49 protein-coding genes (2 of these 49 running past the window's edge) are annotated in these 57,671 nt (G+C 72.5%); 13 read left to right on the plus strand and 36 right to left on the minus strand.

The window, feature by feature from the left end; all coding sequences use genetic code 11:
- Positions 1–931 carry the start of a DNA polymerase III subunit alpha gene (locus DMA15_RS07245; protein WP_125511830.1) on the minus strand. It extends 2,525 nt beyond the left edge of the window, so the window shows 931 of its 3,456 coding nt (coding positions 1–931); its start codon is at positions 929–931; its stop codon lies beyond the left edge, outside the window.
- A gap of 175 nt (positions 932–1,106) precedes the next feature.
- On the opposite strand from DMA15_RS07245, the gene DMA15_RS07250 reads away from it, so the two are divergent.
- Positions 1,107–2,156: a DUF3533 domain-containing protein gene (locus DMA15_RS07250; protein WP_125511831.1), complete on the plus strand. Its 1,050-nt coding sequence runs from the start codon at positions 1,107–1,109 to the stop codon at positions 2,154–2,156.
- Positions 2,157–2,242: 86 nt separating this feature from the next.
- Here DMA15_RS07250 and DMA15_RS07255 read toward each other — a convergent pair whose 3' ends face one another.
- The 6 genes from DMA15_RS07255 to DMA15_RS07280 form a co-directional block, all read right to left on the minus strand.
- The gene (locus DMA15_RS07255) at positions 2,243–3,325 is read right to left on the minus strand and encodes a S1 family peptidase (protein WP_125511832.1); all 1,083 of its coding nucleotides are present in this window, start codon (positions 3,323–3,325) and stop codon (positions 2,243–2,245) included.
- Between the two features lie 304 nt (positions 3,326–3,629).
- On the minus strand, positions 3,630–4,490 hold the full coding sequence (locus DMA15_RS07260; protein WP_125511833.1) for a slipin family protein: 861 nt from the start codon (positions 4,488–4,490) through the stop codon (positions 3,630–3,632).
- A gap of 150 nt (positions 4,491–4,640) precedes the next feature.
- Positions 4,641–5,546 (minus strand): S1 family peptidase, encoded by a 906-nt coding sequence (locus tag DMA15_RS07265; RefSeq protein WP_125511834.1) that lies wholly within the window; start codon positions 5,544–5,546, stop codon positions 4,641–4,643.
- A 201-nt stretch (positions 5,547–5,747) separates the two neighbouring features.
- Positions 5,748–6,644 (minus strand): DUF1684 domain-containing protein, encoded by an 897-nt coding sequence (locus tag DMA15_RS07270; RefSeq protein WP_125511835.1) that lies wholly within the window; start codon positions 6,642–6,644, stop codon positions 5,748–5,750.
- Between the two features lie 5 nt (positions 6,645–6,649).
- Positions 6,650–7,513 (minus strand): LLM class flavin-dependent oxidoreductase, encoded by an 864-nt coding sequence (locus tag DMA15_RS07275; RefSeq protein WP_125511836.1) that lies wholly within the window; start codon positions 7,511–7,513, stop codon positions 6,650–6,652.
- Between the two features lie 403 nt (positions 7,514–7,916).
- The gene (locus DMA15_RS07280; RefSeq protein WP_206302677.1) at positions 7,917–9,191 is read right to left on the minus strand and encodes a DUF5685 family protein; all 1,275 of its coding nucleotides are present in this window, start codon (positions 9,189–9,191) and stop codon (positions 7,917–7,919) included.
- A gap of 291 nt (positions 9,192–9,482) precedes the next feature.
- Between DMA15_RS07280 and DMA15_RS07285 the strand changes: the two genes are divergently transcribed.
- Complete coding sequence (locus DMA15_RS07285; RefSeq protein ID WP_125511838.1) at positions 9,483–9,932, plus strand: cell division protein SepF; 450 nt, start codon at positions 9,483–9,485, stop codon at positions 9,930–9,932.
- 65 nt (positions 9,933–9,997) lie between these two features.
- Here DMA15_RS07285 and DMA15_RS07290 read toward each other — a convergent pair whose 3' ends face one another.
- Both DMA15_RS07290 and DMA15_RS07295 read right to left on the minus strand, forming a co-directional pair.
- Positions 9,998–11,194, minus strand: coding sequence for an acyl-CoA dehydrogenase family protein (locus DMA15_RS07290; protein ID WP_125511839.1), 1,197 nt, complete (start codon positions 11,192–11,194; stop codon positions 9,998–10,000).
- Positions 11,195–11,321: 127 nt separating this feature from the next.
- The gene (locus DMA15_RS07295; RefSeq protein WP_125511840.1) at positions 11,322–12,947 is read right to left on the minus strand and encodes an MFS transporter; all 1,626 of its coding nucleotides are present in this window, start codon (positions 12,945–12,947) and stop codon (positions 11,322–11,324) included.
- Positions 12,948–13,199: 252 nt separating this feature from the next.
- On the opposite strand from DMA15_RS07295, the gene DMA15_RS07300 reads away from it, so the two are divergent.
- Positions 13,200–14,366: a glycosyltransferase family 39 protein gene (locus DMA15_RS07300; RefSeq protein ID WP_240659700.1), complete on the plus strand. Its 1,167-nt coding sequence runs from the start codon at positions 13,200–13,202 to the stop codon at positions 14,364–14,366.
- Between the two features lie 247 nt (positions 14,367–14,613).
- A complete protein-coding gene (locus DMA15_RS07305) occupies positions 14,614–15,642 on the plus strand; it encodes a phosphatase PAP2 family protein (RefSeq protein WP_125511841.1) in 1,029 nt (342 codons plus the stop codon).
- Between the two features lie 110 nt (positions 15,643–15,752).
- Here DMA15_RS07305 and DMA15_RS07310 read toward each other — a convergent pair whose 3' ends face one another.
- Positions 15,753–15,968, minus strand: a complete 216-nt coding sequence (locus DMA15_RS07310; protein WP_125511842.1) for an I78 family peptidase inhibitor — start codon at positions 15,966–15,968, stop codon at positions 15,753–15,755.
- Positions 15,969–16,428: 460 nt separating this feature from the next.
- Between DMA15_RS07310 and ctaD the strand changes: the two genes are divergently transcribed.
- The gene (gene ctaD / locus DMA15_RS07315; protein ID WP_125511843.1) at positions 16,429–18,159 is read left to right on the plus strand and encodes a cytochrome c oxidase subunit I; all 1,731 of its coding nucleotides are present in this window, start codon (positions 16,429–16,431) and stop codon (positions 18,157–18,159) included.
- Here the strand turns inward: ctaD and DMA15_RS07320 are convergent.
- The 5 genes from DMA15_RS07320 to DMA15_RS07340 all read right to left on the minus strand — a co-directional run bounded on the left by DMA15_RS07320 (position 18,068) and on the right by DMA15_RS07340 (position 23,313).
- Positions 18,068–19,078, minus strand: coding sequence for a YafY family protein (locus DMA15_RS07320; protein ID WP_125511844.1), 1,011 nt, complete (start codon positions 19,076–19,078; stop codon positions 18,068–18,070). The genes ctaD and DMA15_RS07320 overlap by 92 nt on opposite strands.
- A gap of 52 nt (positions 19,079–19,130) precedes the next feature.
- On the minus strand, positions 19,131–20,033 hold the full coding sequence (locus DMA15_RS07325) for a FixH family protein (protein ID WP_240659701.1): 903 nt from the start codon (positions 20,031–20,033) through the stop codon (positions 19,131–19,133).
- Entirely contained in the window at positions 20,030–21,292 is a 1,263-nt protein-coding gene (locus tag DMA15_RS07330; protein WP_125511845.1) for a glycosyltransferase family 4 protein, read from the minus strand. Before DMA15_RS07330 ends, DMA15_RS07325 begins: the two co-directional genes overlap by 4 nt.
- A 163-nt stretch (positions 21,293–21,455) precedes the next feature.
- Positions 21,456–22,781 carry an ABC transporter substrate-binding protein gene (locus tag DMA15_RS07335; RefSeq protein ID WP_125511846.1) on the minus strand — a complete coding sequence of 442 codons (1,326 nt, stop codon included), beginning with the start codon at positions 22,779–22,781 and terminating at the stop codon, positions 21,456–21,458.
- Positions 22,756–23,313, minus strand: coding sequence for a hypothetical protein (locus DMA15_RS07340; protein WP_240659702.1), 558 nt, complete (start codon positions 23,311–23,313; stop codon positions 22,756–22,758). The genes DMA15_RS07335 and DMA15_RS07340 overlap by 26 nt, the downstream gene beginning before the upstream one ends.
- Positions 23,314–23,478: 165 nt before the next feature.
- On the opposite strand from DMA15_RS07340, the gene DMA15_RS07345 reads away from it, so the two are divergent.
- The 3 genes from DMA15_RS07345 to DMA15_RS07355 are packed head-to-tail and all read left to right on the plus strand — an operon-like array spanning position 23,479 to position 27,440.
- Positions 23,479–24,027 (plus strand): hypothetical protein, encoded by a 549-nt coding sequence (locus tag DMA15_RS07345; RefSeq protein WP_125517386.1) that lies wholly within the window; start codon positions 23,479–23,481, stop codon positions 24,025–24,027.
- 4 nt (positions 24,028–24,031) lie between these two features.
- Positions 24,032–26,716 (plus strand): ATP-binding cassette domain-containing protein, encoded by a 2,685-nt coding sequence (locus tag DMA15_RS07350; protein WP_125511847.1) that lies wholly within the window; start codon positions 24,032–24,034, stop codon positions 26,714–26,716.
- A gap of 28 nt (positions 26,717–26,744) precedes the next feature.
- On the plus strand, positions 26,745–27,440 hold the full coding sequence (locus DMA15_RS07355) for an ATP-binding cassette domain-containing protein (protein WP_125511848.1): 696 nt from the start codon (positions 26,745–26,747) through the stop codon (positions 27,438–27,440).
- Here the strand turns inward: DMA15_RS07355 and DMA15_RS07360 are convergent.
- Positions 27,421–27,963, minus strand: a complete 543-nt coding sequence (locus DMA15_RS07360) for a transglycosylase family protein (protein ID WP_346428905.1) — start codon at positions 27,961–27,963, stop codon at positions 27,421–27,423. The two genes, DMA15_RS07355 and DMA15_RS07360, sit on opposite strands and share 20 nt — an antisense overlap.
- 177 nt (positions 27,964–28,140) lie before the next feature.
- Positions 28,141–28,785, minus strand: a complete 645-nt coding sequence (locus DMA15_RS07365; RefSeq protein ID WP_125511850.1) for a transglycosylase family protein — start codon at positions 28,783–28,785, stop codon at positions 28,141–28,143.
- Positions 28,786–29,319: 534 nt separating this feature from the next.
- Between DMA15_RS07365 and DMA15_RS07370 the strand changes: the two genes are divergently transcribed.
- Together DMA15_RS07370 and DMA15_RS07375 are read left to right on the plus strand one after the other, a co-directional pair.
- On the plus strand, positions 29,320–30,099 hold the full coding sequence (locus DMA15_RS07370; RefSeq protein ID WP_125511851.1) for a hypothetical protein: 780 nt from the start codon (positions 29,320–29,322) through the stop codon (positions 30,097–30,099).
- 119 nt (positions 30,100–30,218) lie between these two features.
- Complete coding sequence (locus tag DMA15_RS07375; protein WP_125511852.1) at positions 30,219–30,593, plus strand: hypothetical protein; 375 nt, start codon at positions 30,219–30,221, stop codon at positions 30,591–30,593.
- 94 nt (positions 30,594–30,687) lie between these two features.
- Here the strand turns inward: DMA15_RS07375 and der are convergent, their stop codons facing one another.
- The 5 genes from der to aroH all read right to left on the minus strand — a co-directional run bounded on the left by der (position 30,688) and on the right by aroH (position 35,209).
- The gene (gene der, locus DMA15_RS07380) at positions 30,688–32,166 is read right to left on the minus strand and encodes a ribosome biogenesis GTPase Der (protein WP_125511853.1); all 1,479 of its coding nucleotides are present in this window, start codon (positions 32,164–32,166) and stop codon (positions 30,688–30,690) included.
- Positions 32,167–32,246: 80 nt separating this feature from the next.
- Positions 32,247–32,948 carry a lysophospholipid acyltransferase family protein gene (locus DMA15_RS07385; RefSeq protein ID WP_206302680.1) on the minus strand — a complete coding sequence of 234 codons (702 nt, stop codon included), beginning with the start codon at positions 32,946–32,948 and terminating at the stop codon, positions 32,247–32,249.
- Positions 32,906–33,601 carry a (d)CMP kinase gene (cmk, locus tag DMA15_RS07390; protein WP_125511854.1) on the minus strand — a complete coding sequence of 232 codons (696 nt, stop codon included), beginning with the start codon at positions 33,599–33,601 and terminating at the stop codon, positions 32,906–32,908. Before cmk ends, DMA15_RS07385 begins: the two co-directional genes overlap by 43 nt.
- Before the next feature lie 157 nt (positions 33,602–33,758).
- Positions 33,759–34,844: a prephenate dehydrogenase gene (locus DMA15_RS07395; RefSeq protein ID WP_125511855.1), complete on the minus strand. Its 1,086-nt coding sequence runs from the start codon at positions 34,842–34,844 to the stop codon at positions 33,759–33,761.
- Positions 34,841–35,209 carry a chorismate mutase gene (gene aroH, locus DMA15_RS07400; protein ID WP_125511856.1) on the minus strand — a complete coding sequence of 123 codons (369 nt, stop codon included), beginning with the start codon at positions 35,207–35,209 and terminating at the stop codon, positions 34,841–34,843. Before aroH ends, DMA15_RS07395 begins: the two co-directional genes overlap by 4 nt.
- A gap of 356 nt (positions 35,210–35,565) precedes the next feature.
- Between aroH and DMA15_RS07405 the strand changes: the two genes are divergently transcribed.
- Positions 35,566–36,285: a nucleotidyltransferase domain-containing protein gene (locus tag DMA15_RS07405; protein ID WP_125511857.1), complete on the plus strand. Its 720-nt coding sequence runs from the start codon at positions 35,566–35,568 to the stop codon at positions 36,283–36,285.
- 11 nt (positions 36,286–36,296) lie between these two features.
- Here DMA15_RS07405 and DMA15_RS07410 read toward each other — a convergent pair whose 3' ends face one another.
- The 11 genes from DMA15_RS07410 to DMA15_RS07460 form a co-directional block, all read right to left on the minus strand.
- Positions 36,297–37,301: an ADP-ribosylglycohydrolase family protein gene (locus tag DMA15_RS07410; RefSeq protein ID WP_125511858.1), complete on the minus strand. Its 1,005-nt coding sequence runs from the start codon at positions 37,299–37,301 to the stop codon at positions 36,297–36,299.
- Complete coding sequence (locus DMA15_RS07415) at positions 37,298–38,047, minus strand: NUDIX domain-containing protein (RefSeq protein ID WP_125511859.1); 750 nt, start codon at positions 38,045–38,047, stop codon at positions 37,298–37,300. Before DMA15_RS07415 ends, DMA15_RS07410 begins: the two co-directional genes overlap by 4 nt.
- 80 nt (positions 38,048–38,127) lie before the next feature.
- Positions 38,128–39,321: a pseudouridine synthase gene (locus tag DMA15_RS07420; RefSeq protein ID WP_125511860.1), complete on the minus strand. Its 1,194-nt coding sequence runs from the start codon at positions 39,319–39,321 to the stop codon at positions 38,128–38,130.
- 12 nt (positions 39,322–39,333) lie between these two features.
- Complete coding sequence (gene scpB, locus DMA15_RS07425; protein ID WP_125511861.1) at positions 39,334–39,987, minus strand: SMC-Scp complex subunit ScpB; 654 nt, start codon at positions 39,985–39,987, stop codon at positions 39,334–39,336.
- On the minus strand, positions 39,984–40,904 hold the full coding sequence (locus DMA15_RS07430) for a segregation/condensation protein A (protein WP_125511862.1): 921 nt from the start codon (positions 40,902–40,904) through the stop codon (positions 39,984–39,986). The genes scpB and DMA15_RS07430 overlap by 4 nt, the downstream gene beginning before the upstream one ends.
- Before the next feature lie 19 nt (positions 40,905–40,923).
- The gene (locus DMA15_RS07435; RefSeq protein WP_125511863.1) at positions 40,924–41,544 is read right to left on the minus strand and encodes a hypothetical protein; all 621 of its coding nucleotides are present in this window, start codon (positions 41,542–41,544) and stop codon (positions 40,924–40,926) included.
- Positions 41,529–42,659 (minus strand): ParA family protein, encoded by a 1,131-nt coding sequence (locus tag DMA15_RS37935; RefSeq protein WP_125511864.1) that lies wholly within the window; start codon positions 42,657–42,659, stop codon positions 41,529–41,531. The genes DMA15_RS07435 and DMA15_RS37935 overlap by 16 nt, the downstream gene beginning before the upstream one ends.
- A gap of 389 nt (positions 42,660–43,048) precedes the next feature.
- On the minus strand, positions 43,049–44,164 hold the full coding sequence (gene ald / locus DMA15_RS07445; RefSeq protein WP_125511865.1) for an alanine dehydrogenase: 1,116 nt from the start codon (positions 44,162–44,164) through the stop codon (positions 43,049–43,051).
- Positions 44,165–44,309: 145 nt separating this feature from the next.
- Entirely contained in the window at positions 44,310–46,289 is a 1,980-nt protein-coding gene (locus DMA15_RS07450) for a tetratricopeptide repeat protein (protein WP_240660171.1), read from the minus strand.
- Between the two features lie 308 nt (positions 46,290–46,597).
- Complete coding sequence (locus DMA15_RS07455) at positions 46,598–47,224, minus strand: NUDIX hydrolase (RefSeq protein WP_125511866.1); 627 nt, start codon at positions 47,222–47,224, stop codon at positions 46,598–46,600.
- 87 nt (positions 47,225–47,311) lie between these two features.
- Entirely contained in the window at positions 47,312–48,973 is a 1,662-nt protein-coding gene (locus DMA15_RS07460; RefSeq protein ID WP_125511867.1) for a CTP synthase, read from the minus strand.
- Positions 48,974–49,442: 469 nt separating this feature from the next.
- On the opposite strand from DMA15_RS07460, the gene DMA15_RS07465 reads away from it, so the two are divergent.
- Positions 49,443–51,254: a glycoside hydrolase family 15 protein gene (locus DMA15_RS07465; RefSeq protein ID WP_125517392.1), complete on the plus strand. Its 1,812-nt coding sequence runs from the start codon at positions 49,443–49,445 to the stop codon at positions 51,252–51,254.
- A 1-nt stretch (position 51,255) separates the two neighbouring features.
- Here DMA15_RS07465 and DMA15_RS07470 read toward each other — a convergent pair whose 3' ends face one another.
- On the minus strand, positions 51,256–52,749 hold the full coding sequence (locus DMA15_RS07470) for an APC family permease (RefSeq protein ID WP_240659703.1): 1,494 nt from the start codon (positions 52,747–52,749) through the stop codon (positions 51,256–51,258).
- Positions 52,750–52,922: 173 nt separating this feature from the next.
- Here DMA15_RS07470 and DMA15_RS07475 point away from each other — a divergent pair, with 173 nt between their 5' ends.
- Positions 52,923–54,566 (plus strand): PucR family transcriptional regulator, encoded by a 1,644-nt coding sequence (locus tag DMA15_RS07475; protein ID WP_125511869.1) that lies wholly within the window; start codon positions 52,923–52,925, stop codon positions 54,564–54,566.
- 40 nt (positions 54,567–54,606) lie between these two features.
- On the opposite strand, the gene DMA15_RS07480 is transcribed toward DMA15_RS07475, so the two are convergent.
- Together DMA15_RS07480 and recN are read right to left on the minus strand one after the other, a co-directional pair.
- Complete coding sequence (locus DMA15_RS07480; RefSeq protein WP_125511870.1) at positions 54,607–55,776, minus strand: glycosyltransferase family 4 protein; 1,170 nt, start codon at positions 55,774–55,776, stop codon at positions 54,607–54,609.
- 291 nt (positions 55,777–56,067) lie between these two features.
- Positions 56,068–57,671, minus strand: partial view of a DNA repair protein RecN gene (gene recN / locus DMA15_RS07485; RefSeq protein ID WP_125517394.1) — the 3' portion only. The gene runs 124 nt beyond the window's last position; the window shows 1,604 of its 1,728 coding nt (coding positions 125–1,728); the start codon falls outside the window, past its right edge; its stop codon occupies positions 56,068–56,070.

Raw genomic sequence — 57,671 nt, forward strand, 5'->3', positions numbered from 1 at the left:
CGGGGAAGCGCACGGAGCCGATGCCGAGGTCGTCCTCGGGGTCGACCAGGCACGCGGCGGCCACCGCCTGGGTCTGTTCGATCAGGCGGTGCGCGGTGTCGCGGCGGAATCCGGCGGCCTCGACGATCCGCTCGGCGGCGTGCAGCATGGCGTCCGCGTCCTTCAGCCACCGTTCGCCGCCGTCGAGTCCCTTCGTGGGGTCGACGGGGACGAGGCGGCGGGCGGCGTCCAGGACGTCGGCGACGGGGCCCTGCCCGGCGTCGGCGTAGCGCACGGCGTTGCTCAGGACGGGTCGTACGCCCTGTTCGGCGGCGAAGCCGACGGTGCGCGCGGCCAGCCGGAGCGAGCCGGGGCCCGTGCCCTTGCGGTCGTGCCAGACGGACTCCAGGCGCAGGCCGTCGCCGTACCGCTCGCGCCAGGGGGCCAGGAGCCGGGCGGCCCGGTCCGGCCGGCCCGCGGCGAGCGCGCGCCCCACGTCGGAGGCCGGCCCGAGCAGCACGGTCAGGCCCTCGCCGTGGTTCTCCTCCCACGGCAGGACGGGCTGTCCCCCGGTGGCGTCGGCACCCGCCCGGTGCGCGGCGGTGACCAGATGGCAGAGGGCGGCCCAGCCGGTGGCGCCGTCCCGGGCGAGGTAGGTCACGCGCGGGGTCGACTCGTCGATGAAGGCGCCGCCCCGCACGGGGGCCCGCCGCCGCTCGCCCTTGGCCGGGGCGGGCGCCCCTACGGCGAGCTCGGTGCCGAACAGTGGCCGCACCCCCGCTTTCGCGCAGGCCTTGGCGAACCGGACCGTGCCCGCGAGGGTGTCGCGGTCGGTGAGCGCGAGGGCGTCCATGCCCCGGTCGGCGGCGCGCTCGGCGAGCCGTTCCGGGTGCGAGGCGCCGTACCGCAGGGAGAACCCGGAAGCGGTGTGCAGATGCGTGAAGCCGGGCACACGCACCTCCTGTAACCCTGAACCGATCCGATCTCGTATCCCCCACCTCCACCATAGACCAAGTTTCGAACGCGTGTACGACACGTGTGCGAGGGCCCTCCCTGAGCGCCCCTGGAGTCGCCCGTTCGGCCCATCCCACCTGCGGGAACGACCGTCGCCCCGGAGCGTGGGGGGCATGAGGTTCGCCGACGAATTGAAGAGCGCCGTCACCCCGCGAGCAGCCCTGCTCGTCATCGGCGTACTCGCCCTGCAGCTGCTGTTCATCGCCTCCTACGTGGGCGCGCTGCACGATCCGAAACCCAAGGACGTGGCCTTCGCCGTGGTCGCCCCGGGCCCCGCGGCGAAGGAGACCGCCGACCGGCTGGAGAAGCTCCCCGGCGACCCACTGGACACCCGCGTCCTCAAGGACGAGGCCACGGCCCGCCACCAGATCATGCACCGCGACATCGACGGCGCCCTGGTCGTCGACCCGCGCGGCACGACCGACACGCTCCTGGTCGCCTCCGGCGGCGGCACCGCGCTCTCCCGGACCCTGACCACCCTCCTCACCGAGGCCGACGCGGCCGAGAAGCGCACGGTGAAGACCGTGGACGTGGCCGCGGCATCGGACAAGGACTTCAACGGCCTCTCCTCCTTCTACCTGGTCGTCGGCTGGTGCGTCGGCGGCTATCTGTGCGCGTCGATCCTCGCGATCAGCGCGGGCTCCCGGGCCGCCAACCTGCCGCGCGCGGTCATCAGGCTCGGCACCATGGCGCTCTACTCGATCGTCGGCGGCCTCGGCGGCGCGGTCATCATCGGGCCGATCCTCGGCGCGCTGCCCGGCAGCGTCATGGGGCTGTGGGGCCTCGGCGCCCTGGTCGTCTTCGGGGTCGGCGCGATCACGCTCGCCCTCCAGGCGCTCACCGGCATCATGGGCATCGGCCTCGCCGTGCTCATCATCGTCATCGGGGGCAACCCGAGCGCGGGCGGCGCCTTCCCGCTGCCGATGCTGCCCGCCTTCTGGAAGGCGATCGGGCCCTGGCTGCCACCGGGCGCGGGCACCTGGACGGCACGTTCCCTCGCGTACTTCGAGGGGAACGCGATCACCGGACCGCTCCTCGTCCTGGGCGCCTGGGCGCTCGTCGGCGTCGTCGTCACCCTCGTCCTGTCCGCCCGGCGCGGACGACCGGCCAACGGCTCGATCGACCTCAGCGGCACGAACTACGGCAGGACCATCGCCCCGTAAGGAACCGTAAGGAACGCGAGAGCCCCGCCCCCGCGGATCGCGGGAGCGGGGCATGGACCTCGTACGGGCCCGGACCTCGTACGGACTCAGCCGATCTCCGCCCCGTAGGCCGACAGGGCCTCCGGCACCGGCTGGAAGAAGGTCTCACCCCCGGAGGAGCAGTCGCCGCTGCCGCCCGAGGTGAGACCCAGCGCGGTGTCACCGGCGAAGAGCGCGCCGCCGCTGTCGCCGGGCTCCGCACAGACCGTGGTCTGGATCAGACCGTCGACCTGGCCTTCCTGGTAGTTCACCGTGGCGTCCAGCGCGGTGACCTCACCGTCGTGCAGCTGGGTGGTGCTGCCGCTGCGCTGCACCTTCTGCCCGACCGTGGCCTCGCCCGCCTTGCTGATCGCCTGGGTGCTGCCGTTGTAGAGGTTCACCTCACTGGGGTGCGGGGTGTCGGCCGTGTACTTCACGAGGGCGTAGTCGTTGCCCGGGAAGCTCGACTCCTGGGTGGTGCCGATCTCCTGGCCGCCCTGCGAGTCGGACCAGCTCTTGACCGCGTTGCCGCAGTGGCCCGCCGTCAGGAAGTGCGGCTCGCCGCCCTTGACGACGTTGAAGCCGAGCGAGCAGCGCGAGCCGCCGCCCCAGATCGCGTCGCCTCCGGCGAGGAACGCCTTGTACTCTCCCTTGCTGCGCTTGAGTTCGGCCTTGCCGCCGAGGCTCTTCACGATCGAGCCGACCTTCTCCAGCTCGGCGCCCTTGACCGTGCGGTCCGCCGTGACGACGACCTTGTTCGTGGCCGGGTCCATCGCCCAGGAGGTGCCGGGCACGGCGGCCTTCTTGTCGAGCGTGGCGCGGGCGCTCTCCAGCTCCGCCAGGGAGTTCCCGACGATTCTGGCCTTGCCGCCCGCCGACTCGACGGCGTCCGCCGCGCTCTTGTTCAGCACGTTCACGACGAGGGCCTTGGCCTTCGCGTCGTAGTACGTGCCCGCGGCGTCCGCGCCGAGATCCTTGTGCAGGGACGCGGCGAGCTTCCCGGCCTTCGCCACCGAGAGGATGTCCGGTGTGGGTTCCGGCGAGCCCTCGCTCGCGTTCGCAGTCTGAAAGGTGATCCCCGCGGCCACCAGCGCGGCGATGCCCGCGCCTGCCACGGCGGCACGCCGCTTGGGTATGCGTCGGTGCTTCAAAACTCACGACCTCCTGTGGGGGGAACGCCCCGGTCGGCGTGGGGGCCTGACGGGGCGTGAGGCGTACTCGGCACCGGGACGGCCGCGCCGGGACAGCGGAGTTCACCCCGCCGCGATAGGCGCGTCCATGCCAATGTGCCAAGCCCACTATCCCGACGCCTTGCGGTCGCACACAAGGTCCACTTCAGGACGCGCACACGACAAGTACAGTGCGCCCCTCACTCATCGCGCGACCCCCTCGCACCACGGCGGGGTTCTCTTCGTCACCACTGTGAGCCAAGGGGTGATCGTCAACCTGTGAGGACTAGTCCTGTCCGGTTTTCGACCGTGACTGCTGTTCCGGCGGCGCCGGCTGCGGCTGGGCCTGTGGCTGCGGCTGCGGCTGTGGCTGTGGCTGTGGCAGAGCCTGCTGGGCCCGCTCCAAGAAGCGGAGCAGCTCCACGGGGAAGGGCAGGACGAGGGTGGAGTTCTTCTCCGCGGCGACGGCCACCACGGTCTGCAGCAGCCGCAGTTGGAGCGCGGCCGGCTCCTCCGCCATCTCGTGGGCGGCCTCGGCGAGCTTCTTGGACGCCTGCAGCTCGGCGTCGGCGTTGATGACGCGGGCCCGCCGTTCGCGGTCGGCCTCGGCCTGGCGGGCCATGGACCGTTTCATGGTCTCGGGCAGGGACACGTCCTTGATCTCGACGCGGTCGATCTGCACGCCCCAGCCGATGGCCGGGCTGTCGATCATCAACTCCAGGCCCTGGTTGAGCTTTTCGCGGTTGGAGAGCAGATCGTCCAGGTCGCTCTTGCCGATGATGGAGCGCAGCGACGTCTGCGCCATCTGCGAGACGGCGAAGCGGTAGTCCTCCACCTGCACGACGGCCTCGGCGGCGTCCACCACCTTGAAGTAGATGACCGCGTCCACCCGCACGGTCACGTTGTCCCGCGTGATGCCGTCCTGCGCGGGCACCGGCATCGTCACGATCTGCATGTTGACCTTACGGAGCCGGTCCACGAAGGGCACGATCATGGTGAACCCCGGCCCGCGCACCCCGTGCTGGAGCTTTCCGAGCCGCAGCACCACACCGCGCTCGTACTGCTTGACGACGCGCGAAGCCGCCGCCACATAGACCGCCGCGGCGGACCCCGCGACCGCTCCCGCCACCACCAGCTCCTCGACCATGCCGGCCCCCAGGGTCCGAAGTGGGCGTGTTGGGCGTGCACTTCGAAGGTAGCTCCCCCGCCGCAAGAGGGCGAGCCCCCGCCCGGAAGCCGGGCGGGGGCTCATCATGCCGTCGATCACGGGATCACGGGATCACCCGCGTACGCGGTCTCAGTAGACGCTGACGCCGTACGCGCGCAGCGCCTCGGTGACCGGCTGGAAGAACGTGGTGCCGCCGGACGAGCAGTTGCCGCTGCCGCCGGAGGTCAGACCGAGCGCGGTGGTGCCGGAGTACAGCGGGCCGCCGCTGTCGCCGGGCTCGGCGCAGACCGTCGTCTTGATCATGCCGTAGACGACGTCGCCGCCGCCGTAGTTGACGGTCTGGTTCAGCGCGGTGACCCGGCCGCTGTGCGTGCCGGTGGTGGAGCCGCGCCGGGTGACGCTCTGTCCGACGGTGGGGTCGGCGGCGCGGGTGATGTCCTGGCTGCCCACGGTGCCGGACTTGGTGATCGAGTCGTTGGTGTAACGCACGATCCCGTAGTCGTTGGTCGGGAAGCTGGAGCCCGACGTGGTGCCGAGGACGGTGGTCTTCGCCGAGTTGGCCCACCAGGTCGTCGCGCCGTCGGTGCAGTGCCCGGCGGTCAGGAAGTAGTAGGCGCCCGCGCTGTTGCGCACGTTGAAGCCGAGCGAACAGCGCCAGCTGCTCGCGTAGATGGGGTCGCCGCCGGAGATGTACTTCTGGAACTTGCCGGGGGTGCGCTCGATCTTCAGGGCGTCGGCGTTGGACCCGGCGGCCGCCTTCAGCTCGGCGATCTCGGCCTTGGAGACCGTGCTGTCCGCGGTGACGACGACCCGCTTGGTCTTCGGGTCGATGCCCCAGGCGGTGCCCGCGACATCGGCGTCGAGCACGGCGTCGCTGGCCTGTTCCAGCTGGGACGCGCTGAAGGTGGTCACGCCGTCGTGTGCGCTGGCCGCGGGCACGGCGAGCGCTCCGGCGGCGACGAGCCCGGTGGCTATCGCGAGCAGACGGGTGTGTCTCGCCATGCCGGTGTGGGGGATGGTGCGCTTGATCCTCACGTGTGTTCCCTCCCGAGGGAAGTCAGTGGGTCCTTGTGGGTTGAGGACCCGTGAGGCGCAGCCAAAGAGCAGGCCCGGATTCCGGATATGCCGTGCCCCTGACAAGCGCTGCTCGGGAGTATTGGGGGGTGAGGACCGGCCGCACAAGGGCGCCTTTCGGCCGACGACCGGTCGTCGTTTCTCCTTCTCCCCGGCGCCGGATCAGTGGTCGATGAGGTGCCGCTCCCCCGCCGCGACCTCGGTGACCAGGGTGTTGCCGGGCGGCGGGAAGGGGCAGATGAAGTGGTCGGCGAAGGCGCACGGGGGCAGCAGCGCACGGTTGAAGTCGACCGTGGTGCGCCCTTCGGCGTCGGGCGCGGCGGGACGCAGGAAGCGGAAGCGGTAGCTGGAGGTTCCGCTGGTGGCGTCCGCGAAGACGGCCCAGAGCGAGCCGTCCGCCTCGACGCTGACCTGGAGGGTGTGCTCGACGCCCCCGAGGCGGAAGGACAGCTCTCCGCCGAGACCGAGGTCGCGCTCCTTGCCGTCCGCGTTGCCGACCTTCACCGAGCGGCTCTCCCCGTAGGGCGTGAAGCGTCCCGGCACCGCCCAGCGCTCGTCGTACGCGGTGGCGTCGATGCCCTTGAAGGCGCGGCGCGTGGCGGCGTCCGGGTCGAAGTCGCGTACCGCCCAGAGGCCTTCGCGGTGGATGACCACGAGCCTGCGCTCCCCGTGCGCGACGCGGGCGGCGGCGACCGGACCACTGTCGGCGCCCAGCCGGACCTCGCCGGCCAGGGGCTCTCCGTCGACGGTCAGACCGTCCTCGGGGCGGGCGGTCAGGACGACGGCGTCAGGAGCCCCGGTCCACCGCCCAGGGATGTCCGGAATTGAACCATCCGGATGATCCGCGAGCCAGTGCGTGCCGGTGAGGGAGAGCGGCCCGTAGGGGGCGGAGACCGTCTCGGTGCGCTGTTCGCGCCAGTTCCGCCAGTCGCGTACGGGGTCTGCGCCGGCGGCGTTCCCGGCATGCGCGGCACTCTGGGTGTTCCGGGTGTTCCGGGTGTTCCGGGTGTTCCGGGCGCTCGCGGTGTTCTGGGTGTTCCGGGCGTTCTCGGTGCTCATGGTGATCAACCCTTCCATACGGGCACGCGCAACCCGAGGTGGTCCCGGAGCGTGCTGCCCGGATAGAAGGTGCGGAAAAGACCGCGGTGCTGGAGGAGCGCGACGGTTCCGTTGACGAGCCGCTCCAGGTCGCGGCGCGGCTCGACGGGCGTCAGATGGAAGCCGTCCACGGCGCCCGCGCGGTGCCAGTCGGCGATCAGCTCGGCCAGATCGACGGGCCCGCCCCGGTACGCGGGCCCGTCGGCGGTGGGCAGCGGCCCTCCCCCGTGGCCCGGCGCCGCGGCGCACTCGCCACCCCCGAGGTCGACGACGAGCGCGGCGAAGACCCGCAGCGTGTCCGGGTCGCGCCCTAACTCGCCTGCCCGACATCGCAGTTCGGCCCGTGCGGCGTCGGCCTGGTGGGCGGAGGCGGCCCGCACCAGGGCGACGTCCGCATGCCGGGCGGCTGTCTCACGGGCGGGCGCGTCGGTGGCGTCGACGACCCGCACGGGGTGGCCCTGGGGCGGTTCCTCGCGGGGCGCGACGCGGCGCCGCCCGAAGAGCCGGGTCCCGGCATCGGCCGCCGACGCGTCGAGGAGCCAGCCGGCCCGGCCGCGGCTGACCTGGTCAAGACCGACCGGGACCGCCGGGGCCGCCGGGACGAGCCCGACGCGGCGGGTGCGGGGCGCGATCCTCGCGGCCATGGCGAGCGCGTCGGGCCCGGGCCGGGGCCGCGCGAAGGAGCCCCCGAGCGTCACGAAGTCCAGCGCCCCGCCCTCGGCCAGCTCGGCAAGCTGGGCCAACTCGGCGTAGGGGACGGCCTCGTGGGCGCCGGGCCCGTCGAGGGCGGCGGCGAGATGGAGCGGGCCGCGCCCGGCGGATGCGGTCATCGGGCGTGGGCGCCTTTCTCCGGGGCGGGCCGGTTGAGGACTCCGGCAATGGTGGGCGAAGAGGCATGGGAAGACATGCGGAAGGCTCCGTGGATGCGGGGGATCGAACACGGGTGGTGCCTTCACCCGGACACGGACCAGCCCCTCGGCAGGGCATGAAGGGCGAGCGGGTGCGTGAAGCGCAGGGCGTCGGGGCTCAGGGAATCAACAAGACGCCGACCACACTCGACCGAGGTCGATGTGGGAGCGCGTGACCAGCCACCGCTGCGGATGCATGGGCCAAGTGGAACAGGCATCCGTATCCGCGTCAACTGCCGTGAGACGCGGCGCTCACATCCTGGACAGCCGCCTCACGGCTCCGCCCGCCGTGAGCGGCGCGACACCTCTCCTCGTACGTCCCCTCTTACCCGCAGTCGCAGCAGGAGCAACAGGAGCAGCACTCGCAGCTGCTGCAGCAGCCGCCGTCGCAGTCGCAGTTGTTGCAGCAGCCCTCGCGCTTCTTGCGGGACCATGGTCCTTCGTACTCATCGGCACAGCACATCTTGCAGGTGCAGCACAGCCCGATGGCGACGGCACACCCCGCCCAGAAGCCGCGCTTGCCGGGCTTCGGCGGCTGCGGCTCGAACGCGGGCCCACCCCCGAACCCACCGGGCCCGCCCGGACCACCCGGCACACCACCCCCGTACGGATCGCCACCCCCATAGGGATTCTGCGAGCCGTACGGCCCGCTCCCATGGTTTCCGTAGGGGCCACCCTGCTGCGGGGGCCCGAAGGACCCCGCCCCCGCCTGATGAGCTGTCACCTCGCGGGCGTGACCGCACGCCTCGGTCCCGAACGCGCGATCGACAGAGCGGCGCAGCTCATGCGCGAGCAGGACGTGCGCGAGCTTGCCGTCGGTGAATTCGGCGTCCCGCAGTGCGAAACGTATGCCGTGCAGCGCGTCGTCGGCGAGGCGGCGCGCCTCCGCGAGGGAGGTGCCGGTCGCGGTGAGCGGGTTCCACGCACCCGACGCGGCGTCAGCTTCCCTGTCCTCCACGGCGTCGAGCAGATGCGCGAGGCGGCCGAAGAGCCGTCCGGCCTCGGTGAGCGGCTCCACGTTGCCGGGCCGCCCGGCGAGCACCGCGGTGTGCGCGAAGGCCGCCGCGGTCGCCGTCTCGGTCGGCTCGGTGACCGTGAGCAGCGAGGTGCCGGGGCCCGCCAAGGCCTCGATGCCCGCCTGCCGTTCGACGGCGTCGAGCAGGACCGCCGTGTCGAACCCCACATCGGAGCCGGTCCGCGCGCCCGCCCTGTCCCAGCTCCTGGCCACGCGCCGCGCGGCGAGAGCCACCGGGCGGCGCGCCAGCAGGCCGTCCCCGTCGACGACGTGGTCGCGGACCTTCGCCGAGGCGAGCACCAGCGAGACGGCCGCGGCGAGCCGCGCGCCCTCGCCCCGCGCGACGGAGGCCGTCCGCATCCCGCGCAGGGGGCAGGGCCCCGCGGTGCGCCGCCACCCGGTCGACCGCTCGGCCTGAGCCTCCGTCAGAACCGAGATGATGAGCCCGTCGTAGTTGGTGACGACGCGGGCGAACTGCCCGTGATCGCCGCGCAGTGCGAGGCAGAGCCCGCACAGGTGCGCCATCCACTGCGTCTTGAGCCCGTCACCGAGGCGATGGGCGCAGGGCCTGACGATTCCGAACAAGACGACGGCTCCCCCGAGTGGCCGGAAACTGCTCAACCCCGGCATCGTAGCCAGACCCGTTCACCCGTACGTACCCGCCGTCACCCGTACGCCGCGAATCATCACATTTCACTCTCCGTCAGCAACCGTACACAGTGCGACCCTTGAAGTAGGGCGTGCGTCGGCGTGTTGACTCTGCACCAGTACCGTCACGAAAACCCCGCGCGGCGACTATCCACTTGGCGCACCATCCGCATCATGGACGAGCATAGGGATGCGGATGCAGGGAAACCGCTGTGAGAGGAGGCGTCCATGGGATCGGTGCGCAAGGCAAGCGCTTGGCTTGGCCTCGTCGACGACAACAACGACGAGCGTTACTACGACGACGGCTACGAGGACGACCGGGACGAGGGACCCGCCCGGCCGGAGGCCTGGGTCACCGACCCGCGCGCACGGGTGGCTCCCGAGGCGGCCGAGGACCAGGAGCGCCGGATCGGAACCGTGACCCCGGACAGCTTCCGGGACGCGCGCCACATCGGCGAGCTGTTCCGGGACGGTGTGCCGGTCATCATGAACCTCACGGCCATGGAGCCCACCGACGCCAAGCGCGTGGTCGACTTCGCGGCCGGTCTCACCTTCGGTCTGCGCGGTTCGATCGAGCGCGTGGCGACGCGGGTCTTCCTGCTGACCCCCGCCGACACGCACATCGTCAGCGGGGAGGCCGCGGGCCGTCCCTCGGACGGGTTCTTCAACCAGAGCTAGGGCAAGGACGCTCACCGGGGCCCAGCCGGGTCACCGTCATCTCACCCTCACCCTGATCGTCACGGTCACCGGAAGGCGTCGAGACCGGTGAGCGCCTTGCCCAGCACCAGCTGATGCATCTCGACGGTGCCCTCGTAGGTGAGCACCGACTCCAGGTTCGTCGCGTGCCGCATGACGGGGTATTCGAGCGAGATCCCGTTGGCGCCCAGGATCGTCCTGGACGTGCGGCAGATCTCGATCGCCTCTCGTACGTTGTTGAGCTTGCCGAAACTGACCTGCTCGGGACGGAGCCTGCCCGCGTCCAGGCGCCGCCCGAGATGGTGGGCGAGCAGGATGCCCTTGTGCAGCTCGACCGCCATGTCGGCGAGCTTGGCCTGGGTGAGCTGGAAGCCGCCGATGGGCCGGCCGAACTGCTCGCGGGTCTTCGCGTACTCCACCGCCGCCTCGAACGACGAGCGGGCGGCGCCCATCGCACCCCAGACGATGCCGTAGCGCGCGTGGGACAGACAGCTGAGCGGGCCCTTGAGGCCGACGACCTCCGGCAGGACCGCGTCGGCGGGCAGCCGCACCTCGTCCATCACCAGCTCACTGGTGACGCTCGCCCGCAGCGACCACTTGTGCCTGATCTCGGGCGCCGAGAAGCCGGGGCTGTCGGTCTGCACGACGAACCCCCTGATCCCCTCCCCGGTCTGCGCCCAGACGACGGCGACCCCGGCCACCGAACCGTTGGTGATCCACATCTTGCGCCCGCTGAGCAGCCAGTCGGCGCCGTCCTTCCTCGCGTACGTCCGCATGGACGCCGGGTCGGAGCCGTGGTCGGGCTCGGTCAGACCGAAGCAGCCGATGATCTCGCCCGCCGCCATCCCGGGCAGCCACCGCTGCTTCTGCTCCTCGGAGCCGAAGCGGTGGATGGCGTACATCGCGAGGGAGCCCTGCACGGAGACGAGCGAGCGGATACCGGAGTCGGCGGCCTCCAGCTCCAGACAGGCCAGCCCGTACTGGACGGCGCTCGCGCCCGCGCAGCCGTAGCCCTCCAGGGACATGCCGAGCGCCCCGAGGGAGCCCAGTTCGCGGGCCAGCTCGTGGATGCCGGGCAGTTCGCCCTTCTCGTACCAGTCGGCGATGTGCGGCAGCACCCGGTCGGTGGCCCAGCCGCGCACGGTGTCGCGGATCGCCAGGTCCTCCGGGTCGAGGAGGTCGTCGATGCCGAGGAGGTCGGCGGGGTCGAGGGGCGGCAGAGGGGTGCGGGCGCTTGGGGACATGCGGGCCTCCGGCGGCACAAAACTAGCACTGGTAGTTAGCTACGGCTCGCGCTGACGTTACGACGCAGTGTCCCGCACGTCCAGGGCCCTGAGGCGCGCTGAATCCCCGGCCGAAGGCCACCAGGACTCAGCGGCGGGAGTCGGCCCCGACCCCCGCGGGGTCACGGGGCGCCGGAATGCCCCGCTCGGCCCGTGCCTCGGGCGCCCCGCACTCCATGCCCCGCGGCAGCCGCAACGCCGCGAGCGCTCCGAGCAGCAGCAGGCCCGCGCTGACCAGCAGAGTCACATGCAGCCCGTGGACGAAGGAGTCCCGCGCCGCGGCCCGCAGGGCGGCCCCCGCCTCACCGCCGAGCCGCGCGGCGACCTCGTACGCCTCCCCCAGCGAGTGACTGGCCGCCTCGCTGTCCGCCGCGGGAACCCCCCGCACCGAGGAGAGCCCCGGCGCGTACGCCGCGTTCATGACCGTGCCGAGCAGCGCGATGCCGATGCCCGCGCCCAGCTGGTAGGAGGTCTCGCCGATGGCCGCGGCCCCGCCCGCCTCGGACGGGGGCGCCTCGCTCAGCATCGATTCGTACGCGCCGAAGAGCGTGGTCTCCAGGCCGAAGCCGAGCAGGACGAAGCCGGTGAGCAGCAGGCCGTCGTTGGCGTGGCCGCCCATGCCGGTGAGCACCACGACCGCGAACGCGGTGAGGCAGAACCCGGCGCAGACCATCCTGCGCGGCCCGAAGCGGTGCAGCATCTTCGATCCGGCGAGCCCCGCGGCCATCGCAGCGATGGTGAGCGGGAGCAGCCGCAGCCCGGTCTCCAGCGGGGAGAGACCGAGCACCAGCTGCAAGTACTGCGCGGCGATCAGTTCGAGCCCCACGAGCGCGAGCATGGCGAGCACGATGCACCCCACCGACGTGCTGAACGCGGGCCGCGCGAACATCGACAGATCGACCAGCGGGTGCTTGCGCCGCCGCTGCCTGCGGACGAAGCCGACGAGCAGGGCGGCGCCCACGGCGAGGGCGGCCAGGGTGGTGGCGTCGAGCGGCGACTCCCCGCCGCCGAGCCGCTTCACGCCGAGCACGAGCCCGAAGAGCCCGCCCGCGGCCATCAGCGCGCCGACCACGTCCCACGGCCCGTGCGGGCCCCCGGTGGACTCGGGCAGCAGCCAGCGTCCGATCGGCAGGCTGACCAGCATCAGCGGGATGTTGATGAGGAAGACCGAGCCCCACCAGAAGTGTTCGAGGAGGAAGCCGCCGAGCAGCGGCCCGACGGCCGCGCCGACCGCCGCCACCGCGCTCCAGACGCCGATGGCGACGGCCCGCTCGCGCCGGTCGGGGAAGACCTGGCGCAGGATCGAGAGGGTCGCGGGCATGATCATCGCGCCGCCGACGCCGAGCAGCGCCCGGGCGGCGATGAGGATCTGGGCGTTGTCGGCGAGGGCCGCGATCGCGGAGGCCACGCCGAAGAGCGCGTATCCGAGAAGCAGGACCCGTCTGCGGCCGACGCGGTCGCCGAGCGTGCCGAACAGGATGAGGAGCGAGGCGCAGACCAGTGGATAGATGTCGACGATCCACAGCAGTTCGATCGCGCCGGGCTTCAGGTCCTCGGTGACCGCGGGCACGGCGACGTGCAGAACGGTGGCGTCGACGGCGACCAGCAGCAGGCTGACGCAGAGGACGACGAGCACGAGCCAGCGGTTGGCCCCGGCACCGGCCCCGGATCCCCGACGGCCCTGCGGTGCTGCGGCCGTGGTCGTCCCGGACATGTGCGTACCTCCCAGTGATCCCTCGCATCGGCGGCCTGCGGGACGGGGACTCCCGCTCCGGCGGCGCAGACAGTGGCGTCCGGCGGCGCAGACAAAGGCGAGTGAGCCGTCAGAGTACGCGAGTTCGCTCCTGGGGCGCGTGGCGGACCTCTCATGGTTGTACGGATGCCGTGTGGCGTACACCACGCTCCCCGTACCCGGAGCACGCCCCGGGCGGGCGTCCGGTTCCGGCCGCGGCCGATAATCGAGCTTGTGACCACTCTTGCCCCACCCCTCTCACCCGCCCCGGCGGGCCACGCGCTGCGCCGTGCCGCGCCCGCCCTCCTCGTGTACGCGGGGGTGCGCGCGCTGGGCCTCGCGGTGCTCGCGGTGTGGGGCGCGGCGGCCGGCAAGAGCCCGCACACACTGCTGGCCGCGCGCTGGGACTCGCTCTGGTACACCCGCGTCGCAGAGCACGGCTACGGCTGGCAGGTGCGGCTGCCGGACGGCAGCGTCCATTCCAACCTCGCGTTCTTCCCGCTCCTGCCCTGGCTGGAGCGGCTCGTCTCGGCGGTCAGTCCCTTGTCGTACGCCGACGCGGGCCTGGTGGTGAGCTGGCTCGCGTCGCTCTTCGCCGCGGCGGGGATCTTCGCGGTCGCCGACCATCTGTACGGGCGCCGGGCGGGGGTCTGCGCGGTCGCGCTCTGGGCGGTGCTGCCGGTCGGCATCGTGCAGTCGATGGCGTACAGCGAGTCCCTGTTCACCGCGGTGGCCGCCTGGTCGCTGTACGCGGTGCTCAGAGAGCGGTGGGTCCTGGCGGGCGTGCTCGCCTCGTGCGCGGGACTGACCCGGCCCGTGGGCGCGGCGGTGGTCGCCGCGGTCTGGGTGGCGGCGGCGGTCCAGGTGTACCGGGAGGGTCGGGTGCACCGGGAGGGGCGGGCGGACCGGCGCATGCTCCTCGGGGTGGCCCTGGCCCCGCTGGGCGCCGCGGGTTATGTGCTGTGGGTGGGTCACCGCACGGGCGGCGGCCTCTTCGGCTATCTCGACGTCCAGGCGGGCTGGGGCAACGGCTTCGACTTCGGTTACGCCTTCGCGCGTTTCATCGGGGAGAAGTTCACCTCCGTCCCCGGCGCCCTCGCGGGCATCGGTCTCGTCGTCGGGGTGGCGCTCGTGGTCCGGCTGTACGTCGTCGGCGTACGGCAGGGGCAGCCGCTGCCGCTGCTCGTCTACACCGGGATCGTCGTCGCGCTGGCGCTGTGCGCGGCGGGCTACTTCGGCTCGAAGCCGCGCCTCCTCATGCCCGCCTTCCCGCTCCTGCTGCCCCTGGCGGTGGCGCTCGCCCGGCTGCGTACGTCCAGGTCGGCGCTGGTCCTCGGGGGTGTGGCCGTGGTGGGCGCGGTCTACGGGGCGTTCTGGCTGCACGGCTCGGGCCCGCCGTGATCCCGTCATGATCATTTCCGGGCGCCGCGGTGACCGTACGGAGAATTCCGCGCCAGGTCCCGGTGAACGAATTCATAAGCGTCATGAAATGGCGCGGGAAACGATCAATGAATTGAGCAGGGCGGCTGTGACCGAATAGGGAATCCCAGGAATAAACACCGTCCTGAGATCAATCCCACATCACATCGTCATCACAAAGCCACTGATTCGGCCTAGTGCCAGACTCACTCGCTGTAACGTCGATTGGGTGCGTACCGAACGAAACCTCACCCGTCTTGACCGGGTCTTCGCCCGGCTGGACCGTGAGCCGGAACGACCGGCCCACCTCGATGTCCCGAGGATGAGCCGGCACCGGGTCGTGCTCTTCGGCTCGACCCTGGCGTTCTACCTCGCCATCGTCGTCGCCGTGCTGACCACCTCGTGGCTGGTGCGGTTCGACTGGCAGGTCATGTTCTTCCGGCCCTACCAGCAGTGGCCGGAGATCCACGCCTTCCTGGACTACTGGGTCGTCCTCGGCCAGCGCGGCCCGACCGCCGTCATGGTCGCGGCCTGGCTCGGCTGGCGCTCCTGGCGGCAGCACACGCTGCGCCCGCTGCTGATGTTCGGCGCCGCCCTGCTCCTGCTCAACGCGACGGTCGGCGCCGCCAAGATCGGCATGGGCCGCCTCGGTCCGCACTACGCCACCGCGATCGGCTCGAACGAGATGTGGCTCGGCGGCGATATATTCCCCTCCGGCCACACCGCCAACGCCGTCGTGACCTGGGGAATCCTCGCCTACATGGCCTCCACGCCACGCACCCGCCGCTATCTGTCGGCCCTGTCGGCCGTGGTCTCCCTCAGCGTCGGCCTCACCACCGTCTACCTCGGTACGCACTGGCTGAGCGACGTCTTCCTCGGCTGGGCCGCGGGGCTGCTCATCCTGCTCGCGCTGCCCTGGTTCGAGCCGCTGATCTCCCGGATCGAGGCGGGCGTCCTCGGCCTGCGCGACTCCTGGCGCGCCCGTCGCGCGGGCGCCGCGGCCCTGCCCGGGCCCGTCGCGGCCCCGGTGGGCGTCCCCGCGATCGTGCCGCAGCGCCCCGCCGCCGAGGAGAGCGCACCGGCCCGCGAGACGGTCGGCGCCGCCCGCGCCGGACGCCCTCCGGCCTATCTCGCGCCGGGCCCGCACACGGCCCGCTCCGAGCGCACGCCGGTCACCCCGGCGGGCAGCCGCCGCCCGCCGCACCCCGACCGCGTCTCGCGCGGCACCACGTCCGCCCGCCCGGTGGCGGGCGGCTGACCCCGACGGCGGGGGCGCCGGTACGCACAGCCCGTCCCCCGCACCGCGAAGGCCCCGGTTCCGTCGAGGAGCCGGGGCCTTCGCCGTACGCCGTCGCCGCGAGCGGCCGCTCAGCCCTTCCAGGAGCGCGTCACGACGCCCTCCTTGACCTCGAAGTTGAGCCGCCCCGCGAGGTACTCCATGGTGATCATCGTCCCCGGCGGCAGCGACCTGACGGTGGACCAGCCGCGCTCGCGCGCCTGCTGCTCGGCGGCGTCGGCCGCCAGGCCCACGTAACGGTCCGGGCTGTCCTGGGGCTCTGCGGGTGGGGTCGGGATAGGTGCCATGGCCGCCACGTTAGGCGGCGCGGGTCCGCCACGGAAGGCCGGGACCGCACACCAAGCGTCACGGGTCCCTCTCCGGTCACGCTTCTGTCACAGGATCACGACGCGCGTTTCGGCCGAACTCCGTCACACGTACGGGCGGTTCCGCACGGGGAACGGTGTAATTCACGAGCGGCTTCGCAACGCGCGCAAGCCGTGGGCACGGCTGCCCGAATTACCCTCCCCGAATAACGCCGAAGGCCCTTTACGAACCCTCCGCATTTCGGAATCCCGGTCCCCTCCACCGGAGGTGACGGCGCATAGGGAATTCATGGTTCCGGGTCGGCGCCGCGTGCGCCGCCCGCCCGGAAGCGGCGTACGCCCCCTGTCGGAGTCGGCACCGGCGCGCGCATCATGGCGTGAGCTTCGAGCGGCTTCGAGCGGGCGCGGGCAGGCCCGGGACGCGATGGCGAAGGGGCGGGAGATGGGGACCGAGACGGTACGGGCGGTTCGGCGGCCGGGGCCGGAGCGGCGGCGAGGCCGGGTGGTGGTGGAGTGGCTGACCACCACCGACCACAAGAAGATCGGCCACCTCTACCTCATCACGTCGTTCGTCTTCTTCCTCGCCGCCGGTCTGATGGCCCTGATGATGCGAGCCGAACTGGCCCGCCCGGGACTCCAGCTGATGACCAACGAGGAGTTCAACCAGGCCTTCACCATGCACGGCACGATCATGCTGCTGCTCTTCGCGACCCCGACGTTCGCGGGGTTCGCCAACGAGATCATGCCGCTGCAGATCGGCTCGCCGGACGTCGCCTTCCCCCGGCTGAACATGCTCTCGTACTGGCTCTTCCTCTTCGGCGGCCTGATGGTGCTCGGCTCGCTGCTCGTGCCGAGCGGTCCCGCGGCCTTCGGCTGGTTCGCGTACGCCCCGCTCAACAGCATGGAGCGGTCGCCGGGCATCGGCGCCGACCTGTGGATCATGGGGCTCGCGCTCTCCGGCTTCGGCACGATCCTCGGCGCGGTGAACTTCCTGACGACGATCATCGGGATGCGCGCACCCGGGATGACGATGTTCCGGATGCCCATCTTCACCTGGAACGTGCTGTTCACCTCGATCCTGGTGCTGATCGCCTTCCCCGTGCTCGCCGCCGCGCTGCTCGTCCTGGAGGCGGACCGGCGCTTCCACTCGCTCGTCTTCGCCTCGGAGAACGGGGGCGCGCTGCTGTGGCAGCACCTCTTCTGGTTCTTCGGGCACCCCGAGGTCTACATCATCGCGCTGCCGTTCTTCGGCATCATCACGGAGATCATCCCGGTCTTCAGCCGCAAACCGATGTTCGGCTATCTGCCGCTGGTCGGCGCGACGATGGCCATCACGGGGCTCTCCGTGGTCGTGTGGGCGCACCACATGTTCGCGACGGGCGCGGTGCTGCTGCCCTTCTTCTCGTTCGTGTCGTTCCTCATCGCGGTCCCGACGGGCGTGAAGTTCTTCAACTGGACGGGCACGATGCTCCGGGGCTCGCTCTCCTTCGAGACACCGATGCTGTGGGCGGTCGGGTTCCTGGTGAGCTTCCTGTTCGGCGGCCTCACGGGCGTCATCCTCGCCTCGCCGCCGCTCGACTTCCACGTCACCGACTCGTACTTCGTCGTCGCGCACTTCCACTACGTCGTGTTCGGCACGGTCGTCTTCGCGACGTTCGGCGGCTTCTTCTTCTGGTGGCCGAAGCTGACGGGCAAGATGCTCGACGAACGCCTGGGCAAGATCCAGTTCTGGACGCTCTTCGTCGGCTTCCACACCACCTTCCTCGTCCAGCACTGGCTGGGCGCCGAGGGCATGCCGCGCCGCTACGCCGACTATCTGGCGGCGGACGGCTTCACGGTCCTCAACACCGTCTCGACCATCGGGGCGTTCCTGCTCGGCCTGTCCACCCTGCCGTTCCTCTACAACGTCTGGAAGACCGCCAGGTACGGCGAGAAGGTCGAGACCGACGACCCCTGGGGGTTCGGCCGCTCCCTGGAGTGGGCGACGTCCTGCCCGCCGCCGCGCCACAACTTCCGCACGCTGCCCCGGATCCGCTCCGAGTCCCCGGCCTTCGACCTGCACCACCCCGAGTACGCGGCGTTCACGGAGTGGAGGACGGACCGGCCTCCCGAGGATCCGCAGACCGAACACCCCGGTCCAGGGCCCGGCTCAGGAGGTCCCGGGACGCCCTGATCCGGTCGGCGAGCGCGGCGGGCTCCACCACCTCGAACTCGAAGCCCATGAACATCACGTGGAACACCATCACGTCCAGGCTCGCCGCCCCCGTGCGCAGCAGACAGCTCCGCTCGGTCTCGGCCTCCAGGGTGCCGTCGCTCGGGGTGATCCGCTGGGCGGCCTCCTCCAGCGGCACGAGGAGGCGGACCACGGCCTGTGCGGCGTACGCGCGCGTGGAGACGCCCTGCGACACGTACGAGGCCAGATCGCCGGCCGGCGGCGTGCGCGGCGCGAAGCGCGGCCCGTGCGGCGGCCTCGGCGTGACGCGGTCCACGCGGAACGTACGCCAGTCCTCGCGCTCCAGGTCCCACCCCACGAGGTACCAGCGGCGCTCGGTGCACACGAGCCGGTGCGGCTCGACGACCCGGCGGCTCGCGCCGCCCCCGTGGTCGCGGTAGTCAAAGCGCAGCCGCTCGGCGTCCCGGCACACGCCCGCGAGTTCGGTCAGGACCGCGGGGTCCACGCCTTGCGGCTGCGGGGTGCGCAGCATCGGCACGGTGAAGGCGTTGAGGGCGCCGACGCGGTGGCGCAGCCGACTGGGCAGCACCTGTTCCAGCTTGGTGAGGGCGCGCACCGAGGTCTCGCCGATGCCCTCGATGCCCTGTCCGGCGGCGGTGCGCAGGCCGACCGCGACCGCGACCGCCTCGTCGTCGTCCAGGAGCAGCGGCGGCAGCTCGGCCCCCGCGCCGAGCTGGTAGCCGCCGCCGGTGCCGGGGCTGGCGTTGACGGGGTAGCCGAGTTCGCGCAGCCGGTCCACGTCACGGCGGACCGTGCGCGGGGTGACGCCGAGCCGATCGGCGAGGTCCGCGCCGGACCAGTCGCGGTGGGCCTGCAGCAGGGAGAGCAGGCGGAGCAGTCGTGCCGAGGTCTCCAACATGAACGCGATTGTGCCCCGGGTTCAGGACAGCCACGGTCCGCGATGCACGATGTCAGCTCTCCGTGGACCCCTCCGTACTGGTCTCCGTCCCGGCCCCTGCCCTCCGGACGCGGACGGCGAGGTCGTTGTCGTTCGTGTAGTACGGGCCGACCTCGACCGCCCCGTGCGGGGTCTCGCGGCGCACCACCGGGTACGTGAAGATCGTCTTCTTGTCCGCGACGTCGTCGAGCAGGCGGGCGACGCGTACCCGCGGCCCGCTCTCGCCCGCCGGGAGCAGCCACAGGTCCCAGGGCCCGGGACCGCTGTCGGCGAGCGGGCCCTGGTCGAGGCCGAAGGTGAACTCCGGCCCCTCGGCGGTGACTTCGGCCCGGCGGACGAGGCCGGGTTCGGCGCGCCGGACGGCCTCGGCGTACGCGGCCTCGGTCAGCGCGGTGCCGTAGAGCCGGCCGTGCACGGTCAGCGCCGCGCCCGCGAGCCCGAGTTCGCCCGCCTCGGCGTGCGGCGCCCGCAGCCAGCTGCGCACCGAGAGGTTGCCCTGCTTGGTCGCGTACGGGATGCGCACCGCGACATGGCCGCGGCTGCCGCTCGGCGCGCGGTCCACCAGCGAGCGCAGGTCGTTCACGCCCGGCATCAGACGGCGCGGCTCACCGCCCGCGACCTGGGCGTAGGCGTTCCAGCGGCCCTCGGCGAGTTCGACGCTGCTGGGCAGCGCGGCCCGCAGCCGCCCGTCGGCCGACGGGGAGAGCGGCAGCCGGACGTAGTCCTCGGCGGAGTCGGCGTCCCGGCGGCGCAGCAGCAGATGGACCGTGTCCTTCGCCCCGGCCCCGCCGGGGTCCGTCACGTCGAAGGTGAGGCCTCCCGCGGAGTCGGCGACGCAGTCGGCGCGCGGTGCCGTGGCGGCCTTACTGTCGTCCCCGGCGTGCGAGGCGGCCCGCGAGGTGGCCAGGGGCGTCATGCGGTCGATCCCTTCGTCTGTACGCGCCCGAGGTCCCGCACCGCGTACGCGCCCCCGAGCAGCGCGCCGCGCGTGCGGTGCAGGGAGCCGCGGAGCCGGCCCCCGAGCGAGCTGCCCTGGGTGATCATTCCGGTGAACATCGCGTCGTACCGCTCGGCTATCCGGACCGGGTCGAAGCGCTCGGAGTCCTGGAGCGCGGCGTCCGCCATCCGGTGCCGGAGCGAGTCGTCGTTGATCAGTTCGAGCAGACCGCTCGCGATGGCGTCGGGGTTGCCGACCTCGACGAGACGCCCGTCGACGCCGTTGGCGATGATCTCGCCCGGGCCGTGCGGGCAGTCGGTGGCGACGACGGGCAGCCCGCAGCGCATCGCCTCGACGATGGTCATGCCGAAGGACTCCAGGCTGGAGGTGACGGCGGCGATCGAGCCCTTGGCCCACTCGGGCTCGATGGGGTGGGCGGCGCCCATGAGGAAGACGTGGTTGTAGAGACCGAGTTCGTCGATCAGGGCGCGCAGCTTCTCCTTCTGCCTGCCGCTGCCGTAGATCCGCAGCCGCCAGTCGGGGCGCTCGCGCCGGACCTTGTCGAAGGCCCTGATCAGCAGGTCGTACCGCTTCACGGGGGCGAGGCGCCCGGCGGCGACGACCCACTTGTGGGAGCCGTCGGCGGGCTCTATGCCGGGGGCGGGGACGGGGTTCGGCAGGGCCTGCACATGGACGCCGGGCAGCCGCATCTTGCGGCTGTAGGCGCGGGCGTCGGCCTCGGTCGTCGTGGTCAGGACGTCGAGGCGGGGGTAGACGCTGCGGAGCTGGCGGCGGAGTTCCTTGGAGTGGCTGTCCAGCGTCAGGTGTTCCTGGCCGACGCGCAGGGGGCCGCGCGCGGTCTGGCGTGCGATGTGCACATTGAGCCCGGGGCGGGTGCCGACGACGACGTCCGCGTCCAGCGCCGCGAGGTGGGCGGCGATGCGCCGGTCGGTGAGGGCGCTGTACTGGGCGTAGCGGCCCTCGGCGCTGGGGAACGTCCGGGCGGGCCGCAGATGCTCGGGGGCCTCGCCCTCGTAGCCCGGGCTGTCCTTGCGCGTGTCCACGAGGTGGCTCAGGCGGACGCGCGGGTCAGGCGCGAACACCGGCTCGTCGCGATGGCGGAAGACGGAGACGATCTCGACGTCGTGCTGCTGGGCCAGTGTGTTCGCCAGGTTGTACGTCGTCCGGATCGTGCCTCCGATCCCGTACGCGTTGTGTATCAGGAAAGAGATGTGCATGCGTCCCCGTATCCCGCGTTTCCATGCGGACAGTCCCCCTCGTCCGCCTACCGCAGGGTTAGACGGGTATTCCTGGCCAAAGGTTGGGTGTCATAGCCATCCTTTTTTTGGACAGATACGTGACCGGAGGCCAAGGACGGGAACTCTCCCGAGGTCTCGCGTATCACGGCTGGTAGGCGAGCTGGGGCACGTCGAAGCAGTTGTCGTTCATGTCCCCTCCCTGGGTGACCCAGCCTCTCCCGTCCCGCCAACGTGCCACCGACACACACGTCCTGCGGCTCCCCGGCGGCTCGGCCCGTTCCTCGAAGGTGACGGGGAGCAGCAGTCCGCGCGCGGAGTACGGCTCATTCCGGTTCATGTATCCGTCCACGCACGCGCGCGTGACGTCCCCGCCCGCCTCCGCACCGCCCCCGGCCAGGCACGAGGTCGCCGCGTCGGTGAACCACATGGCGGCGGCCCACCCCTCCAGCTGCCACTGCGAGAGCCCCTTCTCTCCGCCGTCCTTCATGGCGGCGCGGAACTCGCGTACGGCCGGGTGCGCGGTGTCCTCATAGTTCCTGCTCGATCCGGTGGCCCACAGGGCGTTGCGGCAGCGCGGCGCGTCCTTGTAGTCCTCGCCGACGGTCGAGGTCCAGTTCTGCACGTTGGTGACCTTGGCGGTGACCTTCGCGCCGACGTCGTCCATCGCCTCGCACAGCTGGGCGTTGCCGTGCGTGTCCATCGCGTCGAAGACGAGGTCGGCGCCCTGCTCCTTCAGGTCGGCGGCGGCGGCGCGGAAGTTGGGCAGCGCGAAGTCGACCTGTTCGGTGACCACCTTGTAGCCCTCCGCCTTCAGGCCCCGGGTGACCAGACGGGCGTACGCGGCGGACGCGGCCTGGTTGTAGGAGACGACGGCCGCGGTCCGTGCCCCCTGCTCCCGCTTGAAGTAGCGGTAGACCTCGGTGCCGCCGTAGAGCCTGCCGTCCCAGCCCGGCTTCCCGTTCCGCGGGGCGAGGCTGCCGTAGATCCCGTACAGATGCGGATAGGTGTCGTACGCGGGCCCGATCGGCTGTCCGCCGATGTCGGGCACGCCCGCGCGGGAGACCCGGGAGGCGCCCGCGTACTCCAGGGAGGCGGTGGCCACGAGCGCGACGACCTTGTCCTCGTCGACGAGTTCGCGCACGCAGTCGTTGTTGCCCACCCCGCTGCCGCCGTCGTCGCAGGTGCGCACCTCCACCCGGCGGCCCTGGATGCCGCCGCGCGCGTTCAGCCGGTCGAAGTAGGCCTTGGCGCCGTCGCGCGGCCCGGTGAACGCGGCGCCGCCGACCGGGCTGGTGGCGCTGGTGATGATGCCGACCCTGACCGGCGCCCCGCCTGCCGGGGCGGGGGCCGTGCCGCGCCGCTCGAAGTCGCTCTCGGGCAGCCGGCTCCCGCAGGCCGCGCTCGCCGCGCCCGCCAGCAGGAGCGCGGCGGTGAGCAGAACCTCAGCAGCCCGGACCGGGCGACGCATTCCCGCTCAGCTTCACCAGCGCGCAGAGGGTCTTGACCGACACCTTCCAGGTGTCGTCCTCGTTGACGGCCGTCCCGGCGGCGTCGGGCAGCGCGGTGGCGCCCTTCAGGGTCAGCGCGTACGTGACGTCGGCCTCGTCGGCCGCGGTGAAGTCGACCTCGCCGACCTCGGCGGCGACCTGCTTGCCGCGCTCGTCGCCGCTGAAGCTCTCAAGGACGGCGCGCATCTTGGGCCCGTTCTCCAGGACGGCTTCCTTGTCCTTCAAGGAGACCTTGGGGTCGAAGAACTTCTCCCAGTTCTCCCGGACCTCCTTCTCGGCGGCCGCCGGGTCGGCGGGCGCGGAGGCGTCTTCCTCGGTGGACTCGGCGGATTCGGAGGGCTCGGCGGGCTTGGAGGACTGCTCCACGGTCGGCTCGGGCGGCGTGCCGCTGTCCCCGCCCCCGCTGTCGTCGCCGCAGGCCACGGCGGCCGGACCGATCAGCATGACCGCGGCGGCCGCCAGCACCGCGCCGCGCACTCTTGCCCGCATCATCTGGCTCACCACCGGGTGTCGGTCCGGGCCCGCGGGCCTCGGAGCTTTCAGGGTCGGCTTCCAGAGGGCATAGTGCAAGCGATCGGCCGACATGGACAGACCTCCAACGAGACTGCCATGACCGATGTGACCGACGTGACCGACGACGTGTCCCAGGGGGCCTCGATGCGGGCGGCTCAGACAGCTCGGACAGCCAACCCGGCCCGGTCACGCCCCGCGCACCCCGTCCTGTGGGCCGCCCTCGCGGCGCTTGCGGGCGGCGCGGTGCTCTGCGTGATCGGCTGGTACGGCGTCTCCGGGGAGCGCTTCGCCGAGCGGCAACTGCCCTACCTCGCCTCCTGCACGGTCCCGGGCGCGGCCCTGATCATCGCGGGCGCGGTACTGCTCACGCACGGCAGGAGCGCCCTGGCGGCGGCGCGCGTCGAGGAGCTGTACGACCTCCTGGTCGCGGCGGAGCCCGCCACCGCCCCCGAGCGGGACCGGACCCCGATGGCGACGAGCGACGAACTCCGCACGGTCCCCGGCGGCACCCTGCGGCACCGCGCCGACTGCCCCCTGGTCGCGGGCAAAGCTGAGGCGGCCCCCGCCGACGCCACGACCCTGGCGCGGGGCGCCCTCACCCCCTGCCCTATCTGCGCGCCGCAGCCCCCGAAGGCCCGCCCCGAGCCGCCCGACGACCCGCCGACCGCCTCCGAGCCCACGCCGGGGCGATGACCCGGTGGCCTCCCTGAGCTACGACCTCACACTGGCCGGGCTCTCGGTCGGCGGCGCCGCCGCGCTCACCGGCATCGGCCTGATCGTCACCTACCGCGCGACCGGCGTCCTCAACTTCGCGCACGGCGCCATCGCCATGATCTGCGCGTACGTCCTGCGCCACCTGACAGTGGAATGGCACTGGCCGCTCCCGCTGGCCGCCGCCCTCACGCTGCTCGTCGTGGCGCCCGGCATCGGTCTGCTCCTGGACCGCGCGGTCTTCCGCCCGCTGGCCGTCCTCGGCGGCGACCCCGCGCAGACCCTGGTCGCCTCGATCGGCGTCTTCGTGCTCCTCGTCGGCGGGGCGGCCCTCGTGTGGGGGCCGGGCGCCCGCGCCGACGCGCCCGCGCTCGGGTCCGCCGACCCCTGGGTCCCCCTCGGCGCGGCCGTCGCCCTCGCCGCGGCCGTCGGGGCGATCACCCGCTGGACCCGCTTCGGCGGCGAACTGCGGGCGGTCGTCGACAACCGCGGGCTCGCCGTGCTCTCCGGCGTCGACGCGGACCGGGTCGCCGCGGTCGGCTGGGCCTTCGGCTCCTTCACGGCCGGGCTCACCGGCGTACTCCTCGCCCCTTTCGTACGACTCGACCCATACGGCATGCCCTTGCTGGTGATGGAGGTGGTGGCGGTCGCCGTGGCGGCCGGGATGCGCAGCCTGCCCGTCGCCGTCGCCGTGGCGCTCGGTCTGGGGGTGGCCCAGAGCCAGCTGACGCGCCTGCACCCCGCGGGCTGGCGGGAGCAGCTCCTCCAGACCGCCGGGGCCAACCTCTTCGTGATCGCCCTCCTCGTCGCGGCGCTGGCCCTGCCGGGCATCGGCTCCCGGGACGCCCTGCCGCGCACGGCGAGGAGCCGCGTGCCGACGCCGCCGGGCGCCTGGACGGTGGCGGCGGTCCTCTTCCTCCTCCCGCTCGGCTTCGCGGGCACGGATCTGACGACCTCGGTCCAGGTCCCGGCGCTGGCCGTCATCCTTCTCTCCCTCGTGATCGTCACCGGCCGCGGCGGCCAGATCTCCCTCGGCCAGGCGGCGTACGCGGGTCTGGGCGCCCTCTTCACCGCGCTCCTGGCGGCCGGCCGCTTCCCCGGCCTGCCCGAACTCCCGCACCTGGCGGCGCTGGCCGTCGCGGTCCTGCTCGTCGCGCCGCTCGGCCTGCTCACCGGCTGGCCCGCGATCAGCCGCCACGGTCTCGCGCTGGCCCTCGCGACGTTCGCGGTCGGCGTCGGCGTCAGCCGCTTCGTCTTCACCCAGCCGTACGCCACGTCGGGGCTGTCCCTCGACCGTCCCGCGGGCTTCGGTGGGGACCGCGCGTACTACGTCCTGGAGCTGGTGCTTCTCGCCGGGGCGCTGCTCCTGGTCACCGCGTTGCGCCGGGGCCGCACGGGCCGGGCACTGGCGGCGATGCGGGACCACGAGGCGGGGGCGGCGGCCGCGGGGGTGCCGGTACGGGCCCTGAAGCTCACGGCGTTCGTCACCGGGGCGGCGCTGGCCGGGCTTGGCGGCGGCATGCTGGCGATGGGGCAGCGGGCGTTCGACGCCGGGGCGTACGACCCCGTGCGCGGGCTCCTCTGGTTCGCGGCGGTGCTGGTCCTCGGGGCGGACAGCGTGCTGGGGGCGGTGGTGGCGGCGGCGCTGCTCGTCGGCCTGGACGCGGGGGCGCGGGGCGGGATGGCGGCGGCGGTGATCGGTGTCCTCGCGGTGCTGATCGGCCGCGTGTCCTGCGGGCCTTGGGTGGCCCTCCGCTCCCTTGTGCGCCGGAGTCGGCGCGGGCCCCGCCTGCGCCTCACGGCTCGGGGCGCCTCAGTTCGCGAGGCCCTCCGCGTCCCCGGAAAGGCCTTTCCCACCCACCCACCCGTTTACCCCGCACCACCTTCACCAGGGACAAAACACCCCGCACAACCCTCGCCAGGAACAAAACACCCCGCACCACCCCCACCACGAAGAAACCACCCCTCACCGCACCCCCAACCACCCCGCGAACACGCCCCCCTGACCGCCCACCACCTCACCCTCACCTACAACGGGTTCACCGCCCTCAAGGACGTGAGCCTCACCGTCCCCCGCGGACACATCACCGCGGTCGTAGGCCCCAACGGCGCCGGCAAGAGTTCCCTCTTCCACTGCCTCGTCGGCACCCTGCGCCCCGACACGGGACGGATCACCCTCGGCGCCCGCGACATCACCCGGCTCCCGGCCCACGCCCGCACCCGCCTCGGCATGGCCCGCACCTTCCAGCAACTGGCCGTCTTCCCGTCGCTGACGATCGCGGAGAACGTGCTGATCGGCGAGGACCAGACCCCCGCACGGACCGCCCGGGCGGCCGCGCACGCCCTGCGCCTCCTGGACCTCACGGCCCTCCGCGCCCACCCCGCCGACGGCCTCCCCACCGGCACCCTCCGCCGCACCGAACTGGCCAGAGCCCTCGCCGGCACCCCCCACACCCTCCTCCTGGACGAGCCGGCCGCGGGCCTGGACGCGGGCGAAGTGAGCGCCCTGGCCACCCTGCTGCGCGCCCTCGCGGCCGACGGCATGGCGCTGCTCGTCGTCGAGCACGACCTCGACCTGGTCGCGGGCCTCGCCGACACCGTGCACGTGATGACAGCGGGCCGCGTCACCGCGTCGGGCCCGGCGGACCACGTACTGGGCACCGCACGGTGAAAGGCCGCACGAGGAAGGGCACCGCACGGTGAAAGGCATCGAACTGCGCGACGCCCGCGCGCACTACGGCCCCCTCGAAGCCCTGCACGGCATCACCCTGGCCGCCCCCGCCGCCACCCTCACCGTCCTCCTCGGCCGCAACGGCTCCGGCCGCACCACGGCCCTGCGCGCCCTCGCCGGCACGCTCCCCCTCTCCGCGGGGGCCGTGCTCCTCGACGGGCGGGACATCACCCGGCGCCCCGCGCACGAACGAGCGGCCCGGGGCCTGTGCTTCGTACCGGACCGGCAGGCCGTGTTCTCCTCCCTCACCGTCGCGGAGAACCTGGAACTCTCCCACCCCGAGGGCGACTTCGGCCGCGCCCTGACTGCCTACCCCGAACTGCGGCCCCTGCTGCCCCGCCGCGCGGGCACCCTCTCCGGCGGCGAACAACGCATGCTCGCCCTCTCCCGAGCCCTGCTCTCGCGGTCCCCGCCCGCACAGGCCGCCGTGATCCTCGTGGACGAGCCGACCCAGGGCATGTCCCCGCCCATAGCGGCCCGCACCTACGCGCACCTGAGCGATCTGGCCGCACACCAGGGCGCCTGCGTCGTCGTCGCCGAACAGCGACTGCCGCCCGCCTTGCGCGAACGCGCGAGCCGGACGGCAGTGGTGGTGCATGAACTGCGCCGGGGCACAGTGGCCTTCAGCGGCGAGGCGACAGAGGTCAGCGCCGCCCGGGAATGACGAGCTTCACCCCGACGGCGAGCCGGTCGGGGCTGCTCCCGATGACACCCCGGTTGGCCGTGTAGAGCGCCTTCCAGCCCCCCACGACCTGGTACCGCCGGGCGATCGAACTCAGCGTCTCCCCGCGCACGACCACATGCACGCGACCGTCGATCCGGTCGACCCGGTCGAACCGCTCGATCCGCACCTTCTTGGAGCAGGCGGGCCAGGCCTTCCACCCCTGGGTGCGCCGCACCTTCTCGGCGACCTTGATCTGCTCTTCCTTGGTGGCGAGGTCGGCGCGCGGCGCGTACGCGAGCCCGCCGTGCTCCTCCCAGGTCGGCTGCCAGAACTGCAGCCCTCCGTAGAAGCCGTTGCCCGTGTTCGTGTCCCAGCGGCCGTTGCTCTCGCACTGGGCGAGACAGTGCCACGGCCCCTTTTCGAGGGAACAGCCGTACTCCTCGAAGGGGGAGCCCGGCCGCGGTGGCGGGATCGCGGACGCGGCGGCCGGTGGCAGCGCCACCGCGGCCAGAACCGCGCCCACGACCACCGCCAAGGCCCTGGCCGATCGCCTCGGATGCGTGCGTGGATGCCTCGACCGCGTGAGCGGATGCCTCGACTCAGTCAGCTGCATCGGCTCACGCTAGGCAGCTCCGCTCCAGGCCAGGGGCGTGCCGCGCCGCCGTGGCGGGCCGCCCCACCCGGACGGAGGCTCAGCGGCTCAGATCTTGAGCCGCTGCCCCGGCACGATCACGTGCGGATCACCGCCGATGACCGCCCGGTTGGCCCCGTACACCCGCTGCCAGCTGCTTCCGTGCCGGGCCGCGATGGCGCTGAGGGTGTCACCCGACTGGACGGTGTAGTCCCCGGAGGCACCCCGCGAGGCCCCTCGGGCGGCACGCCCGGCCCCACTGTCGCGCTGCCCCTCGCCGGCCTTCGGCGCGGGCTTCACCACCTTGGGCGCGGACTTGGGCGCGGACTTGGGCACCGGCGCCGCCGCGGACGGCGCGCTGCCGTACGCCCCGGCCCGGGCCGAGCAGGTGGGCCACGCGCCCCATCCCTGGGCGCGCTGCACCTTGGTGGCGACGGCGATCTGCTGCGCCTTGGACGCCTTGTCGGCGGTGGCCGCGTAGGCCCCTCCGCCGAAGGCGCGCCAGGTGCTCGCGGAGAACTGCAGCCCTCCGTAGTAGCCGTTGCCCGTGTTGATCTGCCAGTTGCCGCCGCTCTCGCACCGTGCGATGCGGTCCCACACTCCGCCGTCGGCCGCGGCGGCCTCGCCGGTCGCGGCGAGCAGCCCCAGCGGGGCGAAGAGCGCGGCCCCTCCGATCACTGCCGTCGTGCGAATGCGCTGGGAACGTGCGGTCATGGATTTCCCTCTCGAAGGACCCGGGCTCCCCCGGCCGTACGGCCCCCTCACGCGTCCGGCGCCTGGGTTCCGTCCGGCCCGCCCGCCGGTGTCGGTGCTGTGCTCGGTCGAAGCTGGCTGTGCGACCGGCGGACGTACCCGAGCGGTGCTCGCTGCACACGGCGGTGGAATCTAGGAGCCCGCTCGCCCCGGTATCAACCGACTCCTTGTCATTCCAGGCCAGTTGCGCGTTACCGCGAGTATCGGCGAGTTTCGGCCACCCACTTCATTCGCTGATATCCGTATTTATCAACCACCGAGACCGGTGATCTGTGACTCACCTCACCGCACCAACGCGCCTGTGACGCCCGCCTGTTGGCGCGGAGTGACAGATTCCGGCGCCCGGCTCACCCTCCGCTGCGGATGGTTCGATTCCGTTCGCCTTCATCCGTGACTTGCGCCACTGATCCACCGTTGTCTTCTTATGAGCCGGGCACCGAACGGCTCGCCACACCCTCCCCAAGCACCCCACGTGACGATCCCGAGGAGCCACCCGTGCCGCGCATGCTCGACGTCAGCGACGACGTTCGCGCCGAGATCGGCGACGAAGAAGCCGACCGGCTGCTCGCCGGAGAGAACACCCCGGGCAGCTACGACTGCACGTCGTGCCGTACGCCGGGCGACTCCGAGCAGGAGCGCACCAGCACGGTCCTGTTCATCGGCGACGAGACCGCCGTACTCGCCTTCGCCCACGCCACCTGCCTGCCCTCCCAGATCGTCACGGTCTCCGAGGAGCAGCTCCAGGGCGCCGTGCGGTCCATCACCGGCGACGAGGCCGAAGGCGCCGCCGACACCGCCGGTCAGGCCGTCCTCGGCGTGACCAGCGGCCTGGTCCTGATCGAGGGCGAGCTGCGCCCCGCGCTCGTCGTCGAGCCCACCGGCCCCATCGCCCGGCCGGGCGCGGCACCCGGCGGAGGCGACGAGTTCCTGCCGCTCCTGATCGAGCAGGGCTTCATGCCGACGCCCTCCCTCGACGGCGCCCCGCCCGTGCTGCACGGCTGGTCGGTGCTGCTCGCCATGGGCCAGCTGCACGCCATCCTCCAGCCCGGCACGGCCGGCGGCTCCCCCGTCGCCTGGTGGCAGGCCCACCAGCCGCTCCAGGTCACCGACGCCTGGCGGGCCGCGGCGAACAAGACGCAGAGCGTGGTGCTCTTCGCCGCGCCCGCGGGCGCCATCGGCCGCCAGCCGCGCGAGGACCTGCTGCGCGACGCCCTGGACAAGACGGCGGCCCGCGGACAGCTCGTCGCGTGCACGCTGCCGCTCGCCGGTACCTGACCCGACCGGGTGCCCCGGGGCCGCCCGCCGACCGCGAAACGCGCCGGTCACGCTCCTGCCGGAGCCGGAAAGCGGCGCGGCCCCCGCATCCGTCGGGCGGCGGTTTCGTTGGCACTGACGTGCACACATACGACCCCTCCCGCCACCGGCCGACCTACCAGACCCCGATCCCGTCCATGCGCACCGCGCCGGACACCACGGGCGAGCGCTCGGCCACACCGATCTACGACACGCTGTACTCGGAGTACCGCAGGGCCTTCCGGGCCCTGCCGGGCGACCGCACCGGCGAGGAGAATCTGGGGTTCACCGCCTTCGGCACCGGGCCGTACGGCATGCAGCACCGCGGCGACGGACGGTACGACTCCCGTCCCGACCCGCGGCAGAACTCCTTCGGCCAGTTCCACGGGGGCCGCTACGGCCAGCACGACCACTACGCCACGGGCCAGCACCACGTCCCCGCGGCCCTGCCACCGGCCCCCCGCCGCGGACTGTGAGCCGGGCCGGCACCGAGCAGTGAAAATGCCCGGCCCCCGAAACCGGGGGCCGGGCATTCACGTACGTACGTACGGACCGTCGCTGTCTACTTGTCTACTTCTTGCGGCCGCGCTTCTCGCGCACCCGCACCGAGATGTGGATCGGCGTCCCCTCGAAGCCGAACTCCTCGCGCAGGCGGCGCTCCAGGAAGCGGCGGTAGCCCGCCTCGATGAAGCCCGACGCGAAGAAGACGAAGCGCGGGGGCTTCGTGCCCGCCTGGGTACCGAAGAGGATGCGGGGCTGCTTGCCGCCGCGGACCGGGTGCGGGTGCGAGGCGACGATCTCGCCGAGGAACGCGTTCAGGCGGCCGGTCGGCACGCGCGTCTCCCAGCCCTCGATAGCCGTCTCGATCGCCGGGACGAGCTTCTCCATGTGCCGGCCCGTGGCGGCCGAGACATTGACGCGCGGCGCCCAGGCGACCTGGGCCAGCTCGGTCTCGATCTCCCGCTCCAGGTAGTAGCGGCGCTCCTCGTCGAGGGTGTCCCACTTGTTGTACGCCACCACGATCGCGCGGCCCGCCTCGACGGCCATCGTCACGATGCGCTGGTCCTGGACCGAGATGCTCTCGGAGGCGTCGACGAGGATCACCGCGACCTCCGCCTTCTCGACGGCGGCGGCGGTGCGCAGCGAGGCGTAGTAGTCGGCGCCCTGCTGGAGGTGGACGCGCTTGCGGATGCCCGCCGTGTCGACGAACTTCCAGGTGACGCCGCCCAGCTCGATCAGCTCGTCGACCGGGTCGCGGGTGGTGCCCGCCAGTTCGTTGACGACCACGCGGTCCTCGTTCGCCACCTTGTTGAGCAGCGAGGACTTGCCCACGTTCGGGCGGCCGATGAGCGCGATGCGGCGTGGGCCGCCGATGGCCGTGCCGAAGGTCTGCTCGGGCGCCTCGGGCAGCGCGTCCAGGACGGCGTCCAGCATGTCGCCGGTGCCGCGGCCGTGCAGCGCGGAGACGGGGTGCGGCTCGCCGAGGCCGAGGGCCCACAGGGCGGTGGCGTCGGCCTCGCCGGAGGGGCCGTCGACCTTGTTGGCGCACAGGACGACGGGCTTGCCCGCCTTGCGCAGGAGGCGCACGACGGCCTCGTCGGTGTCGGTGGCGCCGACCGTGGCGTCGACGACGAAGACCACGGCGTCGGCGGCCTCGATGGCGTACTCCGCCTGGGCGGCGACGGACGCGTCGATGCCGAGGACGTCCTGCTCCCAGCCGCCGGTGTCGACGAGCTTGAAGCGGCGGCCCGCCCACTCGGCCTCGTACGTGACGCGGTCGCGGGTCACGCCGGGGCGGTCCTCCACGACGGCCTCGCGGCGGCCGATGATGCGGTTCACCAGTGTCGACTTGCCGACGTTCGGGCGGCCGATGACGGCGAGGACGGGCAGCGGGCCGTGGCCCACCTCCTCGATGGCACCCTCGACATCCTCGATGTCGAAGCCCTCTTCGGCGGCGAGCTCCATGAACTGCGCGTACTCGGCGTCGCCGAGCGCCCCGTGGTCGTGCTCGGCGAAGCCGTCGCCCTCGGGCTGGATCTGGTCGCTCATGAAGTCCGTACCTCGTCGTTCATCGTGGTGATCGGTGCGCCGGTCTTTCGACGGCCGGTGCACTACTTGATAAGTCTCGCTCAGCGCCCGGTCAGGCGCCTGGCGTTTTCCAGGTGGGCGGAGAGCCGCTCCTGGATGCGCACGGTCGCCTCGTCCAGCGCCTTGCGCGTGCGCCGGCCGCTGCCGTCGCCCGCTTCGAACGGGTCGCCGAAGACGACGTCGACCCTGCTGCGCAGCGGGGGCAGCTGCTTTATCAGCCGTCCACGCCGGTCAGTGCTTCCCAGCACCGCGACCGGGACGATCGGGGCGCCCGAGCGCACCGCGAAGTACGCGAGCCCGGCGCGCAGCGAGGCGAAGTCGCCCTCGCCCCGGGTGCCCTCCGGGAAGATCCCGAGGACGCCGCCCTGCTCCAGGACGCCGAGCGCCCTGGTGATGGCCGTCCGGTCGGCGACCGAGCGGTCCACCTCGACCTGGCCGATGGCGCCCAAAAAGGGGCCGAGCGGGCCGATGAACGCCTCCTTCTTGATCAGGAAGTGCGTCGGCCGGGGCGCGACGCCCATGACCATCGGGCCGTCCACGTTGTGCGAGTGGTTGACGGCGAGGATCACGGGGCCGTGTGCGGGCACCCGCCAGGAGCCGAGGACGCGCGGCTTGAACAGGCCGTACATGAGGCCGACGCCGATCCGGCGGCCGACCTCGGCACCGCGCTCGGAAGCGCCCCGCCCAGCTGCACCTTGGGTCACTTGGCGGCCCGCTTCTCCTCGACGAGGGTGACGACGCACTCGATGACCTGCTGGAGCGTGAGTTCGGTGGTGTCGACCTCGACGGCGTCGTCGGCCTTGGCCAGCGGGGACGTCTTGCGGCTCGAGTCGGCCGCGTCCCGCTTGATCAGAGCCTCCTGGGTCGCCTTGACGTCGGCGCCCTTCAGCTCGCCGGAGCGGCGGGCGGCGCGCGCCTCGGGGGAGGCGGTGAGGAAGATCTTCAGGTCGGCGTCGGGCAGCACGGTCGTGCCGATGTCACGGCCCTCGACGACGATGCCCTTCTCGGCCGATCGGGCGATGGTCCGCTGCAGCTCGGTGATGAGGGCGCGCACCTCGGGGACGGCGCTGACCGCGCTGACCTTGGAGGTCACGTCGGTGGTGCGGATCGGCCCCGCGACGTCCGTGCCGTCGACCGTGATGGTCGGGGCGGCCGGGTCGGTGCCGGAGACGATCTCGGGCTTGCCCGCGACGGCGGCGATCGCGCTCGGGTCGGTGAGGTCGATGCCGTTGTGCACCATCCACCAGGTGATCGCGCGGTACTGGGCGCCGGTGTCCAGGTAGCTGAGGCCGAGCTGGGCGGCGACGGCCTTGGACGTGCTCGACTTGCCCGTGCCGGAGGGCCCGTCGATGGCGACGATCACTGCTGCCGGGGCGGCGGTTGCTGCGGTTTCCACGGGGGGCGGGCACCTTTCGCGGTACGCGGGGCGGGGAGCGGGACGCGAACACGCCCCGCACAAGGTTACTGGCTCGCGCACGCTGCCCTTACAGCCCCTTCGGCGGCCCCCGGCCGAGGCCGCTCCGGCGCGATCGCCCGCCGGCTGATCGAATCGCCTACTGCCGGATCGACCAGCCGCGTTCCCGCAGCGCCGCGCTGAGCACGGCCGCCGCCTTCGGCTCGACCATGAGCTGCACGAGGCCCGCCTGCTGGCCGGTGGCGTGTTCGATGCGGACGTCCTCGATGTTGACGCCCGCGCGGTCCGCGTCGGCGAAGATGCGGGCGAGCTGGCCGGCCTTGTCGTCGATGAGCACCGCGACGATCTCGTACGCGGCCGGGGCGGTGCCGTGCTTGCCGGGCACCCGGGTCTGGCCCGCGTTGCCGCGCCGCAGCATGCTCTCGACGCCCGCCGCGCCCTCGGTCCGCTTCTCCTCGTCGGCGGACTGCAACGCGCGCAGGGCGGTCACGGTCTCGTCCAGGTCGCCGGCGACCTGGGCCAGCAGGTCGGCGACCGGGCCGGGGTTGGCGGAGAGGATGTCGATCCACATCCGGGGGTCGGAGGCGGCGATCCGTGTGACGTCGCGGATGCCCTGGCCACACAGGCGTACGGCGGCCTCCTCGGCGTTCTCCAGGCGGGCCGCGACCATGCTGGAGACCAAGTGCGGCATGTGGGAGACGAGGGCGACCGCGCGGTCGTGGGCGTCGGCGTCCATGACGACGGGCACGGCGCGGCAGAGCGCGACGAGCTCCAGGGCGAGGTTGAGCACCTCGGTGTCGGTGTCACGGGTCGGGGTGAGCACCCAGGGCCGCCCCTCGAAGAGGTCGGCGGTGGCGGCGAGCGGGCCGCTGCGCTCGCGTCCGGACATGGGGTGCGTACCGATGTACGGGGCGAGGTCGAGGCCGAGCGCCTCGAGGTCGCGGCGCGGGCCGCCCTTGACGCTCGCCACGTCGAGGTAGGCGCGGGCGGCGCCGCGCCGCATGGCGTCGGCCAGGGTGGCGGCGACGTGCGCGGGCGGTACGGCGACGACGCACAGGTCGACAAGTCCCTCAGGGGATTCGTCGGTACCGGCGCCGAGCGCGGCGGCGGTGCGGGCCTGCGCCGGGTCGTGGTCGGCGAGGTGGACGGTGACGCCGCGGGAGGCGAGGGCGAGGGCGGCGGAGGTGCCGATCAGGCCGGTGCCGATGACGAGGGCGGTTCTCACTGGGCGATGTCCTTGCGGAGTGCGGCGGCGGCACCGAGGTAGACGTGCGCGATCTCGGAGCGGGGGCGGTCGGTGTCGATGTGCGCGAGGACGCGGACGACGCGGGGCATGGCGCCCTCGACGTCCAGTTCCTGCGCGCAGATCAGCGGTACGTCGGCGAGCCCGATCCCGAGGCCGCGGGCGGCGGCCGCCGGGAAGTCGGAGTGCAGGTCGGGGGTGGCGGTGAACCAGATGCTGATCAGGTCCTCCCCGGTCAGCGCGTTGCGCTCCAGGATGGCGGTGAGCAGCGCGCTGACCTGCTCGCGCATGTGCCCGGCCTCGTCCCGCTCCAGTTGGACGGCGCCCCGGACCGCTCGTACCGCCACAGTGCTGCTCCTCGCTCGCGTACGTATGACTGTTGTACGGCAAGCGTAGTCAGCGCCCGTCGCGGGAGCGCGCGGCGCCCGTCTGCCGAGACGGGGCGCCGCGCGCCGCGCCGGGCAGGGGCCGGGCCCGCCGCCCGGGCGATCTCGTTCGCGGCCTGCCCGGGAGAGGCTCCGGCCTCCCCGGCGGCTGGTCCGGCGCCACTCGGTCCGGCGCCTCGGGAACAATGTCGCGCCATCGGGAGCCGGTCGCCACTCGGGCCGGACGGGGGCCTCGCGGGAGCGGGCCCTGCCACCGCGCGATCGGGCCCGCCGGAAATTCGCACGACCTCGCCCGGAGGGCGCCGTACGCTCCCGGCATGCCCGCCGATGACCTCGTACGCGACCACGCGCTCTCCTCGTGTGACCTCGTTCGCGACCACACGATCTACTCCTGCGTGATGGGCTCGCGCGCCTTCGGTCTGGCCACGGAGGGCAGCGACACCGACCGCAGGGGCGTCTTCCTCGCGCCCACCGCGCTGTTCTGGCGCTTCGAGAAGCCGCCCACGCACCTCGACGGGCCCGCGGACGAGCAGTTCAGCTGGGAGCTGGAGCGCTTCTGCGCGCTCGCGCTGCGCGCCAATCCGAACATCCTGGAGTGTCTGCACTCCCCGCACGTCGAGCACGTCACGGAGACCGGCCGCGAGCTGCTCGCGCTGCGTGAGGCGTTCCTCTCCCGCCGGGTCCACGACACCTTCACCGGCTACGCGCTCGGCCAGCGCAGGAAGCTGGACGCGGACCTGCGCGTCCATGGCGCGCCCCGCTGGAAGCACGCCATGCACCTGCTGCGCCTGCTCCTGTCCTGCCGTGACCTGCTGCGCACCGGCAGGCTGACGATCGACGTCGGCGACCAGCGGGAGCCGCTCCTCGCGGTCAAGCGCGGCGAGGTCCCGTGGCCGGAGGTGGAGGCGTGGATGGACCGTCTCGCGGCCGAGGCGCGGGAGGCGGCCCCCGACAGCCCCCTGCCCGCCGAACCGGACCGGGAGCGGATCTCGGACTTCCTCTTCCGGGTACGGCGGGCCTCGGCCCTGGCGGCCTGAGCCGGTTCGGTTCAGGCGTCCCAGAGCGCCCCGAACCCCAGCAGCTCGTCCCGGTGCTCGACGCGCCCGGTCCAGTCGGCGGGCCACGCGTCGGCGCCGAGGTGGGCGCCCGCGAAGGCCCCGGTCAGGCAGGCGATCGAGTCGGAGTCGCCCGAGGTGCAGGCGGCGCGGCGCAGTGCGGTGACGGGCTCGTCGACGAACATCAGGAAGCAGAGCAGGCCGGTGGTGAGCGCCTCCTCGGCGATCCAGCCCGCGCCGGTGGCCAGGCAGGGGTCGGTCTCCGGGTTGGCGTGCCGCAGCGCGGCCTCCAGGCGCTCCAGGACGGCCAGGCACTCGTCCCAGCCGTGGGCGATGAACCGCTCCGGCGACGAGGCCCGGGAGCGGGACCACAGGTCGCCGAGCCACGCCTCGCGGTAGTGGGTGCGGTTCTCCAGGGCGTACGAGCGCAGGAGGCCGACCAGGCCCATCGGCTCCGCGCCGCGGGCCAGCAGCCGCACCGCGTACGCCGTGAGGTCGCTGGCGGCGAGCGCCGTGGGGTGGCCGTGGGTGAGCGCGGACTGCAGCTGGGCGGCGCCCGCGCGCACGTCGTCGTCGGCGCCGGGCAGCAGTCCGAGCGGGGCGACCCGCATGTTGGCGCCGCAGCCCTTGGAGTGCGGCTGACTCGCGTCCCGCCAGTCCCGCTCCTCGTCGGCGAGCAGCTCGCAGGCCCGGATGCAGGTGGCGCCCGGGGCGCGGTCGTTGTCCGGTGACTCGTTCCAGGCGACGAACTCGCGGCGGGCGAGGTGAGCGAAGCGCTCCGGGCCGCACAAGCCGCGCTCGGCGGCGGTCTTGAGGGCCCGGCTGAGCGCCAGCGTCATCTGCGTGTCATCCGTGATGTACGCGGGCCTCGGCAGCTCCATCTCCCGCCAGGGCCCGCACTTGGCGAGGATCGACGGCACGTCGTCGAACTCGGCGGGGAAACCCAGCGCGTCCCCGAGGGCGAGGCCCAGCAGGGATCCCGTGGCGGCGCGCTTCATGAGGACGTTCCTTCCGAGGCGGGGCGCAGCAGGGGCGGGTGGAGGGCGGTCGCGGTGCCCGCCCGGAAGAGCGCCGCGGGCTTGCCGCGTCCGCCGGTCAGCCGCGCCGCGCCGGGGACCGCCTCGACGAGCCCGGCGGTGTTGACGACCTTGCGCCGGAAGTTGGCGGGGTCGAGTTCGGCGCCCCACACCGCCTCGTAGACCTGGCGCAGCTCGCCGAGGGTGAACTCGGGGGCGCAGAAGGCGGTGGCGAGCCCGGTGTACTCCAGCTTGGCGCCGACCCGGTCGTGGGCGTCGGCGAGGATCCGGTCGTGGTCGAAGGCGAGCGGCCGGTAGGTCGCCGGGCTGTAGGGCAGCCAGGCCGCGCGGGCCGCGTCGCCTCCCCCGCGCACGTCCGGCGGGTCGGCGACGAGCGCCGCGAACGCCACGGAGACGACCCGCATGCGCGGATCGCGGTCCGGTTCGCTGTAGGTGCGCACCTGCTCCAGGTGGAGCCCGCTGACGTCCGCGAGCCCGGTCTCCTCGGCCAGCTCGCGCTGGGCCGCGCCCTCGGCGGACTCGTCGGGCAGCACGAATCCGCCGGGCAGCGCCCAGCGCCCCGCGTACGGCTCCTGGCCGCGCTCGACGAGCAGCACGTGCAGCGCGCCCTCGCGGATGGTGAACACCGCGAGGTCGACGGTGACGGCGAACGGCTCGTAGGCGTGTTTGTCGTAGGCGTACGTATCGCAGGTCTCGGACACAGGCATGCCCGCCCACCCCCTTTAATAGTCACCGAGACTATAAAGCGGGCGGACGGGCGGCCACAAGCCCTGCGGGCCGGTGAGGCCTACAGGTCGACTTCCTTCATCAACATGCCGACCTCCGTGTTCGAAAGGCGCCGCAGCCAGCCGGACTTCTGGTCGCCCAGGGTGATCGGCCCGAAGGCGACCCGCACCAGCTTGTCGACGGGGAAGCCCGCCTCGGCGAGCATGCGCCGCACGATGTGCTTGCGGCCCTCGTGGAGGGTGACCTCGACCAGGTAGTTCTTGCCGGTCTGCTCGACGACGCGGAAGTGGTCCGCGCGGGCGTAGCCGTCCTCGAGCTGGATGCCGTCCTTGAGCTGCTTGCCCAGGTCACGCGGGATCGGGCCCACGATGTGCGCGAGGTAGACCTTCTTCACGCCGTACTTGGGGTGGGTCAGGCGGTGCGCCAGCTCGCCGTGGTTGGTGAGCAGGATGACGCCCTCGGTCTCGGTGTCGAGCCGCCCCACGTGGAACAGGCGCGTCTCGCGGTTGGTCACGTAGTCACCGAGGCACTGGCGGCCCTCGGTGTCCTCCATGGTGGAGACGACACCGGCGGGCTTGTTCAGCGCGAAGAACTGGTACGACTGCGTGGCCACCGTCAGGCCGTCGACCTTGATCTCGTCCTTCTCGGGGTCGACGCGCATCCCCTGCTCGACGACGATCTCGCCGTTGACCTCGACGCGGGCCTCGTCGACCAACTCCTCGCAGGCGCGGCGCGAGCCGTAACCCGCGCGGGCCAGCACCTTCTGGAGCCGCTCGCCCTCCTGCTCGGCGCCGGGGAAGGTCTTGGGGAGGTTCACCTTGGGCTTGCCCGCGTACCGCTCGCGGTTGCGCTCCTCCTGCCGGGTGTCGAACTCACGGGAGGTCGCGGGGGCGCCGCGACGGCTGCCGCGGGCTCCGGTGCCCTGGGAGGTGCGGGGGCCGCCCTTGGCGCCGCCGCGCGCGGCCGCGCCGCGGCCCTTCCTCGCCGCGGACCCGAAGACCGCGTCGGAGCCGCCCACGTCATAGCGACGCTCCTCGGGGCGCGGCTTGCTCGGCCTGCTGGGCTTGTCGTCGCGCTTGTCGTCGCGCTTGTCGTCGCGCCTGTCGCCCGGCCTGCCGCCGCCCTGCCTGTCGTCGCGGCTGTTACCGGCACCCCGGTAATTGCCGCGGCCACCGCTGCTGCCACGGCCGCCGCTGTTGCCACCACGGCTCCCGCCGTTGTTTCCGCTGCTGTTCTTGCCGTTGCTGCTTCGCATCAAAAGTTCCGTCTAGTCGACTGTGCTCTGGGTGTACTCGTACCCCGGCGCATCGGGTGCGTCCGGGTCGAACGACAAAGCGCCCTCCTGGCTCTCGGCCTCGATCGCGTCCGCCTCGGGGAGGAAGGGCGCGAGCTCCGGCAGCTCGTCCAGGCCGCGCAGGCCCATCCGCTCCAGGAAGTAGTTCGTCGTCCTGTACAGGATCGCACCTGTTTCGGGTTCCGCGCCCGCCTCCTCCACCAGACCCCTCTGGAGAAGGGTGCGCATCACGCCGTCGCAGTTCACCCCGCGCACCGCGGAGACCCGCGAACGGCTGACCGGCTGGCGGTACGCGACGACCGCGAGGGTCTCCAGAGCCGCCTGGGTGAGCCGCGCCTGCTGCCCGTCGAGCACGAAGCCCTCCACGGCGGCGGCGTACTCGGGGCGCGTGTAGAACCGCCAGCCGCCCGCGACAAGGCGCAGCTCGAAGCCCCGCCGCTGCACGGTGTACTCGTCGGCGAGAGCGCGCAGCGCGTCGGCGACCTCGCGCCGAGGTCGCTGGAGGATCCTCGCCAGGTGTTCCTCGGTGGCCGGCTCGTCGACGACCATCAGGACGGCCTCCAGCGCGGGCCGCAGCTCAAGGTCGGCGACGGCGCCCGCCAGGGCTCCCGCGGGGTGCTCGCTCACGCCTTCTCCTCCATCGGCTCGGGGGCCCGGTCGAACTCGTCGGTCACGGTCGGCTCACCGGCGCCGTCCCCGCCCGTCCAGCGGACCATCAGCTCCCCCAGGGGGTCCTCCTGGTCCAGGGCGACGGCCTTCTCGCGGTACAGCTCCAGCAGGGCGAGGAAGCGGGCGACGACGGTCAGGGTGTCCCCCGCGTCCTCCACGAGCACCCGGAAGCTGGCCTCGCCCTGCTCCCGCAGCCGGGCGACGACGAGAGCGGCCTGCTCCCGCACGGACACCAGCGGGGCGTGGATGTGGTCGACGTACACCTGCGGCTTCGCGCGGGGCCGCATCGCCTTCACGGCGAGCTTGGCGAACCCCTCGGCGCCGATGCTGATGACCACTTCCGGCAGCAGCTCGGCGTGGTGCGGCTCGAGGCCCACGGTGCGCGGATAGCGCCGCGCCTCCTCCTCCAGCCGCCCGCTGAAGATGTCCGCGATCTGCTTGTACGCGCGGTACTGCAACAAGCGCGCGAAGAGCAGGTCCCGCGCTTCGAGCAGCGCCAGGTCGGCCTCGTCCTCGACCTCGGCGGTGGGCAGCAGCCGTGCCGCCTTGAGGTCGAGCAGGGTGGCGGCGACCACCAGGAACTCGGTCGTCTGATCGAGGTCCCAGTCGGCCCCCATGGCCCGGATGTGCGCCATGAACTCGTCGGTCACCCTGGAGAGCGCGACCTCGGTGACGTCCAGCTTGTGCTTGGCGATCAGCTGGAGCAGCAGGTCGAAGGGCCCTTCGAAGTTCGCGAGCCGGACCTTGAACCGCCCGTCGTCGGGCTCGGCCGGGGGTTCGGCCACGGGCTCGGGCTCCGCGGGAGCCGCCCCCGGTCCCCGCCCCAAGGCGCGGCGGCGGGCGGCGGGCGGTGCGGGGTCGTCGTTCGTGGCCATCAGGCGGGAAGGCTACCCCTTAGCGCCCGCGCAACCGTCGTACGAGAATGCTCGCGTCCCCGCGCGACTCCAGATCGGCGAGGACGACGGCGACCGCCTCCCGCACGATCCGCCCGCGGTCGACCGCGAGGCCGTGCTCACCGCGGAGCACGAGCCGCGCGTGTTCGAGGTCCATCAGCTCCTCGGCGGAGACATACACGGTGATCTTCTCGTCGTGCCGCTCACGCCCGCTCGGCCGCCGGTTGGCCGCCCGCGCCCGCCGCCGCGCCTGCGCGGTGGAGGACCCTGATGAAGCCGACGAACCCGATGCACCGGCGGACTTGCCGCCGCCCTGGGCGGCAGAACCTTCCTGCTCCGTCTGCGCACGGCGTCCGGAGCCCTTCTCCGCGTCACCCGTGGAACGGCTGCGCGACCCGGCGCCCGACTCCGCGTCCGTGGCGGCGTGTTCGGCGGGCTCGCCGCCCTCGCCGCGCGCCGCCGCGTCCTCGGCCGCTGCGGCCCTCTCGTCGCTCTCGCCCGCCGGGGCGGGCACCCTCGCCTCGCCGTTCGCCGGGCGCCGCGGGGAGGACGACTGGAGGGCCATCCCCCCGGTCGTGCGGAACAGCTCGTCGGCCCCGGGCAGACTCACTCGGCGTGACACCGGGCGAGCACCTCCCTGGCGAGCTGGCGGTAGGCGGCCGCGCCGACCGAGTTGGAGGCGTACGTGGTGATCGGCTCACCGGCGACCGTGGTCTCCGGGAAGCGGACCGTGCGCCCGATGACCGTGTGGTAGACGTGGTCGTCGAAGGCCTCGACCACGCGCGCGAGCACCTCACGGCTGTGCACCGTGCGGGAGTCGTACATGGTCGCGAGGATGCCGTCGAGCTCCAGCTCGGGGTTGAGCCGCTCCTGGACCTTCTCGATGGTCTCCGTCAGCAGGGCCACACCGCGCAGCGCGAAGAACTCGCACTCCAGCGGCACGATCACCTTGTGAGCCGCCGTCAGGGCGTTCACGGTGAGCAGGCCGAGCGAGGGCTGGCAGTCGATCACGATGTAGTCGTAGTCCTGCATCAGCGGCTTGAGCGCCCGCTGGAGCGTGGACTCGCGCGCGACCTCGCTCACCAGCTGCACCTCGGCTGCCGACAAGTCGATGTTGCTGGGCAGCAGGTCCATGTTGGGGACCGCCGTCTTCAGGAGCACCTCGTCCGCGGACATGCCGCGCTCCATCAGGAGGTTGTAGACCGTCAGGTCCAGCTCCATCGGGTTCACCCCGAGGCCCACCGAGAGGGCGCCCTGCGGGTCGAAGTCGACGAGCAGGACCCGTCGCCCGTACTCCGCGAGGGCGGCGCCCAGGTTGATGGTCGACGTGGTCTTGCCGACGCCGCCCTTCTGGTTGCACATCGCGATGATCTTGGCCGGGCCGTGGTCGGTCAGCGGGCCCGGGATCGGGAAGTACGGCAGCGGGCGGCCGGTGGGGCCGATGCGCTCGCGGCGCTGACGGGCGGCGTCGGGCGCGAGCGTGGCCGCGTACTCCGGATCGGGTTCGTACTCGGCGTCTGGGTCGTAGAAGTGCCCCTGGGGCAGTTCCTCGTAGTCGGCGAGGTGGGTGTGGGTGTTATCGCCACTCCGGTCGCCGGCCATGGCGTTCACGTGATGGCCATCCATGCTCTGGGGTGCTGACTGTCTCGGCTGGGGGCTCTGCCGGGCTTCGAAGGTGCGGACAGCGACGGAGCCGACAGCCTCGAGCCCGACGGGTCCTTGGTCCCGCACAGGCATTCCTGGTTGACCACCCCCGGGAGCAAATGTCGACTCATTCACAAGTCGTCTTACCTCCTTGGTGACCAGGAAATTTCTCGATAGGTCAGCGTGGCACCATGCCGACGGTTGGCGACTCTATGGCGTGTCACCGCTCCGCAGCAACACAATCCGCCGGACCGGACCCGATGTGTCGGCAAAGGAACACCTCGATGTCAAGGGCATGCGGCTTGCCAACGGCACGTTTCCGGGGTGGGCGAATCGGTTAAAGGGTTACGTTCAAGGCGAGTTGAGCGTCTCCGCACGGATACGCATACGGCCGGACCCCTCTCAAGGTCCGGCCGCGGGCGTGAGATTGACGACTTTCGTTGACGAAAGTGTCCGAGACCGACCGGAGTCGGTCACCTGGGTCAGCCGAGGAGCGACTCCAGCTCAAGGTGTTCGAGGCCGTGGGCCTCGGCGACCTGCCGGTAAACGACCTTGCCGTCATGGGTGTTGAGACCCAGGGCGAGCGCGGGGTCACGGCGCAGCGCCTCGACCCAGCCGTTGTTCGCCAGCGAGACGATGTAGGGCATCGTCGCGTTGGTCAGCGCGTAGGTGGAGGTGTTGGGCACGGCGCCGGGCATGTTGGCGACGCAGTAGAAGACCGAGTTGTGGACCGGGAAGGTCGGCTCGGCGTGCGTGGTCGGGCGCGAGTCCTCGAAGCAGCCGCCCTGGTCGATCGCGATGTCGACAAGGACACTTCCCGGCTTCATGCGCGAGACCAGCTCGTTGGTGACCAGCTTCGGGGCCTTGGCGCCCGGGATGAGGACGGCACCGATGACGAGGTCGGCGTCCAGGCAGGCCTTCTCCAGCTCGAAAGAGTTGGAGATGACCGTCTGGATCTTCGTGCCGAAGATCTTGTCGGCTTCCTTGAGCTTGTTGATGTCCCTGTCGAGCAGGGTGACGTGGAAGCCCATGCCGATGGCGATCTGCGCGGCGTTCCAGCCGGAGACGCCGCCGCCGATGACGACGGCCTTGCCCGCGGCCACGCCCGGGACGCCGCCCGGCAGGACGCCGCGGCCGCCGTTGGCGGCCATCAGGTGGTAGGCGCCGACCTGCGGGGCCAGCCGGCCCGCGACCTCGGACATCGGGGCGAGCAGCGGCAGCGCGCGGTTCGCGGTCTCGACGGTCTCGTACGCGATGGCGGTCGTGCCCGACTCCAGGAGCGCGTCCGTGCACTCCTTGGACGCGGCCAGGTGCAGGTAGGTGAAGAGGGTCTGGTCCTTGCGGAGGCGGTGGTACTCCTCCGCGATGGGCTCCTTGACCTTCAGGAGCAGGTCCGCGGCGGCCCAGACCTCGTCGGCGGTGTCCAGGATCCGGGCACCGGCCGAGACGTACTCGGCGTCCGTGATCGAGGAGCCGACCCCGGCGTTCCGCTCGATGACGACCTGGTGGCCGTGGCGCACCAGCTCGTGCACACCGGCGGGGGTGATGGCCACCCGGAACTCGTTGTTCTTGACCTCGCGGGGGATGCCGACCTTCATCGTCGATCACGGTCCTTGGCTCAGGGGATTTCTCGGGCAATGCAGCACAGACCGGTGCACACGAGGGCGCAACGGGAGGCACCACGAATGTACGCGGCGGAGCCAGTCTAATGAAGGATTTCTCGCTGTCTAGCCTTTCAATACTTCAATCCTCTGCGGATGCACTACGGATTTCGTAGGCGGAAGGCGCTGCTCCACCGTTCGATTCAAGCCTCGCGGCCTCCGGGTACTCCTCTCCCAGCATGCGCTCGGCCGCGCTCCTGTGCAGCCGGGCGGCCGCCGGGTCGCCGAGCCGCTCCAGGGTGTCCGCGAGGCGCAGCTGCAACGCCGCTTGCAGGCGTACGTCGTTGGCGTGTCGCGCCCACTCGACGGCTTCCTGACAGGTACGCAGCGATTCCTCGGGCCGGCCCGCGTACTCCTGCACGCGGGCCATCTCGCTCAACGCCCTTGCCTGGGCGGCCACATCGCCACTCTTGCGGTGCCCGGTGACGGCCGAACTCCAGTTGCGCAGCGCCTCGCCGTAGCGTCCCGCGTAGGTGTGCACGGCTCCGATACGGCCGTAGAGGCGGGCGGCGTCGGCGCGCTCGCCGCGGGCCAGGCGCTGGGCCAGGGCCCTGCCGAACCAGTCGGAGGCCCGGGACCAGTCCCCCAGCTCCTGGTAGGCGCCGCCTACGGATTCCATCGCACGGCCGGTGGCGTACGGATCGTTCGCCGCGCGCCCCGCGTCCAGCGCCGCCCGGTAGCGCGCGAGCGCCTCCCGCGTGCGGCCCGTCTGGGCGTCCAGGTCCGCGAGGTTCAGCAGCGCGGCGGCCTGCTCGCGCGGCAGCTCCCGGCGCTCGGCCACGTCGAGGACAAGGCGGTGGATGCCGTAGAGGTCCGGGGCGGCCGCCTGGGTGCCGTAGTGCGCGACGAGGGCCCGGGTCAGGGCCGCCATCAGGCGCCGGGCGAGGGTGTCAAGCTCGCCGTCGGCCACCGCGAGGCGGGCCGCGGCGAGCAGTGCGGGCCGGCGGGCGGTGAGCCACTCGGCGGCGGCGCCGGGGCCTTCGAAGCGCAGGGCGCGCGGCAGTCCCGCGATCTTCTTGCGGGCGGCGGAGGCGTCCGGCTCGGTGATCGCCCGGCAGGACTGCAGCAGGCGTACGGTCCGCTCCAGCATCCGGGCGCGGGCCAGCTGAAGCTCGGCCGGGCGGTCCTGGGTCTCGGTGAGGGCCCGCAGCAGCGGCACCAGGCAGCCCGGCACCTCGTACTGCGGCAGCGGCGAGGCCACGCGCCGGACCAGTCCGAGGGCGGCGAAGTCCTCCAGCGCGGCCTTGGCCCCGGAGACCGAGCAGCCCGCGAGCGCGGAGGCGGTGTGCGGGTCGACGTGGCCCGCCGGGGCGAGGGAGAGCAGGCGCAGGACCCGCGCGGAGGGCCCGGAGAGCGAGGCGTAGGTGTGCCGGAAGACCCGGGCGAGGGGCGGGCCCTCGTCGGGCAGGTCGTGCAGCCGCTTGGCCAGATCGGCGACGGCCGCCTTGGGGCGCACGGAGAGCCAGCCCCCGGCGAGCACGAGGGCCTGCGGATGGGCGGCGCACGCCTCGACGAGGGACTCCGCGGAGCGCGGGTCGACCGTGATGCGCACGGGCCCGGCGGCGCGGGAGAGCAGTTCCACCGCGGCCGCCTTGTCGAGACCGCCGAGGGTGCACGGCCGCACGTCGGGGATGCCGGTGAGCGGGCCCTGGGAGACGGCGAGGACCAGGCAGCCGGGGGTGTCGGGGAGCAGCGCGTCGACCTGTTCGGCGTCGGCCGCGTCGTCGAGGAGCAGCAGGGCCCTGCGCTCTTTCAGCGCGTCCCTGAGCAGTGCGCAAAGGTCGTCGGCGCAGGCCCCGGCGGGGGCGGGGACGGCCAGGGCGTCGAGGAGTTCGCGGGCGGTGCGCTCGGTCGGCACCCGCTCGCCGTCGGGGTCGGTGAGGCGGGCCCGCAGCACCGCGTCGGGGTAGTCGCCCGCGAGGCGGCGCACCAGTTCCTCGGCGAGTGCGGTGCGGCCGGAGCCGGGGCGGCCCGCGATGAGCAGGACGCGGGCGCGGGGCGCCTTGCGGCCGGAGAGGGTGTCGAGTCCGGCCCGGTCGATGTCCGCGCGGAGTTCCTTCAACTCTCTGAGCCGGCCGACGAACTGATCACTTGTCGGCTCCCCAGCGGCACCGGCCGGTGGCGGCACCGCGCCGTCCGCCGCCGTACCGTCCGTGTCGACCGCCTGATCCGTCACGGGCCACGCTCCCGTCCGCCTGCGCACGAACCCGCCGGGACTTCTGGCGGGACGCTTTGAGAGCCTAGTTCAGGCCCTGCGGGGCGTCGGGACATGCGGCGCGCACAAGTCCCCCGATCGGATCAGCAGATCGTCATACCGGTACGGCTGAACGGGAGGCGGCCCCGCGGTCTCCCGGTTGCGGCCCCCGCGGTCTACGCCTCGAAGGGGCGCGCGGGCCAGGGTGCCTCGGCCGGGCGCAGCGCCTCGACGCCGTCGCCGTTCAGGGCCGCGTACAGCGAGAGCACGCCCACCACGAGGCAGTTGTTGTGCAGCTCTCCGGCGAGCACCCCGCGGATGAGTTCGTCGAGCGGTACGCGGGTCAGCTCCATGTCGGCCTCCTCCTCGAAGACCTCGAAGCGCTCCCCCTCGGCCTCGGCGAGATCGCGGGCGAGGAAGACGCGCACGGCCTCGTCGCAGCCGCCGGGGCTGGTGTAGACGTCGGTGAGCACGCGCCAGTCGCCCGCCTTGACGTGCGCCTCCTCGTACAGCTCGCGCTGCGCGGCGTGCAGGGGGTTCTCGCCGGGGACGTCGAGCAGCCCCGCGGGGATCTCCCAGAGCTTGTGGCGGACCGGGTGGCGGTACTGGCGGATGACCAGGACGCGGCCCTCGCCGTCGAGCGCGAGGACGGCCACCGAGCCGGGGTGGACCTGGTAGTCGCGGTGGACGACGGACCCGTCGGGCATGACCACGTCGTCGGTGCGCACCGATGTCTTGTTCCCGACGAAGGGGGTCTGGGTGGCGGTGACCTGCCACTCCTCGGCGGTGTCCTTGATCGTCATGTCGCCCGTTCCTCCCACACGTACAAACGAAAACCGGGGTACGCGTCCCAGCGGGACACGCACCCCGGCAACCGTATCTCCCTGGTGCTACTTGCCCGGCTTCGCGTTCGTCTTGCGCTCGACGGCCGCCTTCACCAGGCCCGCGAAGAGCGGGTGGGGGCGGGTCGGGCGGGAGCGCAGCTCCGGGTGCGCCTGGGTGGCGACCAGGTAGGGGTGCACCTCGCGGGGGTACTCGACGTACTCGACGAGCTTGCCGTCCGGGGAGGTGCCGGAGAACTGGATCCCGGCCTTCTTCTCCAGGTCGGCGCGGTAGGAGTTGTTCACCTCGTAGCGGTGGCGGTGGCGCTCCTCGACGTACTCCTTGCCGTCGTAGACCTCACGCGCGATGGAGCCCTCGGCCAGCTTGGCCGGGTACATGCCAAGGCGCATGGTGCCGCCCATGTCGCCCTCGCCGGCGACGATGTCGAGCTGCTCGGCCATGGTGGAGATCACCGGGTGGGCCGTGGCGGCGTCGAACTCCGTGGAGTTCGCGTCGGGGATGTCCGCGAGGTTGCGGGCCGCCTCGATGACGATGCACTGGAGGCCGAGGCAGATGCCGAGCAGCGGCACCTTGTTCTCGCGGGCGTAGCGGATGGCGCTGACCTTGCCGTCGACGCCGCGCTCGCCGAAGCCGCCGGGGATCAGGATCGCGTCGACGTCGCCGAGCTGCTTCTTGGCGCCCGCCGCGGTCTTGCAGTCGTCGGAGGTGACCCACTTGACCTTGACGCGGGCCTTGTTCGCGAAGCCGCCCGCGCGCATCGCCTCGGTCACCGAGAGGTAGGCGTCGGGCAGGTCGATGTACTTGCCCACGAGCGCGACGGTGACCTCGTGCTCGGGGTTGTGCACGCGGTCGAGCAGGTCGTCCCACTGCGCCCAGTCGACGTCGCGGAAGGGCAGGTCCAGCTTGCGCACGACGTAGGCGTCCAGGCCCTCGGTGTGCAGCACCTTCGGGATGTCGTAGATCGACTTGGCGTCGATGGCGGCGACCACGGCGGCCTCGTCGACGTCGCACATCAGCGAGATCTTGCGCTTGATGGCGGTCGGCACGTCACGGTCGGCGCGCAGCACGATCGCGTCGGGCTGGATGCCGATGTTCCGCAGGGCGGCGACGGAGTGCTGGGTCGGCTTGGTCTTCAGCTCGCCGGAGGGACCGATGTAGGGCAGCAGCGAGATGTGCACCACGAAGACGTTGTCCCGGCCGACCTCGTGGCGGACCTGGCGGACGGTCTCCAGGAACGGCAGCGACTCGATGTCGCCGACCGTGCCGCCGACCTCGGTGATGACGACGTCGACGTCGTCGGTGGCCATGCGGCGGATGCGGTGCTTGATCTCGTTGGTGATGTGCGGGATGACCTGGACGGTGTCGCCGAGGTACTCGCCGCGCCGCTCCTTGGCGATCACCTGGGAGTAGATCTGGCCGGTGGTCACGTTCGCGGAGCCGTCGAGGTCGACGTCGAGGAAGCGCTCGTAGTGGCCGATGTCCAGGTCGGTCTCGGCGCCGTCGTTGGTGACGAACACCTCACCGTGCTGGAAGGGGTTCATCGTGCCCGGGTCGACGTTCAGGTACGGGTCGAGCTTCTGCATCGTGACGCGCAGGCCACGCGCCTTGAGGAGCGCACCCAGGCTGGAGGCAGTCAGACCCTTGCCGAGGGAAGAGGCGACACCCCCGGTGACGAAGATGTGCTTGGTCGTCTGGGATTTGGGCTGCATGGCCAAGAGGGGGCTCCCGTGGTCGCGGTCTGGAAGGTGCGTACCGGCGGCCTCACCGGGGAATCGGGGGGAGGTGCCGTCGCTGCGGTTCGGGGGTTCTATGACCACCGGCTCACGGGCTACCAGGGTATCAGCGCCGGGAGGAGGCTGCTTCCGGCCACGCTCCGCCATCAGGCGCACACAGTGCCGTCACAGGACCCGCACGCCCCCCGATCCCCCACGGCACCGCGGCACACCGGCTCACACCCCCTCTCACCTGCCGCTCACCCGTTCGGCCGCGCCTCGTTGCCGGGAGGGGCGCGCAGATCACCAACGTGCGTCGTATCCTGCTCGGACACTCGCTGCCGAGCCCCCTCCGGCACACGGCACCACCCCGCCTTGCACCCGGAACAAGCGCTCGGCAACGATCACTTGACCGCTGACCAGTAAGTAAGCGCCCCGCGGGGCGAACGTGGCCGTTCGACTGGAGATGCACGTGGCCGGGCGCATCGAGGACTACGCACTCATCGGAGACATGCAGACCGCAGCCCTGGTCTGCCGGGACGGCACAGTCGACTGGCTGTGCCTTCCCCGCTTCGACTCCCACGCCGTTTTCGCCGGCCTGTTGGGCACCGAGGAGCACGGCTTCTGGCGCCTCGGGCCCGCCTACGCACCGGATTCGCAGCCACCCACGGCTGCTCGCCGCACCTATCGCGGCGACTCCCTGGTGCTCGAATCGGAGTGGGACACCCCCCGCGGCACCGTCCGCGTGATCGATTTCATGCCGCCGCGCGACACCGACGCCCCCCAGCTGGTGCGGATCGTCGAGGGCGTCACCGGCCGGGTGCCGATGCGCTCGGCACTGCGGATGCGTTTCAGCTACGGGCGTGTGGTGCCCTGGGTGCACAAGGTCGACGGCCGCACGGTGGCCGTCGCGGGGCCGGACTCCGTATGGCTGGATACCGACGCCGAGACCTTCGGCAAGGACCTCACCACGTACTCGGACTTCACGGTCTCGCCGGGTGAGCGGATCGCGTTCACCATCTCGTGGCAGCCCTCGCACAAGCAGCAGCCCGCCATGCCCGAGCCCGAGGCGGCGCTCACCGCCACGGAGGACTTCTGGCGTGACTGGGTCGACCACTGCACGTACCACGGGCCCTACCGGGAGGCCGTGGTCCGCTCGCTGATCACGCTGAAGGCGCTGACGTACGCGCCGACCGGCGGCATCGTCGCGGCGCCCACCACCTCGCTCCCCGAGGACATCGGGGGCTCGCGCAACTGGGACTACCGCTTCACCTGGCTGCGCGACGCGGCGATCACGCTCTCGTCGCTGCTGCGCACCGGCTACCGCGAGGAGGCCCGCGCCTGGCGCGAGTGGCTGCTGCGCGCGGTGGCGGGCGACCCGGAGAACCTCCAGATCATGTACGGCATCGCGGGCGAGCGCGAGCTGGGCGAGACGGAGCTGGACTGGCTGCCCGGATACGAGGGCTCCCAGCCGGTCCGGGCGGGCAACGGCGCCGCCCACCAGCTCCAGCTCGACGTGTACGGCGAGGTCACCGAGGCGCTGCACCTGGCGCACATGACGGGCCTGGCCCGCAACGACTACGCCTCGCTGCTCCAGCTCAAGCTGATCCGCTACCTGGAGGACCACTGGGACGAGCCGGACGAGGGCATCTGGGAGGTGCGCGGCCCGCGCCGCCACTTCGTGCACTCCAAGGTGATGGCCTGGGTCGCCGTGGACCGCACCATCAAGCTCCTGGAGTCCGGGGACGCGGACGGCCCGCTGGAGAAGTGGCGCGAGCTGCGCGACGACATCCACCGGGACGTGTGTGAGAAGGGTTACGACCCCGAGCGCAACACCTTCACACAGTCCTACGGCTCCAAGGAGCTGGACGCCTCGCTGCTGCTGATCCCGCAGATGGGCTTCCTGCCGCCCGACGACAAGCGCGTCATCGGCACCATCGAGGCGATCCAGCGGGAGCTCTCGACCTCGGACGGGTTCATCCTGCGCTATCCGACGGCCGGTGACGACGCGGGCGTGGACGGCCTGGAGGGCGACGAGGGGGCGTTCCTCGCCTGCTCGTTCTGGATGGCCGACGACCTGGCGATGATCGGCCGGGTCGACGAGGCCCGCAAGCTCTTCGAGAAGCTGCTCGCGCTCCGCAACGACCTGGGCCTGCTCGCCGAGGAGTGGGACCCGCGGCTCCAGCGCCAGGTCGGCAACTTCCCGCAGGCCTTCAGCCACGTGCCGCTGATCGACACGGCACTGCGGCTGACGGCTTCGGGGGCGTACGGCGGCTGACCTAGGTCAGAAGCGGGTCGGTGCGCTCGGCCGCGTCCTCCAGGACGACGCGGCCGATCACCTCGTACCGCAGGGGCCTGCGGGCCTTCAGGTACGCGCCCAGGGCGAGGCCGCCGGTGAAGACGAGGCCGATGATCCACGGGATGGCCTTGAACAGCAGCGAGTCCGCCGCCGAACCCGCCGCGGTGTCCATGTTGATCACCAGCAGGACCACCACGGCGATCATCCCGACACCCCCGAGGAGCGGCGCCACCAGCGTCTTGAACCAGTGCCGGTCCTCGGGGTGGTTGCGCCGGAAGTAGCCGATCACGGCGAACGAGCAGAGCGTCTGCACGATGAGGATCGCCATCGTGCCGAGGATCGCCAGCAGCGTGTACAGATGGATGTACGGGTCCTGGCCGGTCAGCCAGAAGGCGGCCACCAGGGCGACGGCGATGACGGACTGGACGTACGAGGCGATGTACGGGGAGCCGTGCGCGGGGTGGGTGCGGCCGAGGGCGGGGTGCAGGAAGCCCTCGCGCCCGATCGCGTACAGATAGCGCGACGCGCACTGGTGGAAGGCCATCCCGCAGGCGAACGAGCCCGTGATCAGCAGCCACTGGAAGGCGTCCACCGCCCACGCGCCGATGAAGCTGTGCGCGGGGTCGAAGAACAGGTCGAGCGGGGTGGCCGACCGGGAGATCTCCACCGAGCCGGACAGGCCGTTGCCCGCGATCGTCATCCAGGAGACGTAGATGTAGAAGACGCCGACACCGACGACCGAGATGAGGGTCGCGCGCGGGATGACGCGCTTGGGGTCGCGGGACTCCTCGCCGTACATCGCCGTCGACTCGAATCCCACCCACGACCAGAAGGCGAAGAAGAGGCCGAGCCCGGCGGAGGTGCCGGTGAAGGCGTTCTGGGGGTTGAGGGGCTCGACGGGTATGCCGTCGGGGCCGCCCCCGTGGAGCAGCACGGCGGTGGCGACCGCGAAGAGGACGGCGATCTCCGCGACGAGCATCACGCCGAGCGCCTTCGCGGTGAGGTTGATGTCGAAGTACGCGAGGACGGCCGTGGCGGCGAGCATCGCGGCCGCGTAGACGATCCACGGCAGGTCGAGGCCGAGCTGGTCCTCCACGGTGGTCTGCGCGAAGTACGCGAAGACGCCGACGATCGACGCCTCGAAGACGATGTACGCGAGGACGGCGAGCATCCCCGAGGCCATGCCCGCGATGCGGCCGAGGCCGTGCGAGATGTAGCCGTAGAAGGCACCGGCGGCGGTGATCCGCTTGGCCATGGCGACGTAACCGACGGAGAAGACCGTCAGGACGAGCGTCGCGAAGAGGTAGCCGGCGGGGGCACCGGTGCCGTTGCCCGCGCCGACGGCGATCGGGAGGTTGCCGGTCATGGCGGTGATCGGCGCGGCGGTGGCGACCGCCATGAAGACGACGCCGACGATGCCGACGGAGTTCGCCTTGAGGCGGTGGACCTCGGGTGTGCTCGGTTGCTCTGACATGTGATCGGGCATGGCGGGCACCCTGCCCGCGACGTGACGTACGCCACAAGCGACAGGGGGTCGCGCAATTTCCGCCCGGAGGCGACGAGTTGTCGCCCCGCCGGGTGCCGCCGCGAGCCGCCGTGACCGGTCGGAGATGTTCCGGTGCCGCGCGCCCCGGTAGCGTCCGCGCCATGGACAGTCAGGGCACTCAGGGCGGCATCACCGTGCGGCGCGCGCTGGAACTTCCGGGGCTGCGCGGCGGGCTCCCCGAGGTCGTCGCGGGCGCGGACCGGCTCCAGCGGACGGTGCGGTGGGTGCACGCGGGCGAGGTGCCGAACATCGCCTCGCTGCTCAAGGGCGGCGAGCTGCTGCTCACCACCGGGCTCGGGCTCGGGGCGCGCCCGGCCGAGCAGCGCGCCTACGTGCGCAAGCTCGCCGAGCGGGGCATCGCGGCGCTCGTCGTCGAGCTGGGGCCGCGCTTCGCACGGCTTCCCGCCGCGATCGTGGAGACCGCGCGGGCCGCCGGGCTCCCGCTGGTGCAGCTGCACCGCGAGGTGCCGTTCGTGACGGTCACCGAAGAGGTCCACACGGAGATCGTCAACGGCCACTACGCGCTGCTCCAGCAGGCCGAGGAGGTGCACAGGCGGTGCACGGAGGCGCTGCTGGGCGGCGGCGGCATCCCCCAAGTCCTCTCCATCCTCGCGGAGTTCAGCGGCAACCCGGTCTTCCTCGAGACGGCCGACGGGCAGCTGCTCTACGCGGCCGCGGCGGGCACGGAGTGCGCGGATCCGCTCCAGGTGTGGGAGGGGCTGCGCGGGCGGACCGTCGAGCGGGACGGTCCGCCCGCAGGGGCGGTCCTCGTCGACGTGCCGGGCGGCGGGCCCGGCGCGGGCTCGGTGCGGGCCCGGCTCGTGCTGCTCGCGGTGGAGGCGGCGCCGCTGCCGGTGCACCGCATCGCGGCGGAGCGGGCGGCGAGCAGTCTGGCGGTGGTGCTGATGCAGGCCCGCCAGGAGGAGGAGCTGGCGGCGCGCGGCCGCGGTGACTTCCTGACCGACCTCGCGGAGGGACGGATCGAGGCCGACGACGCCCCGGCGCAGGCCCGCGTCCTCGGCTTCAGGCCGGGCCCCGAGGGGAGCCCGCTGCTGCCGGTGGTGATGCGGCTCGCGGACGGCCTGCCGACCGGGGGCGGCTGGGCGGTGCTCGCGCGGGCGGTCGCGGAGGAGCTGGCGTCCGTGGGCGTACCGGCGCTCCTTGGCGTACGTCCCGTCGAGGGCCGGGTGCCCCTGCTCCTCGGCCTGCGCTCGGAGAGCGAGCGGACCGCGGTGGCCGACCGGGTCGCGGCGGCGCTGCGGGCGGGCGTAGAGCGGGCGGGGATGCAGCGGCCCGGGGCGCAGCCGCCGGTCGTCGTGGTCGGCGTCGCGGGCGGCTGGGCGGCAGCGTCGGCGGGGCTGCGGCACGCGGCGGAGGCGGCGACGGCCGCGCAGGGCCTGACGGACCGCCCCTGGTACGACGCGCGGCGCCTCGACATCGACCTGCTGCTGTGGCGGCTGCACCGCCATGACGAGGACGGGGTCCTCGCGGCGTTCGTGGACCGCGCGATCGGCCCGCTGCGCGCCCACGACCAGCGCTCGAAGCCGCCGCTCCTGCCCACGCTCCAGACGTTCCTGGCGCATGCGGGCCGCAAGGCGGAGACGGCGCGCGAGCTGCATCTGAACCGGCAGACGCTCTACAACCGCCTGGCCCGGATCAGCGAGCTGCTCGGCACGGACCTCGACGACCCGCAGACGGTCCTCGCGCTGAGCCTGGCGCTGCGGGCGCGCAGGCATGTGACGTAGGGCTCTCTCAGTTGAGGGCTCTGTCGGCTGTAGGGCTCCCTCAGCTGTACGGCACCGGCTGCGTCAACTCGTCGTAGACGCTGAGGACTTGGGCCACCGTCTCGTCCTCGGTCGGCCAGGTGGCGGCCTGAGCCGTGCCCCTGTCCCTCAGCTCCGCCCTGCGGACCGGGTCGGCGAGCAGGCGGACGACGGCGGTGGCGAGGGCCGCGGGGTCTTCGCGGGGGACGAGTTCGGCGCCGTCGCCGACGAGTTCGGGGACGCCGTCCACCGCGGCGGCCACGAGCGGCACGCGCGCGTGCAGGGCCTCCTGGGCGAGGACGGGGCGGGAGTCCGGGCTGCCGGGCAGTACCGCGAGGTCGGCGGCGGCGAGGAGTTCGGGGACGTCGTCGCGGCGTCCGACGAGACGGACCGGGAGCTGCTCGTCCTCGATGCGGTGCTGGAGGGCGGCCCGCTCCGGGCCCTCCCCCGCGACGACGAGGAGCGGCAGCGGGTCCAGGTGCCGCCACGCGCGCGTGGCGTCCAGGAGTACGTCGTAGCCGCGCCCCCGCTCCAGGGCGCCGACGGCGAGGACCAACGGGCGGTCCACGGCGCCCAGTTCGGCGCGGGCCTTGTGGAGGCGGCGGTCCGGCTCCTCCTCCGCTTCCTCGGGGAGTCCCCTCCGGCGGGGCACGGGCAGCACGACCGCGGCGAGGCGGGCGTCCCTCGCGCCCGACCTGCGGGCCCGGTCGACGAGGTCGGATGAGGCGCCGAGGACCACGGTGGCGGTCTTGGCGACGCGCCGCTCCAGCATGCGCAGGACCCGGGCGCGGGCGCCCGCCGCATGGGCGTGGGCGTGGTGGTGCCAGGTGACGACGAGCGGGGTGCGGCGCCCGGTGAGCGCCAGGACGGCACGGAAGGCGGCGTGCAGGCCGTGCGCGTGTACGAGGTCGGCGTCGGCGCAGGCCACGCGGAGTGCGGCCACCGACGCGGGGTCGCCGCTGCGGGGCACGTGGACGTGGCGGGCGCCCGTGCCGGTGAAGTCGTAGGCGCGGACGGCCTCCTCGGGGGCGCATACGGTGACCCGCACCCCCCGGGCGGCGAGGCCCGCGGCCAGCGATCTGACGTGGGCGCAGCTGCCCGCGCCGGCGCCGCCGAGTACCTGAACGGTGTGCAGCGGCGTCTGTCCGTGCGGTGTCTGTCCGTGCGGCGAGTGGCTGCTCACGTGGCTCACGCGGCCGGGGCTCCTGAGTCTGCGGCGGGCGGTTCCGCCAAGGATGCCAGCCGGGGTGCCGTTCCGGCACCGGCGAAAGGTCACTTCCGTGCGGGGTCAGCCAAGTCTCTCGGCGCAATCACCCACACGGGTGAGGTGTAGCGCCCCGTAAGGGGCGCGGGGAACTGCGCGAGCAACCACGAAAAACCCGCAGACGCGTCTGCTCAGTGACTCGGCAGACGCGTCTGCGGCTTTTCGTGGGCTGAGCGCGCAGTTCCCCGCGCCCCCTAGGGGGCTTCACGCGAGGGTGCCTTAACCGTCCGACCTAGCGGTAGCGAGGAGTTCCTCGGCGTGGGCCCGTGCCGTTTCCGAGTCCTCCTGGCCCGCCAGCATCCGTGACAGTTCCCGCACCCGGTCCTCGCCCTCCAGGACCTGGACCCCGGAGCGCGTCACCATGCCGTCGTTGGTCTTCTCGACCAGCAACTGCCGGTCGGCGAAGGCCGCGACCTGCGGAAGGTGCGTGACGACCACGACCTGCGCCGACTTGGCCAGCCGCGCGAGGCGTCGGCCGATCTCGACCGCCGCCTTGCCGCCGACGCCCGCGTCGACCTCGTCGAAGAGGTACGTCGGGACGGGGTCCGTGCCCGCGAAGACCACCTCGACGGCGAGCATCACCCGCGACAGCTCACCGCCCGACGCCCCCTTGGCGATCGGCCGGGCGGGCGCGCCGGGGTGCGGGGCGAGGAGGAGTTCCACCTCGTCGACGCCCGCGGGGCCGTAGGCGACCGTACGGCCGTCGACGACCACGCCGTCGGACCCCTCGGGAACCTCCGTGCTGCTGATGGCGATCGACACGCGCGCGTGGGGCATCGCCAGCGAGGCGAGCTCTTCGGTGACGGCCGCCGCGAACCGCGAGGCCGCCTCCTGTCGCGCGTCGGTCAGCGTCTGCGCGAGCCCCGCGAGTTCGGCCCGCAGCGCGTCCCGCTCCGCGACCAGCTCGTCCAGCCGGTCGTCGTCGCCCTCCAGCTCGCTCAGGCGCGCGGCGCCCTCCTCGGCCCAGGCGAGCACGGCGTCGATGTCGGCGCCGTACTTCCGGGTGAGCTGGGTCAGCGCGGCACGGCGCTCCTCGACCGCGGCGAGCCGCAGCGGGTCGGCGTCCAGGTCGTCCGCGTACCCGGCGAGTTCGCCCGCCACGTCGCTCAGCAGGATCCCGATCTCGCCGAGCCGGTCGGCGAGCGCGGAGAGGGCCGGGTCGTGGGTCCGTACGGCCTCAAGGGCCCTGGAGGCCCCCGCGACGAGCGTGGAGGCGTCGACGACCTCCGGGTCCTCGGGGTTGCCCGCGAGGGCGGCGTGCGCGGACGTGGCGGCGGAGGCGAGTGCCTCCGCGTGGCCGAGCCGCTCGGCCTCGGCGGCCAGTTCGGTGTCCTCGCCCTCGCGCGGTTCGACGCCCCCGATCTCCTCCAGGCCGAAGCGCAGCAGGTCCGCCTCCTGGGCCCGCTCCCGCGCGCGCGTGGTGATCTCGTCGACCTCGGCGGTGACGGCCCGCAGCCTTCGGTAGGCGGCCGTGTACTTGGCGAGCGGCACGGCGACCGCGTCGCCCGCGTACCGGTCGAGGGCGCCGCGCTGCCTGGCGGGCTTCAGCAGGCCCTGCTGATCGGTCTGGCCGTGCACGGCGACCAGGTCGTCGGCGAGTTCGGAGAGCAGGCCCACCGGCACCGAGCGCCCGCCGAGGTGCGCCCGGGAGCGCCCTTCGGCGGAGACGGTACGGCTGATGAGCAGCGCCCCGTCGTCCAGTTCGGCCCCGGCCTCCTCCGCCCGCACGGCCGCCGACGAGTCGGCGGGCACGGCGAGCCGGCCCTCCACCACCGCCGCCTTCGCGCCGATCCGCACCAGGGCGGGGTCCGCGCGCCCGCCGA

Source organism: Streptomyces sp. WAC 01529, from assembly GCF_003945545.1.
GTDB classification, from domain to species: Bacteria; Actinomycetota; Actinomycetes; order Streptomycetales; family Streptomycetaceae; genus Streptomyces; species Streptomyces anatolicus.

Bases quoted from the DNA above. Each gene is read 5' to 3' on its own strand.
- DMA15_RS07250 (WP_125511831.1), top strand. From the start codon at position 1,107: ATGAGGTTCGCCGACGAATTGAAGAGCGCCGTCACCCCGCGAGCAGCC.
- DMA15_RS07260 (WP_125511833.1), bottom strand. From the start codon at position 4,490: ATGGTCGAGGAGCTGGTGGTGGCGGGAGCGGTCGCGGGGTCCGCCGCG.
- DMA15_RS07270 (WP_125511835.1), bottom strand. From the start codon at position 6,644: ATGAGCACCGAGAACGCCCGGAACACCCAGAACACCGCGAGCGCCCGG.
- DMA15_RS07275 (WP_125511836.1), bottom strand. From the start codon at position 7,513: ATGACCGCATCCGCCGGGCGCGGCCCGCTCCATCTCGCCGCCGCCCTC.
- DMA15_RS07285 (WP_125511838.1), top strand. From the start codon at position 9,483: ATGGGATCGGTGCGCAAGGCAAGCGCTTGGCTTGGCCTCGTCGACGAC.
- DMA15_RS07290 (WP_125511839.1), bottom strand. From the start codon at position 11,194: ATGTCCCCAAGCGCCCGCACCCCTCTGCCGCCCCTCGACCCCGCCGAC.
- DMA15_RS07295 (WP_125511840.1), bottom strand. From the start codon at position 12,947: ATGTCCGGGACGACCACGGCCGCAGCACCGCAGGGCCGTCGGGGATCC.
- DMA15_RS07310 (WP_125511842.1), bottom strand. From the start codon at position 15,968: ATGGCACCTATCCCGACCCCACCCGCAGAGCCCCAGGACAGCCCGGAC.
- ctaD (WP_125511843.1), top strand. From the start codon at position 16,429: ATGGGGACCGAGACGGTACGGGCGGTTCGGCGGCCGGGGCCGGAGCGG.
- DMA15_RS07320 (WP_125511844.1), bottom strand. From the start codon at position 19,078: ATGTTGGAGACCTCGGCACGACTGCTCCGCCTGCTCTCCCTGCTGCAG.
- DMA15_RS07325 (WP_240659701.1), bottom strand. From the start codon at position 20,033: ATGACGCCCCTGGCCACCTCGCGGGCCGCCTCGCACGCCGGGGACGAC.
- DMA15_RS07330 (WP_125511845.1), bottom strand. From the start codon at position 21,292: ATGCACATCTCTTTCCTGATACACAACGCGTACGGGATCGGAGGCACG.
- DMA15_RS07335 (WP_125511846.1), bottom strand. From the start codon at position 22,781: ATGCGTCGCCCGGTCCGGGCTGCTGAGGTTCTGCTCACCGCCGCGCTC.
- DMA15_RS07340 (WP_240659702.1), bottom strand. From the start codon at position 23,313: ATGATGCGGGCAAGAGTGCGCGGCGCGGTGCTGGCGGCCGCCGCGGTC.
- DMA15_RS07345 (WP_125517386.1), top strand. From the start codon at position 23,479: ATGCGGGCGGCTCAGACAGCTCGGACAGCCAACCCGGCCCGGTCACGC.
- DMA15_RS07365 (WP_125511850.1), bottom strand. From the start codon at position 28,785: ATGACCGCACGTTCCCAGCGCATTCGCACGACGGCAGTGATCGGAGGG.
- der (WP_125511853.1), bottom strand. From the start codon at position 32,166: ATGAGCGACCAGATCCAGCCCGAGGGCGACGGCTTCGCCGAGCACGAC.
- DMA15_RS07405 (WP_125511857.1), top strand. From the start codon at position 35,566: ATGCCCGCCGATGACCTCGTACGCGACCACGCGCTCTCCTCGTGTGAC.
- DMA15_RS07410 (WP_125511858.1), bottom strand. From the start codon at position 37,301: ATGAAGCGCGCCGCCACGGGATCCCTGCTGGGCCTCGCCCTCGGGGAC.
- DMA15_RS07415 (WP_125511859.1), bottom strand. From the start codon at position 38,047: ATGCCTGTGTCCGAGACCTGCGATACGTACGCCTACGACAAACACGCC.
- DMA15_RS07420 (WP_125511860.1), bottom strand. From the start codon at position 39,321: ATGCGAAGCAGCAACGGCAAGAACAGCAGCGGAAACAACGGCGGGAGC.
- DMA15_RS07430 (WP_125511862.1), bottom strand. From the start codon at position 40,904: ATGGCCACGAACGACGACCCCGCACCGCCCGCCGCCCGCCGCCGCGCC.
- DMA15_RS37935 (WP_125511864.1), bottom strand. From the start codon at position 42,659: ATGCCTGTGCGGGACCAAGGACCCGTCGGGCTCGAGGCTGTCGGCTCC.
- ald (WP_125511865.1), bottom strand. From the start codon at position 44,164: ATGAAGGTCGGCATCCCCCGCGAGGTCAAGAACAACGAGTTCCGGGTG.
- DMA15_RS07455 (WP_125511866.1), bottom strand. From the start codon at position 47,224: ATGACGATCAAGGACACCGCCGAGGAGTGGCAGGTCACCGCCACCCAG.
- DMA15_RS07460 (WP_125511867.1), bottom strand. From the start codon at position 48,973: ATGCAGCCCAAATCCCAGACGACCAAGCACATCTTCGTCACCGGGGGT.
- DMA15_RS07465 (WP_125517392.1), top strand. From the start codon at position 49,443: ATGCACGTGGCCGGGCGCATCGAGGACTACGCACTCATCGGAGACATG.
- DMA15_RS07470 (WP_240659703.1), bottom strand. From the start codon at position 52,749: ATGTCAGAGCAACCGAGCACACCCGAGGTCCACCGCCTCAAGGCGAAC.
- DMA15_RS07475 (WP_125511869.1), top strand. From the start codon at position 52,923: ATGGACAGTCAGGGCACTCAGGGCGGCATCACCGTGCGGCGCGCGCTG.